Raw genomic sequence first — 51,757 nt, forward strand, 5'->3', positions numbered from 1 at the left:
CCCTGTGCCGAATTATGGGTTAGAAAAATACCAAAATTATCGGTACGGGTAACCTCGATATTGCTGTAAAACTCAGCGAGGGCACTGGTGTAAGTTCCAAAGCCAAGCGTGATGTAATTGTCAAACAACTTTGGCGGACGCTGACGTTCTACCGTCGTAGCCCTACCCTTTGCTGGCGTAAAAGTAGAAGCCACAGGTACCGAAAATATACTGTACTGAACAGGCCTCTTCTCCAGGTTCACAGAATCTGAGATCTTTGGAGTCTCTTTTATCTTAAAAGCATCACTTACTGTGGGGGTATAGGGTTTTACCACTTCTACCATCTCGCTCCCAAGATCCTGGGCATACGAGAAGCCGGTGAAAACCAGAAATATGATAAAAACACCTAACGATTTAATTTTCATGGGAAGGTTTTTATGTAATATTTAATTGTTGGTCTCTACAGAAGCATTTGTTTTAGCTTCCTCTGCTTTAATGCGGGCAAGTTCCTGCCTGGCCTCTTTTACAACTTCGGGGAACTGCGCGAAATTATTGATCACGTTATCCAGGATGTAAGTTGCCTGGTAAGCATCACCCAAAGCGTAGAAATTCTTAGCCATGAGCACCAGCCCCTTAGCACCATATAATTTATATTCGGAGTAATCACGCGCAAGTCGCTGTACCACGTCATTAGAAGCCTGATGGTTTCCTGCTTTATTTTTAAAATATGCATCATAGTATAAAGCTTCGGCAGCCAATTCTCCGGTGGCCGATTTCTGCACTTCGGCATAAGCGCGTTTTGCACGCTCTTCATTTCCTGTACGCAAGGCGGCACGGGCTATGATTACCTGCGCATCATTCTTTGCATCGGTCTCGGCATCAGGATTTGACAATACCTTTTCGGCATAGGCTACTGCTTCGTTGTAACTACCTTCTTCCAGGTAAGACTTCATCAGGTTAGACTGGGCAAAAATGGTATTTTGAGCAAACGATGCCTGGCTCTCCAACCGCTTTAACAGCGGTATAGCTTCGGAATAATTCCTGCTCTCCAAATAAATTTCAGAAAGCCTTGCCAAAGACTGCTCAAGATATTCTGAAGCCGATCTTTGGATCACATACTTGTAATACGGAATACTTTTCTGCTTATTTCCTTCACGGAAGTGTAACTGCCCCAGGTAGAAATTGGCCTGCACAGCATGAATTCCGTTAGGGAAAGAACTAAGATATTTTTCAAGTGCAGTAATTGCTGCTGAAGTATTGTTGTTTTGATATTGTTTCTCTGCCGATTCAAACGTCGTATTATCCAGGTCTACATCGGTCACCTCCACAAAATCCAGGTTTTTAACCCAGTTGGCGTACTCATCGGTCCTGCCCATGTCAACGTATATGAGGCGCGCAGTGCTTACTGCCTGAATTGCTTCAGCCGAATTCGGGTAATCGGCAACCACTTTTTTCATTTTCTCCAAAGCCTGAGAAGACTGATCGTTGTTGTAATAGATCAACCCCTGTTTCAGTAAAGCCTGCGGAACAAAAGTACTTCCGGGAACATCTCTAATAAGCCTGTCATAAGCCTGCATTCCCTGGCTTGTATTGTTCATGGCAACATACGTATTCCCCAGCTCGTAGGCCGCATCATCGCGATAGGACGAACGCGGATACTTCTGAAGAAATTCATTCAAAGATGCTATTTTAGTTTCGTTTCGCTGCACAAACCCGTAGCTGATGGCTTTTTGAAAAGCAGCATAGTCATTTTCATTTCCGTTTAAAGCAATAGCGGCATTATAAGCCTCCATTGCCGGCCAGTAACTACTGTTTACAAAGTAGCTGTCTCCCAATCTCACAAAAGCATCATTCCTTCTTGCCTTATCGTGGGAAGTATCATTGGAATAACGCTTAAAATATTCTACTGCACGATCGTAATCGCGCTGTTTGAAGTATGCATAACCAATATTATAGTCCAGGTTTTCTTTTTCTGAAACTCCCTGTGCGCCACTCATACCTGCAAATTCGCGGTAACCCACCAGTGCATCCTGGAAGTTGCGAAGGTTAAAATCGCTTTCGGCTTTCCAGAAAGTGGCCAAGGCAGTAAATCTTGGATCGCGTCTTTCACTTAAAGCCAGGTCAAAATATTCTTCGGCCTCTCTATAGTTTCCCTCTTTATAAAGTTCGAGTCCGCGGTAAAAAGCTACCTGCTGGTACACCACGTTATTCTGGAAATTACGATTTCCTTTAAGCAGGCGCATTGCTTCCTCATAATTTTTGGAAGTAATGAAAGAATTGATGAGCAATTCATTGATCTCTTCTTTAGCAGGCGAATTTGGGTATGTCTCCAGGTAATTCATCAAAACCTGTGGTGTGCTGGCATAGCTGTTTCCAATCTCGTAGCTTAACTTGGCATAATTAAGAGCAGCATCGGCCTTGATCTCCGGATTGAAATCCATCTCACTTGCATTTTTAAACGCATTGAGGGCCTGTTGCTTCTTATCGGTCTTTAGGTAAGATTGAGCTAAGTGGTAATATGCATTTTGGGCCACGGCATTTTTACCGTCAATGATCTTATTGAATTCTGAGATCGCGGCTTCATAATCTCCCTGCTGAAAATAAGCGTAACCCAACTGGTAGTAATCTGTATTATTCCACTTACCTCTTTCCCCCTGGTATTCCTTTAAATAAGGAATAGCTTTATCATACTGCCCAAGGTTGAAGTAACTTTCGCCTATGATCTTATTGAGTTCAGACCTGTCGCGGCGATCGGCACGGGGCAATTGCTCCAGCCCAAGTTCAATGGCCTTTTCAAAATTCCCCTGCTTAAAATTCATATCGGCCTGGAAGTAAGACAGGTCTTCTTCATAGCGTTCGGCATCTTCTACTTCTTCAAAAAGGGCATTTGCCTGCTCATAGTCATCGCCTTCATAAGCCATGAAACCGAGGTAGTATTTGGCCTGGCTGCCGTACTTTTTTGAATCTTTCACCTTGTTAAGGTATTCTTTGGCCTCATCATATTGTTTGGCCCTAAAATAAGCATACCCGTTATTGAAGCTAAATCGCTCTTTTTCGGCCTTGCTCAGGTTTCTTTGATCTACAGTATCGTACCATTTGCGGGCAAGAGAGTATTTTCCTGTTTCAAAATAATAGTCGGCAACATCGAGGTAAGCTGCATTTGTTTTAGTGCTGGTAGGATATCGCTGCACAAAATCTTCCATGAGCGCATCGGCCCCGGGTTGGTTCAGGCGAATCGCAGCATTGGCGATATAATAAGCGGCGTTGGCTTTAACCCTTTCATCGTCCACTTCATCCTGTACTTCATCAAAGAGGGTTTGCGCGGCAAGGTATTGCCCATTGTTGTATAATTCCAGGGCGCGGTTATAATCGGCCAGTGCATTTGTTTGAATGGCAGATTGTTGTGAAAAACCGGAAACTGAAAAGAAAACAAAAACAACAAAAAGGCAGATTTTGCAATGTTTCATTCGTAGATTTTATTTTGTTGATGATTCAAAGATATAAGAAACTCTAAGGTAATAACGCCTTTATTGTAAGATAAATTATGCATTCTAGTTAAATGAAACCTAAAATTTAGCTGAAAAAAATTCAGCAGAAGAAAAGCAACTCAAGCTCTCATATTTACGTTCTCTTTCTTACTTTTACCTCTCTAAAATGTCATTTTTCATGTCAAATACTGTTCTGTACCTAAAAGACGCTGCGATCTACCAACGGGAGACGCTTATTCTTTCTGAAGTAAATATCGAGATTGAAAAAGGGGAATTTGTTTACCTCATAGGAAAGACCGGGACAGGAAAAAGTAGCTTCATGAAAACCCTTTATGGCGACCTGCCCCTTACCGAAGGAGAAGGAAGTATTGTAGATTACGATCTGCGCACCCTGCGAGAAAAAGATATTCCCTTTCTACGCCGAAAGCTGGGAGTGGTGTTTCAGGATTTTAAACTACTGAATGATCGCAATGTAAATGACAACCTGTTGTTTGTACTTAAAGCTACCGGCTGGAAAGACAAAGCCGCTATGGATGCCAAGATCGAAGAGGTGCTAAAAAAGGTAGGGATGGGTACCAAAGGTTTTAAAAATCCGTACCAGTTATCTGGTGGGGAGCAGCAACGTATTGCCATTGCCCGTGCCCTGCTCAATGACCCCGAACTTATCCTGGCCGATGAGCCTACCGGAAACCTCGATCCGCAGACCTCTGTAGAAGTTATGGAAGTACTGCAGCAAATCTCCAAAAACGGAAAGACCATACTTATGGCCACTCACGATTATGCATTACTGCTTAAATACCCTTCAAAAACCCTGAAGTGCGACGGGCAAAAAGTATTTGAGGTGGTTCAGAAAACTGTATAATTTAAGGTTCATGGTTTAAGGTTTAAGGTTTAAGGTTTAAGGTTTAAGGTTTAAGGTTTAAGGTTTAAGGTTTAAGGTGCAAAATTCAAAGTTGTTTTATAGTACCAGATTCCAGTGACTGAATTTTAAATTTGAATAATACAACCCAACCTGTTCATAATTGTAGTGGGATTCGTAGAGCGACTGTAGTAATCCTTCTACTTTGAACCTTATGGTGCATTTTTAATTCACCTCGTTTTTATTTCCTCTTTTTACCTGGATCCTGCCAGGTATTAAAAACAGAATATACAATTATCCTGTCCTCAATAATTTCGTAAACAACCAGAAATGGAAATCGTTTCAGGAAAGCTTCTCTATACGGCTTTCTTTTCTGCGGAAAATGCTCAGGGTGAGAAGCAATTCTATTGAAATAAATATTTAAATGATCTAAAAATTCTTCCCCCAGACCCAATCGTTTATCCTGATGGTAGAGATAAGCTTTCGCTATTTCAAGTGCTGCTTCTTCTTTTATTTCTATATGAAATTCTATTTAGGAATTAGCAGACTTAATTTTTCGCTTTACTTCTTCCCAGGAAAGGGACTTACTTTCGCCTTTTAGATGCGCCTCTCTCCGTGAATCTAAAATTTGATATTGATCTTCATCAAGAATAGGCTCATTCACCTCATTTTCATATGTTTCCGCTATAGCTTCAAGCATTTTTAGAAGTCTTACATCTGCTGTGTCAACATATTCTCTTACCTTATTTCTCAAATCTCCTGAAGTCATCACTTATTATTTTATATTAAAGTTACCATTTTTGTTATTTACTATTATAAATGCTTCAGAGTAAATCAGTTAAACACCTTCCAAAAATGACATTTTTGAGAGGTCATATAAATTCATAATTCTAATCATATTTCGTAAGTCTAATTTCGTAAGTCTACCTTCGCACTTCTAAAATCGTACTTCGTAAGTCTACCTTCGTTCTTCTAACTTTCCTTCGGTTTAATAAAAAGATAATAGATATTGATTAGTACAATAGCACCATTAGTGATGATGAGCGGCCAGGAATCGAGTAAAATTCCGTAAGCAACGAAGAACAAACATCCAAGGCTGTTGATGTACCTAAGGGTGGTTATATTTCTCATTAGGAAGGACAGCAGCAGAAAAAAAGATGCCAGGTATCCAATCCATTCTATATACGATATTCCTAAAATTTCCATTCCTGAATGATGCTTAGATTGAGGAGTTCTATAAAAAAATAAGGCCTGTCAAAAATCGCGTTTTTGACAGGCCTTAAGATATAAAATTATTTAATCTTAAATAGTCTTATTTCTTTTACGATCATTCTCTGTAAGATAGATCTTTCTAAGGCGCAGGTGCTTTGGTGTTACTTCTACATATTCATCTTTCTGAATATATTCCAAAGCCTCTTCCAAAGAGAATTTTATTGCAGGAACGATCTTCGCTTTATCATCGGCTCCCGATGAACGTACGTTCGAAAGTTTTTTGGTTTTGGTGATGTTCACTACCATATCATCCTGGCGTGAGTTCTCTCCAATTACCTGCCCTTCATAAATATCCTCTCCCGGATCAACAAAGAATTTTCCACGATCCTGAAGTTTATCGATAGAGTAAGGAATTGCTTTACCTTTTTCCATAGAAACTAAAGAACCATTCTGGCGCTCAGGAATACCACCTTTAAGCGGCTGATATTCTTTGTAGCGGTGTGCCATAATAGCTTCTCCGGCAGTTGCAGTCAATAGCTGATTTCTAAGACCAATAATTCCGCGGGATGGGATCTGGAACTGGATAGTCATCCTATCTCCTTTTCCTTCCATACTCAACATCTCCCCTTTTCTCATGGTCACCATCTCTACTGCTTTTCCTGAAACATCTTCAGGAAGATCTATAGTCAACTCTTCAATGGGCTCACACTTCACACCATCAATTTCTTTGATGATTACCTGTGGCTGACCAATTTGAAGTTCGTAACCTTCACGACGCATGGTTTCAATAAGCACAGATAAGTGAAGAACTCCACGGCCAAAGACCATGAATTTATCGGCACTATCAGTCTCCTGCACCCTAAGGGCAAGGTTCTTTTCAAGCTCCTTCATCAGGCGCTCCTTTATGTGTCTTGAAGTAACAAACTTTCCGTCTTTTCCGAAGAAAGGAGAATCGTTGATGGTGAAGAGCATGCTCATTGTTGGCTCATCAATAGCAATGGTTTTAAGACCTTCAGGATTTTCAAAATCGGCTACAGTATCTCCAATCTCAAATCCTTCAAGCCCCACAATAGCACAAATATCCCCGGCGTGTACTTCTTCTATCTTTCTACGGCCAAGACCTTCAAAAGTGTGTAATTCTTTAATTCTTGTCTTTTTGATAGTGCCGTCCCTTTTCACAAGGGCAACAGGCATACCTTCTTTTAAAGTCCCACGTTGAAGGCGACCAATGGCGATCCTTCCGGTAAAGGAAGAAAAGTCAAGAGAAGTGATCAACATTTGTGGAGAACCTTCCTCAACTTTTGGAGAAGGAATATGTTCGATCACCATGTCAAGAAGCGGTTCAATATTTTGGGTTTGGTTTCTCCAGTCGTCGCTCATCCAGTTATTCTTGGCTGAACCATATACTGAAGGAAAATCAAGCTGCCATTCTTCGGCCCCAAGTTCAAACATAAGGTCAAAAACCTTTTCATGAACTTCTTCGGGTGTACAGTTTTCTTTATCAACTTTATTGATCACCACACATGGCTTCAATCCAAGGTCAATTGCTTTTTGAAGTACAAAACGGGTTTGCGGCATAGGCCCTTCAAAAGCATCTACTAAAAGTAGTACGCCATCTGCCATGTTCAACACCCTTTCTACCTCTCCTCCAAAGTCGGCGTGACCAGGAGTATCAATAATGTTGATCTTGGTATCCTTGTAAACTACAGATACGTTTTTGGAAGTAATAGTGATGCCCCGTTCCCTTTCAAGGTCATTGTTGTCCAGGATAAGGTCTCCGGTATTTTCGTTTTCCCTGAAAAGCCTGCAGTGGTACATTATTTTGTCCACCAGGGTGGTTTTTCCGTGGTCAACGTGTGCGATGATCGCGATATTCTTGATAGCTGTCATATAAACGCCTGATTTTTAAAGGCTGCAAAGGTACGTTTATTTTTTCCATTTAAAATAGCTGTGCTTTGAATTAAATTTTTATTTATAAAAACCATAAACAACTGTCTACTAAAAAGTTAGGCAACTTATTGTAGATTTTATACATCTTAAGCGTGTAGAAGAGGTTGAGGATTTGCCCCAGACATGCCCTAAAACTGAGCTTTCTCATATTTTAAGAATATGAAATTCCTTTTGAGCGTATAATTCAGTAAATTTAAGTGATTAGTATTCAGCATATTAATTAAAAGGTATAACCTAAAACAAAAGCTATGAGAACGAAAGGAAGAATGAAGAAGAGAATACTGCTGTTATGCCTTAGCCTGCTCTTAGCAGTTGCCAATGTGCAGCCCGGTATGGCGCAGGTAGATGGCCAGCCAAGTCTTGATTTTCCCATGCAGGACCAATTGGTGAAAACAGCGAAAGAAATAGTAAAAGCCTATGAAACCGGAAACTGGGAAACCCTTAGGCAAGACGCTACTGAAAATGCCATTTTTCACAACCTTGGCAGTTATGACAGCTTAACGATTGACCAGACCATAAAGTACTGGAAAAAAGGGCGGGAATCTGCCACTCCTGTATTATCCGAAGATGGTGTGTGGCTGGGAGTGTCTATAGCCGAAGGTGCCAGGAAGGGAAATTGGGTACTGCATTGGGGTACCAACACCCTTAGCTACCCCAATGGAGAAACTATAAGCTTTCCATACCATGTAGCTCTCAAATTTGAGGGAAACAAGGTAAGTGCAGCTCATTTTTATTATGACAACAATAAAATAATAAGAGCTTTGGGTTATGAAATTCAGCCGCCGTTCGAGGAAGAAGAGAGCGAAGATCCTTCCGCAGAAATAGACGGAAGTAAAAAAGGGTCTTAAAAAAGGCATTTCCACATAACGTTCTAAAAAAGGTATCTTTGCAGTAAAATTTTTTCTATGCAACTTGATAAGATACTTCAGATAAAACATACCGACTCCGGAAATTTTTTCCTGCTTGCCGGCCCTTGTGCCATTGAAGGTGAAGATATGGCTTTGCGCATAGCCGAAACCATTGTGGGCATTACCGACAAACTGCAAATTCCTTATATTTTTAAAGGTTCCTTCAAAAAGGCAAACCGCAGCCGCATTGACAGCTTTACCGGGATTGGGGATGAAAAAGCCCTGAAAATTCTTCGGAAAGTTTCTGAAACCTTTGGTGTTCCTACTGTTACAGATATTCATGAACGCGAAGATGCTACTTTAGCTGCAGAATATGTGGATGTACTGCAGATTCCTGCATTTTTGGTACGCCAAACGGATTTGGTAGTGGCGGCCGCCGAGACAGGAAAAGTAGTGAACCTGAAGAAAGGCCAGTTTATGAGTCCGGAGAGTATGAAACATGCAGTCACCAAAGTTCAGGAATGCAATAACGAGCAGGTGATGGTAACCGACAGAGGGACCATGTTTGGCTACCAGGACATGATCGTTGACTTCCGGGGAATACCTACCATGCGCCAGTTTGCGCCTACCGTTCTTGATGTAACGCATTCCCTGCAACAGCCCAACCAGAGCAGCGGCGTAACAGGCGGAAGGCCCGACATGATCGAAACTATTGCCCGTGCGGGAATTGCAACCGGAGCCGACGGAATTTTTATCGAAACTCATTTTGATCCTGCCAACGCAAAGAGTGACGGGGCCAATATGCTGGACATTCAGTATTTAGAGAGATTGTTAAGCAACCTGACAGCGATTAGAAAGACCATAAATTCTTTTTAAGATTAATCTCGTCGTGGATTACACATCGGCACGGATTGCAAATCCGCGCCATCTAAGAGATTCTTCAGACCTAACAGGTTTTTGAAAAACCTGTTAGGTCTTTTTGTTAAGAATACTCTTATTATTCTTTTTAAGTTCCCGGTTAGAATATTCACAATTTGAATTCATTAGTACAGGACATCGGCACGGATTGCTAATCCGTGCCATCTTGAGAAACTTTTTAAACCTCACAGGTTTCAAAAACCTGTGAGGTTTCTTACAATTTCATTTAGATCTATAAAATAAAACCCCGCTCCTATTCAGAAGCGGGGTTTTCCTATTTACCGGGGGACAAAATTAAATTCTTACCCGCATTTGGAGTAGCCACAGCTCTTGCAAACCAGGCAACCTTCAGAAAAAATGATTCCGTCAGGATCTCCACACTCGCCACATTCTTTGTCGGCGGCAGGTGTACCATCGGGGACAAATTGCTTAAGAGCACGTACAACTCCTGCTTTCCAGGTATTGATGCTTTCGTCAAGCAGGTTAAGGTTGTTAATAAGGTCAACTACGTATGGGATTGGCATTCCGTGACGAAGCACTCCGGAAATCAATTTTGCATAGTTCCAGTATTCTTCATTAAAAGATCTTGACAATCCTTCAATGGTCACTTTATAGCCGTGCTTATCACAGAACTGAAAATCGTACCTTGAGTTTCCATCTTCATCCCTGTTTTTGATCACATATCCTTTTTCTACCCAATTTGGCAGGTTGAAAACATCTTCCATTTTACCGGTAAAGATCTCGTAAGGACGATCATTCAGAATTCCGACAACGGCAAGCCATTTTTCACTTTCGTTATTGAAACGAATGATCCTTGATTCAAGTTTCTTAGGACGTTTTGGGGCATAAGTTTCAGCAAATACATTTTGAACTGCATCGGCTTTTTTATCCTTTTTATCATCTGAAGAAACAAGGATACCGCTTCGGGAACCATCGCGATAAACTGTAATTCCCTTTAGTCCCTGTCTCCAGGATTCAATATAGATATCACTTACCTTATCTGTAGTCACATCACTGGCAAGATTGATTGTAGAGCTTATAGAATGTGTGGTATATTTTTGAACCAAAGCCTGCATTTCTACACGTTTTTGCCAGTTAATTTCTGAAGCAGTGGCACCTGCATAAGGACTTTCTTCAATAGCTTCTTTGCCTGAAGCATCCATCCAGGTCTTTACTTTTGGGTGATATACGGTAAATTCTTCAAAAGCATCTCCGGTATCATCAACAAAGGCCACTTTCGCGTTCTTTTCTGAAGCATTGACTTTTCTTCTTCTCTTGTAAGACAACATGAAAACTGGCTCAATTCCTGAAGAAGTTTGAGCGAGCATACTAAGACTTCCTGTTGGAGCTACAGTACTAATAGAAATGTTTCTTCTACCGTGCTGCATCATGCGGTTATATTGCCCCGGGAATTCTCTCTTCATCATCTGCACGAAATCTGACTTCTCTTCGATAGCCGGATCAAAAACCTTGAATGGTTCTCTTGTGATCGCCATATCGATACTACTGTCAAATTCTCCTTTCAGTTTTGTCTGCATAATTTTGTCAACTACTTCAAGAGCTTCATCGGTATCAAATTTCACTCCAAGGGCAGCAACTGCATCGGCAAGGGCAGTGAATCCTAAACCGGTACGTCTTCCGTTTTTGCCATTTTCAGCAAGTAACTTCCAGGTATCTATTTCATTTTTCTTAATAAAATCTGGCTCTTCGTCCTTATCAATTTTAGCAAGAATCTTTTCTACCGCTTCCAATTCAAGATCTACAAGATCATCCATTAAACGCTGGGTTTCATAGATCACTTTATAGAACTTCTCATGGTTAAAAGAAGCATTTTCAGTAAAAGGATTATCTACAAAGTTATATAGGTTAACGGCGATCAATCTACAGGAATCCCCTCCCTGCATGGCAATTTCTGAACATGGATTTGTAGAACTGTTTTTAAACCCGGGATAGAAGGAAGAAGTTGAATAGGTATGCTGCTTATCCCAAAAGATCAATCCTGGTTCGGCAGTATTGTGCGCACATCTTATGATGGTATCCCAAAGCTCTTTAGCCCTAACCTTTTTAGTGTATTTAGGATTCGGGCTGTCAATTGGCCAGCGCAGGGTAAAATCGGCATCATCGGTTACCGCCTGCATAAATTCGTCTGAAAGCCTTAGAGAAATATTGGCTCCGGTTACTTTTTTAAGGTCCTGCTTTATAGTGATAAAGTCTTCTACATCTGGGTGCGCTACATCAATAGTCAGCATTAAAGCTCCGCGTCGGCCATTTTGAGCTACTTCCCTGGTGGTATTAGAGAAGCGCTCCATAAAAGAAACTGCTCCGGTAGTAGTTCCGGCTGCATTTGAAACCTGTGCATTATTGGGGCGCAGACCAGAAAGATCAACACCTACCCCGCAACGCCTTTTGAACAATTGTACCAACTGCTGGTCTGTATGTAAAATTCCGCCGTAAGAATCGTAAACAGGTGGTACCACCACACAATTAGACAAAGAAGCTATCATTTGATCATTCCCAAGGGCCGCCATGACACTACCCTGCGGAATGCTGTATTTAAAATCCTTGAAAAGCTGGAAAATACGTTCTTCACTTAAGAATTCTCTTGTCTTTCCGTATTCAGAAAGGTTCTCTTTTCCCGCTACACGATCGGCATATTTTGCCTCCATCCGGGCAAATTCCCTCGCCATACGTCTGTGCATATCATCGGGAGTCAACTCAAAAAATTTTCCTTTTTTGTCTTTTACTGCATACTTATTTATCCAGGTAGTGGCTGCAAGCTCATCATTTTTAAAATATTTTAAACATGCTTGCAGTACCTCATCATAGGTATAAGTCTGGGTACTAAATAATTCTTCAACCATGGCCGTTTGTTTTTGTTTTAACTTGAAAGAGGAGTAAAGTTATTTTAATTCAGCAGTTTTAAAAGAGGGCCTGCAGCTTTCTTATTAACTAAAGACTGTTGAAAAAAAATTTGAGATTTTTTCTGAAATCTGGCATTTCCTTTCAGCCCTTACCACTCCTAATTTCGTCTCTACTATCTCTTCATATTTTAGGTAAAAAAATATTAACAACAACCGTAAAATTTTTTTTAAACTCTTGTTAAGTAACTGTGGCATAAGCTCTTTTTAATCTACCTTCAAATACTAACTATCTTAAAAAAACAATAAATTATGGACACACAATTAGAAAACATAGGAGACCGCATTGCCTATTTCCTGCCCAACCTCCTGGGGGCGCTGCTGGTACTTCTCATTGGCTGGCTTATTGCTAAAGGCATTAAGGTTATGGTGGTGAAATTGCTTCGCAAAACCTCCTGGGATGACAAAATTTTTGGCGGGGATAATATAGATGACACCAATGTTTTTGTTGGGAATATCTTCTATTATTTAATCATGATCATTGTTCTCCTAATCGCTTTAGAGGTTTTAGGAATAAGTGAGGTGCTTGCACCCCTTGAAAATATGCTCAACGAGTTCCTGCTCTTTATTCCCAATTTAATTGGAGCTCTTTTAATTGGATTTATTGGTTATGTGCTCGCAAAATTTGTTGCCAATCTTGTTCACATTGGCGGCGGATTGCTAGACAGGATGATAGATAAAACCGGGTTTAAAGACACAGACCAACTTGTGAACATACTTCGGAAACTGGTATTTATAATCATCTTTATTCCATTTCTCATTCAGGCTTTCAACACGCTGCGCCTGGATGCCATTTCTGAACCCGCCAATGACATCCTCTATGGCTTTACAGAACTTATAGGAGAAATAGTGATCGCTGCCCTCATTCTACTGGTATTTGTTTGGGGTGGTAGATATCTCGCCAATTTCCTGGAAGATCTCTTCAGAAGCATGGGGCTGGACCGCACGGCTGAAAAGATCCAGATCCATAACATGATAGGAGAAGGACAATCGCTTTCAAAACTCGTGGCAAACCTCATTTATTTCTTCCTGGTATTCTTCGGAATTATTACCGCTGTAGAGATCTTAGGACTTTCGAGACTTACTGAAATACTTCATCAAATTTTGGAGATCACGGGTCAAATCCTCTTTGGTCTTGTCATTCTTGCTATAGGAAATTATATTTCTCTCCTTATATATAACACGATGACGCGCTCAAGCAAGAATCACTTTATTGCAGGCGTTATTCGCTGGGCATCACTCGCTCTTTTCATTGCCATCGCCTTACGAACCATGGGGATTGCCAATGAAATTGTAGAACTTGCCTTCGGATTGATACTTGGTGCCATAGCCGTTGCAGTAGCTTTAAGTTACGGTCTTGGTGGCCGGGAGGCAGCCGGGGAGCATTTTAGAGATATTATTCAGAAGTTTAGAAGCGAAGCAGCCGATGCCCGCGACCCAAACCGTGACAACCCTGATGTGCGAAACACCGAAAGGAAATTTCCGCCAGAAGGTACCGGCGCCGGAAATGCCAGCACCCCTAAAACTTCCAGGGATACTTCAGGTGACAAACCAGGTGACAATCCGGGATCTAATCCTTCAAAACCCAATCCTCCCCGAAATCCTGATAAAAACGGGCCGGCAGGTGCAGGACCAAACGATCCTATTAATCCGACTTAATAGGAAAACAGTTGTCAAAAATGTCATTTTTGAAGCTTCTTCTGAAGTTTCAGAAATGAAAATCAGACCAAACACAAAGAGGGCCCCGTCAAAGGCCCTCTTTATTATTTATACCGAATAATTTATTTTAATTTCAAATCTACCATTACCGGAAGGTGATCTGAAAAATAACGCAGATCCCGGGAATCACTCAGTACGGCATATTTTTTCACCTGCACATCGCCATCGGTAAAAATATAATCTATTCGCGTGGTGACGGGTTCATGGAATTTATACGCATTAAAAGTACCTTCGGGTCCAAAAGTGTGATCTGCGACTTTTTTAGAATCTTTATAATGAGAAGCCAGGCAATTTACTTCTTCTGTGTCAGGTTCCAAATTGAGATCTCCCATTAATACTACCGGCAATTTCTCTTTATTTAATTCTGAGATCTTGTTATGGATTAATCGAACGCTCTGCTGTCTTGCCTCTTTCCCTACGTGATCAAAATGTGTATTAAAAACCCAGAATTCTTTTCCTGAATCTTTCAATCTAAACTTCCCATAAGTACACACCCTTGGATATGCGGCATCCCAACCTTTTCCGGGAGTTTCGGGCGTTGAAGAAAGCCAGAAGGTTCCCTCCTTTAAAAGTTCAAGATCATCAGCCTTAAAAAATATGGCACTAAATTCCCCTTTTTGAGCCCCGTCGTCACGTCCCTTTCCGAAGAATTGGTATTGGTTATCGAGTTCATTTTCTAAAAATTCGAGCTGCCCCTGCAACGCCTCCTGGACTCCAAAGATATGCGGCTCATAAAACCTGAGTTGGGCCGCCAGATCATCTTTTCGGTTTGACCAGCTGTTCTCTCCATCATTCTCGTTGGCATACTTAATATTATAGCTCATCACCTGTAGCTGGGCTTTTACCGGGATTGATGCGAACAGCAGGATCATTAAGCTCATGGTGTATTTTTTCATATTTCTGATTCTTCTCTTTTTACGTAATCTTTGAGGTAACTAAACCGTGGGGTCAAACTGCCATTTTTGGTCATTTGCGCCCGTTGTAAAATTCCGTCTTTATCACCGTTAAAAAAAGCGGGGAGTACATTTTCCAGGAACATTTGCCCAAAACCTTCACTGGCATCCCGTGGCAATTCACACGGTAAATTATCTACAGCCATCACCAGGATCGCATCTTCATCCTTAAAATCAACCTCTTTTTCTTCCTGTTTATTATAACCGTAAAACGGTTCGACGATGGTAGAAGGACGAATGGTGCTGGGAATGGGTCCGTCAATATCGCAGGAGATGTCAGCAATATATTTGATTCTGAAATCTGGGGATTTTGCATCTTCAGCAGTAAAAAAGACCGGGGCGCCTTCCCCGTAGAAGTGCCCGGCTATTAGAAAATCTGCCGCATTAGCAAACTTTTTGAAATCACTTTCATAAAGTTCGGGGTGGTTGTAAAATTCCCTGTTACTGCCCTGGGCTCCATCTTTACGCCTATTATAGTCCAGCACGTCAACCTGGCAGTAAACGGGATGGGTATATTCGGAATTGAGGAATTCCTCTACCCTCACCTTTGGTATTTTTAAATGTTCGAGGATCTCCTTAGCTCCCTCCCCCACTTTCCCACTGCCTGTAAGCACAATTTTAAGGGGCGGGATAGAAATTTTGTCAAGTTCATCCTGAATAGTCTTGAGGTCGGGGAGACTTTCAGCTTTAGGGAGTTCAAAAATGCCATTTTTGAGACCTATGCCTCTAAATCCGTTGTAAGCTCCTACAATCCCAGCATATCTTCCGAAGCCAATGAGCCGGCCGCCAGTTTCATTAATAATAACTTCATGGTCATAAAGTTCAATATTCTTTTTAAGAATTTCCCGCAATAAATCCCGGTTATAGGGCTGTTTTTTAATGGTATGAGAGAAGAAAAAGTATTTTTTATCGGGAATTAAATAAGGTAGTGGCACCTCTTTAACCCCCAGCATGATATCACAGTCAGAAATATCTTCAGTTACTTCAAAACCTGCCTGCCTGTACTCCTCATCTCTAAAGATCCTGATGTCTGAACTTTCTATCTTGAACTGGATATCAGGGAATTGCTTCACAGCTTCCCTGAGTTCTTCAGGAGAAAATACCACACGACGATCTGGGGGAGTTTTTCGCTCTTTTATAAGGGCAAATTTTATCATACTGAAATAGCTTTTTAAAATGTTTGGATTTTCTCAAAGATAGGAATTATTAGGAGTGGGAAAAAGATAATAGAAAGCTGTGCTGCAAGAGGCAGGAATGAATCATTTAACAGGCAATAAGTGTAAAATACATATGAGCACAACTGGAATATCTAATCGGCAAAAAACAATAAATACTCTTGTATCTCCACATTCCTCTTCCACTTATTTTGCCAATAAACCTCCGAAAGATTTGAAAGGAACCAGAAACAACAGCGAATCCTGTTATTTGTAATCCAAAATGTCTATTTTTGTTACTCTTATACTCAACCTATGACTAATAGGTTTGGCATGAAATATGCATTATTATTGCAGAAGTTCTTTACATAATGGGGTCGACTTGGTTTTGACAGCGAGTCTAATTGAGTTGTAAGCACGTCGAGCGCTGGGAAATAGCTCGTAAATCTCATTTTTCACACTTTTTAAACGGCGAGAATAACTACGCCTTGGCAGCATAATCTGAATTATAGTAGGATTACTCTAGTCCCTACAAGGTAGGGAGCCAAGATGTCTCGTGAAGGCCTTGATTTACGGCACTCACACCAGAGGCACCGACAAAGTAAATATAGAGACTGCAGGACCTTGATGCAGTTTTGAAACTTAATTGAGGATAAGTGTGCAGTTGGTGGTTTTCGGCCGGCTGCACATCGAAAATTAAGCGAAAACTAAACGTGTAGAAAGCTTCTGAATTGCTTGTTTGGACGAGGGTTCGAACCCCTCCGACTCCACTATTAAACGCAGCTAAGCTGCGGATTAAAACAGGAAAAACTTGCCAGGCATTTTGCTTGAGCAGGTTTTTTTCGTTTAAAGACGCCTGTCCCGTCGGCACAGTATGGTTAGCTGCATTTGCAGGACTGGATTCATTAGGGGAAGGCGCTGGCCTTTTAAAACTTCCAACTATTCCTTCATCCTTGCAGCGAAGCCTCAGAAACCAATTCTCCATATACTTCAGCAAGTAATCTTACAGCTTCTCCCATTTCCTTTTTGCTGAGATGGCCAAATCCCAATCTTAAAGCAATAAGATTTTGATTTTGATAAAGACATATACCCGGAATCAAGAGTCCCTTTTTTCTTGCTCTCTTTTGAAAGTGACTTAATGAAAATGATTGATTAAACTGAACCCAGAAAGCCAGGCCTGATAAAGGTACACTAAATGTAATTTCGCTTTTAAAGTAGGTATGGAGTAATTGGGCAAACATTCTTTTTCTTTCACTAATTACGCTGTAAAATTTCCTTTGATACCGATGTACATCCCCTTGATGAATAATATCTCCCAGCGTCTTTTCCATTAAGAAATTGGGCCTGCCAAAAATATTTAGGTACTTTTTTCCTTCTTCCAAAAAGTCTTCTGGGGCGATTACTAAATGCATTGGAAATCCGGGGGTGAGGAACCTTCCAAATGCTCCAATATAGATAACCCGGTTTCCGCCGTCCTTTCTATAGAGTGATGCCGACCTGTCTTTTGGGAGGGAAAATTCAAAGTCGTCATCATCTTCAATCACAATAAAGTTGTATTGTTCCGCTAATTGGAGCAAAGCTGTCTTTCGCTCTTCAGAAAGAGGAACTGTAGTGGGGTATTGGCTACGAGGGTTGAGGTAAACGAACCTAATCTCACCGGCCTTAAAGTGCTCCCTGATAAAATCAACCCTCATCCCGTCCTCATCCACAGGAATCGTCCTTAGCTGTGCACCTGCCTGACCAAAAATCATATTTGGCAGAAAATAACTCAGGTTCTCCACCAAAATAATATCCCCCGTTTTTAAAAGTAACTGCGATAAGATGGAAAAAACCTGCTCCCTTCCCGAAATGGGCAACAAAAATTTTCTGGAAAGATGAAATCCCCTGGTGATATTCAGGTAATAACTGAGCTGGTCTCTAAAAAATAGATTACCTCCAGTTGCCTGCTGGAATTCATTGAACCAATTGGCCTTTCTAAGTACCGAGGCGAAAAAACGAGCTAATTCTTCCCCTTTGATGATCCCATAATCGGGTGTTCCATCTGTGAAATAAAGATCTTCACGATGCTCTAATAAAGGAGTATCCAGAATAAATTGTTTCCTGAAAGTAAAGGCAGCCTTTTCCGGAGGTGACCTAAAAGCTCTGGAACCGATGGCCGCCACCGAAGATAGCTCCGCATTTTTTACAAAAGTACCTATGTTGGGAATGCTATTTATCCATCCCTGCTCTTGCAGCTCCACCAGGGAGGCCATAATTGTTTTTCTGTGAACTTGCAGGTCTTCTGCGATTTTCCTGCTTCCGGGGAGTTGATCGCCATCTTCCAGAAGGTTTGTTTTAACCGCATTAATAAACTGATACACTATTTGCATATAGACCGGATCTTTTTTACTGCGATCTATTTTGACAAAGGAATGGAAAGCAATGTTAACCGGACTACTCATTATTTTTAAATCGGACTAGCAAAGTTACCCCTTAAACCTTAATCTTTGCACCCCAATTGAATATAATTAAATGAAAAAAATAATTTTTGCAGTGGGTGTCTTATGCAGCCTCCCTGTATTTGCACAACAACAGGAGACATCTCCTGAACACGAGAATCAGGAAAATCCAGAAAATGAGCTAAAGGAAGTAGTAATACACGGAAACAGGATCAGGATCCCTTTTAGCGAAGCAGCCCGGGATATACAGGTCATTACAAGAGGCCAGATTGAAATGCTCCCCGCAAGATCTATTAATGAAGTTTTATCATACATCAGCGGAGTTGATATTCGCCAGCACGGACCTTTTGGGACTCAAACCGATATTTCCATTGACGGCGGAACCTCTGAACAAACCATAATCCTGATCAATGGTGTGAAGATGATTGATTCACAGACTGCCCATAACATGATGAATATCCCCATTCCCCTGAGTGCCATAGACCATATTGAAGTGCTTAGAGGTGCCGCAGCCAGGATCTTCGGAATTAACGCTCTTACGGGTGCTATAAATATTGTGACCAGGAAAGAAAGCCACTCCTCTATCACTTCAATTGTACAGGCCGGAAGTTCTTTTGAGCAAAAGGAAGAGGGCGATGGCTCTGGAATCTACGCCGGAGGCCGGGCAGAAGTCACAGGTAACTTTGGAAGCGAAAACCAAAATCATCTCTTATCATTAGCTCAAAGTAATTACAATGGGCAGCGCTACAATTCTGCCTCCAAAAACACCCGACTTTTTTATAATGGGGAATACAACTTCGATAGTAATAACAATCTGCAAGCCATGGCGGGATATGCCGGAAGTAGGTTTGGAGCCAACGGCTTTTACGCAGCTCCCGGAGACCGTAATTCCGAAGAACTCGTTCAGTCATCTATATTCAGTCTTTCCTCAAAACACCAGTGGGGCGATCTCATGGTTTCTCCCAGGATCAGCAATCGCTATGGTGAAGACGACTACCGGTATTTTAAAAATGACCTGAGCAAAGGCCGCTCCATACACTACACCAACGCCCTCATGCTTGAACTTAACAGCAGTCTTGTAACCAACGTGGGCACCCTTGGCTTTGGCTGGGAATCCCGACTGGAAACAATCAACAGTTCAAACATTGGGGAACATAAGCGTGATAACCATGGTGCTTATGCCGAAATAAGAAGCCGCCTTGGAGAGAAGATTAGAGGAACGGCGGGAGTTTACGCCAATTACAACACCGATTTTGGCTGGCAACTGTATCCCGGATTAGACCTGGCCTATCTCATCAATAATCACTGGAAACTTTCTACCAGCATAGGGTCCGGCCAAAGAATCCCTTCCTTTACAGATCTCTACCTGGACCAGCGCCCCGGAAATATAGGAAATGCTTCGCTACAACCCGAAGACGCCTGGAATTACGAAGGTAACATTCATTACCAGAAAGAGAATTTAAACCTGCAGGTGGGATACTTCTACCGGGAGATTAACGATTTCATAGACTGGGTAAGAGAAGATACCTCACAGCCCTATTCCCCGGTAAACTTTGGTGAGAACAACACGCAGGGGGTTTATGCCAGGATACAACAGAATTTTTACCTGGAGGGCCGTCAATCCTTTGGCTATAGATTCAGTTATAATTATTTAGATCCCAAGATCAGGAGTTCAGCCGATGTTCAATCCAAATATGTACTTGAGTCCCTGAGGCATCAGTTTATTGCAGGAGCACATTACCGAATCAATGAGCTCTCTCTCCAAATTGAGAATCGCTGGCTGCAGCGCGAACTCTCCGATGCTTATAACGTTACAGATATTCGTATGAATTACAACTGGCAAAAGCTTCTCTTCTTTACAGAGGTAACTAATCTTTTTGATGCTGAATATACAGAAGCAGGCGCTGTACCTATGCCTACACGTTGGTTCAGTTTAGGATTAAGGTACGAGTTGAATAAATTTTAAGATTCAGGGGCAAAATTATATTGATTACATTCAGAGCATTGCACCTGACTCTTGAAAAATTAAAACGGAATCCGGAAAGTCACTGTTATGATTTTCCAGATTCCGTTTTTTGTTATTGCTGAATTTCTGCTTCCACATCCGGTATTACCCCAAGGCTGCGATATAGTTCAGCCCTGGTGGTTAGAAACTCTGTAAAGAGCTCTGTTTGTTTTAAACGGGCTTGTATTAGCTTTGTCTCCCTTGAATTGATCAGAAAAAGGGAACTTTCTCCAAAACTGAATTTTCGCTCTTCGGCATTTAACAGTCGCTCATAGTTTTCTACCATTTCTGAAGTTAACCTTATTTGCTCTACATAAGAATCCAGCTCCTGCATTAATCCGTCGACTTTATTTTCTATTTGCCGGCGGTTCAATTCCAGTTCAAGGGAAGCATCTTCAATTTTGTATTCGGCCAACTTCAGCTCGCCGCGCTCCTTCCGAAGAAAAAGTGGAAAACTTATATTTAAACCGGCTTTATAGTTTGAAGTATCAAAATTATCAATGAGTTCAGGATCCGGAGTAATGAAGTTATATTCCAAATCTATTTTTGGCAAAAGATTGTTAACCTTCAAACGTCGCTCTACTCTTAGTGCTTTCAGTTTTGCCTCCAGGGCCCTTAATTTTGGATGCCCTTCAAAAATGGCATTTTTCACACCTTTTTCCGTTTGCACTTCAAGAACTTGGTCATGTAAGAAGTCAACTTCAGGTACAGTTCCAGGCTGTAATTCTACCGGCACATTATTGTCGAGCCAAAGAAATGTGGAAACTTCAAGCTTTTGTTTTAGCAGTTTAACCTTTGTCTGCTCTAACTGAAGCAAACGTTCCTGAAGCGCAATACCTGCTTCAACAGTATCTATAGCTGCAATCTCTCCAAAGGTCGCACTTCTCTCAATACCATCTGATCTTTGCCGGGCGTTGGCCACAAATTCCTGGTACACTTCAAGTTCTTTTTGGAGCCTTGCCCAATTGAGATATGCCACGGAAGCTTCAAAAAGTACTTCGGCTATCATGAGGTTTTGTTCTGCTTCTGTTTGCTCCTTTAAGGCTCTGGCTGAACGAAGTGCCGCCCGTCTTTTGTCCATAATCAAGCCCTGGGCGATAGATAATGATACACCGGCAGCAAACAGGCCTTCGGGAGGAACTGTGCGTTGAGGATTTAGATATACACCTTCATTTTGCTCAAAGCCGGCCTTTAATTCTACGCCATACCAGGTGGGAATTTTAAAAGTGGAATTTAAGAGATCATAATATTCGGTGCCTTTAAATTCCTTGCGGCTGTAGTCTATTTCCAGCTTGGGATCAAAAGCCCCTCTTGCTTTTAAAAGTTCGGCTTCGCCCATTTCAAGCTGAAGGTTTGCCTGTCTCACCATAGGATGATACTGCTTCACATAAGCTAAAAATTCTGGATAGCTTAGAACCTGAGTTGTGGTTTCCTGTGCCTTTAAAACAAAAACCTGCAGGAATAATGCAATGGCCAAAATAAATCTCATCACTTCTGCTTTTCCTGGTTTTCAACAACTATTTCTGGCTGGTAATAATCTGGTGGAAAGCCGTTAAGGTTTCTCCATATTTCATACCAGATAGGCACCTCATCAAGCAGGGCCAGAGTTGTTGCCCCCGAACCAATTCTCACCCCTCTAGGCCAGGGCTCATCTTCGGGATCTGGCGCCAACAGAACACGGTACTTCCCATTCTGACTTATAAAATTATCTATGGCAACGATCTTTGCACCATAAGTCCCGTAGGAAAGATTTTCCCAACCGCTAAAGACTATGGAAGGCCAGCCTTCAAATTGCACCCTTACCTTCTCACCCTCGTGCATTAGAGGCACATCAAGCGGTTTCACATAAGTCTCTACTGCCAAATCAAAATCGGCCGGCATAATCTCCACCAACCTCTCTCCTTCTTTAAAAGTTTCACCCAAACCTGCTTTTAAGACCTTATTAATATTACCTTTTTGAGGGGCCAGCACATAGTACATCTGGTTGCGAATAGAGTAATTGCTATAATCACTTTGGAGCTTGCTCACCTGGGCCGCAGCATCATACTGGTTGGAACGCGCCGTATGCGAATCACTTTGCGCCTTTGAAACCTTATCACTGTATTCGGCGGCTATCCTGTTAATTTCAAGTTCGGCATTGATAACTTCATTCCTGCTCGCCAGCAATTTATTTTCCTGGGAAATTAGTTTCGCCCGGGAGTCCTGCAACTTTTGCCTTTTTTCCTCAACATCGGGCAGTGCTTTAAGCCCTTCCTGTTGCAGCTGTTGGGTTCGCTCAAACTGAGCCTGCGCAATATCTAGGTTAGCCCTTACAGCTTCAAGATCTATGCTGTCACTTTCCAGCTTTAGTTGAGCCTGTCGCAGCTTGTTTAAAGCCTGCTGCCTTTTTAATTCCCTTTCCTTTCCCAGTGCATTAATTTGAGAGGAAAGCGCCTTAATTTTTTCGGAATAGGACTCTACAGAACCCGATTTTGCATTTAGCTGCTCGGCGGTTCTTTCTACCAGTAAAGGATCAAAATACTCTCCTTTTACTTCGGAAATATGAAGAATCGTATCTCCTTTTTGCACGAACTCCCCCTCCTGCACATACCATTTTTCAATCTTCCCCGGAATTGGGGATTGAATGGTTTGAGGCCGATGTTCGGGCATAAGAGTGGTGACATAGCCCTTGCCACTTACATTTTGCGTCCAGGGTAGAAAGAGAATAAACAACAAGGCTATAAAAGCGGCTAACAAAAACCTATTGAAGTATTTATAGTGCCTTTTGTGAAGCGCCCTTTTTCCTGCTTCAAACTTCTCAAGGTCCACCTCATTGCCTACAGGATATTTTGATATATTAAGCATGTTCTAATTCTAAAGTTTCTTTGATCCTTCCGTTTTCCAGTACGATCTTTCTACTACATACATTTTCCCAAAGTTCATTTCTACTGGCCACTACTATAGACCATTTGTGTTTTTTATCGGCTAAAAACCCAATAAGCCTGGTAGCCTCTTCTTTATTGAAAAGCTCAAGAGGTTCTTTCAGAATAAGGAGTTCAGGTTTTTTAAGAATAGCCCGTGCCAGGATGATCTTTTTTCGCTCCAGGTTTGACATAAATTTTCCTTCAGGATAGATCACACTGTTGAGGCCGTTTGACTGCAGCTTTAGAAATTGTGAAAGCCCCACCACCTTTATCACCTCCATCACTTCCTTTTCGCTTACACCTGGGCTGCCAAAACTGAGGTTTTCAAGCAGGCTTGCCTCAAAGGGTACTTCTTCGGGAAAGTAAACTCCCACCCTGCTTCGGAAGCCATTGATATGAAGACTTTTAATAGAAATATCATTAACATAAATATGGCCTGAAGAGGCTTCGGTAACACCCGAAACCAGCTTTAAAAGACTGGTTTTTCCGCTTCCGTTACTACCAGACACAATAAGTTTTTCCCCCGGATGTATCTTCAGGTTGATATCCTTCAGAATAACCAGGTCTGAATCTTCAGCTCGATAATCAACATTGGAAAGTTCAATGCAAAGCGGTTCATCCTGAGAAAGGCTATTTTCTGCTGTTTGTTTCTCAATTTTCATATCCAACACCCCTCCAAGTTTTTCCAGAGAAGTGAGCACATCGTAAATAGATTCAAGTCCGCGGGTAAGCTTTTCAACTGAACTCATTATTAAAAGAATAATGATCTCGGCTGCCACAAACTGCCCAATATTCATTTCCTGATTAAGCACCAGGAGCCCTCCCACTGCAAGAAGACCACCGGTTACCAGCACTTTAAATACGATCATTTTAATATACTGAATGCGCAGCACCCCAAAATGGCCTTCGCGGGCCGCCAAATATTTCATGGTATATTTGTCATTTTTGACAAGTGAAAGACTGGTATTCCCCGCTAATTTAAAGCTGAGCAGAGAACGCGCGATTTCCTGAAGCCAGTGCGCCACCTTATACTTGCTCTTTGATTCCTCAAGACTGGTCTCCATGCCACGGCGAGCCGTAAACCTAAACACAAGGTAAATAAGACTTACCAGCAGAAGTCCAAAAATGATAAAAAGAGGATGGTACAGCGACAGCAGAATGAGCCCGAAAACGATTTGAACCAGTGCCGCAGGAAAGTCGAGTAATAACTTCGAAATTCCCTTTTGAACTGAAAGAATATCGAAAAAGCGATTGGCCTGCTCTGGCGGATATGAATTCTTGAACTCGTTCATTTTTATCTTCGGAAACCTGTAGGCAAATTCGAAAGAGCCACGGGTAAATATCTTTTGCTGAATGTTCTCAACAATCCGGAGCTGCATGAGTTCAAGAACCCCTACAAACCCCACTGCGACAGTTACGAGTACCACGAGAATTATCCAGGAAGTACTTATTCTTCCGCCCTGAATAAAATTAACGATAGCTTGGATCCCCAATGGAACTGAGAGATTGAGAAGCCCGGCGAAAATGGCATAATAGAAGGTTTGTAAAATATCCCTTCTGTCGAGTTTGAGTAATCCCTGTAGGCGCTTTAAAGGAGAGGCTGATTCTTTAGCCATTATTTTTCAGGTTTAAAACATTTAGAACCATGTGAGTAAAATAGTCTGAAGGCAGAATGGTTTCACTACACTCTGTCAATGAAGGAAAGTGTTCTTTCAGAAAAAACTGGTGGAGAGAACCCTCGAGAATTGTACTTGCAAGAGAAGAAGGATAAGGATAATCGCTTCTCACCTCCAGGATCATCTCCCTAAGCCTTAACACAAGCCGATGGTGAACTGCGAAAAAGCCTTCTTTATTCTCCCTGTCTACCTCTTTGGTAAGATAGGATTTGGAAAATTCGTTCACCACTACCCTACTGAGCACAACCTCATCTATATGAGAGATCACAGCATCTTTTTCTACCTGCCGGGTGAGCACCTGTACGGCCTTTTGGAGCTTTGCAGAGGCATCAGCAATATTGGCGGTGGAAAAGACCAGTTGATATTCTTTCCATGCCCAATACCAGGAAGTAAGGTACAAGAGTAGTTTATGTTTATTCTCAAAGTACCTGTAAACCGAACTTTCGTTAGAACTAATTTCTTTTCCTAATTTTTTAAAGGTGAATTGTTCAAAGCCCATGCGATCAATAAGCAGGATACTTTGTTGAATAATTCTCATGCCCAGGTCTGTAGATTCGGGATCTTTAAGGTAAAGCTTATCATTGACCTCAATTTTAATTTGAGATAGTAAGTGCTTCATATATAAATTTTTACTCTGCAAATTAATAGTAAAACTTTCATATATAAAAGCACTACTATTTTAAATAGAGGCTTTACAATTATCCTGCCATTATTTATCAGCAGTTAATCAAAAAATATTTATGAGCGAGATCTAAAAACCCGGAAGAAGGAAATAAACGCGATTAGTATAAAATTGTTTTGCCCGTAAAGCTAAAGGAGAAGAAGAATGGTTTATAGGAGGAGTTACCGATAAAAACCCCGGACTTCCACTATAAATTTTGATTTCCTTCTAAAAAGGGTACAAATTCATCGCATTATTTATGCCGATGGGAAGGATGCCAGCTATGACAAAAATCCGCCAAGCTACAGTATTAAAAAAGTAATAGTAGATTCCATATCCAGGCTCAAACAAAAAATTAGCCTTTGGCAGCGGAATCGCAATTTCAATAAGACCTGCTAAAAAAGCAGAAATTAAGTATTAATTTTTCGGGTTCATATATTCATATTTTTCCCAATTTTCAGGTAATTGATTCGTCACCTCCAGTTTATTGGAAGAAATTGTAGGTTTAACCCTTATCACCTTCAGCGAATCTGTAACCGTGACCACATGTTCACTGCGCATATTCACCAAATCAAGATGTCTCAGCTTAAAAAGGTGTTTTCCGTTTTCCAGGCGAATAATCACATAATCTTTGGCCCGCAATTGCCCTAAATTCTTATCATCAAGGACAATGTTCAACTGCGAAGTATTATCACTGGTGTGAAGAATATTGGCATCATTATAAATAAGAACAGTACCATTTCCAAGACTCTCCAAATTCACCATCTCTTTTTCCGTCTTAACCAGATTATATTCTGAAGGAATAGGCCTCAATGCACAGGAAGAAAAAAGTATGGTTATACAAATTGCAATGGTAGAAGTAAGATGTTTCATTTTTTATTATCTGATTTACTTATGGCTTTAGTTAATTCTCAAAAATGGCATTTTTGGGAGGTAATTTTAGGATAAACTTCCTTTCCCGCAGATTTCGCTGATTTTCGCAGACAAATCCCTCCATACTCAATACTCAATATTTAATTCTCACTACTACCTACTCCCACTGATCACTGAATACTAAATATGAACCTCGTCACGGATAGCAAACCCGCGCCATCGCGATATCAACACTTGTGTTTCCCGCAGATTTCGCTGATTTTCGCAGACAATTCCCTCCATACTCAATTCTCATTACTGAACACTGAACACTGATCACTAAAAATCCAGTATCTCGACAAAAATATCAGGTTTAGGTGCGGTACTTTCAAGGTCTTCTCTTTTGAAACCGGAAGAGATACTAATGATCTGCCCCAGGTGGTTCTCGAACATTAAATGTGGATATCCCTTGGTTTCTACAGTAGTCACTTTATTTGTAGTGAGGTTATAGATCCTGGCTTTCTTTTCGTGAATAGACTCGGTGGTTATATTCTCCTGCGGATCATTATTGGAGCCCAGGATCAGATTTCCGTCTCTGCTAATTCCTGACGGAAAGTAAGGGGTTTCAAAAGTTTCCTGCACATCAAAGCTCAGTGTAGAAAAAAGCTTGTTTTCCAGTAAGTTGATCACATAGTTCTGATTGGAACTGTATAATGTTGTCTTCTGTGAGCGTGATGTTATAGGAATATTCACAAGCTGCCCATCAGAAATTTTGCCCTGGGCATCGATAGAAAATTTATAACTTTTAGGCTCCTGATAATGCCCTACCAGAATTTCCCCATTTTTGAGAGGCAGCAGGTGGTAAGCAGTATTTCCGAAGTGCGTTGTAAAGTGAGACTTTTGTGAAATTAATTCCATGCTGCCATTTGTGCGTTTAAATGTGTAGATATCTGTGCTATTGGTAAAGCTGAAAATACCATTACCCAGGTATGCAAAATCAAAGAAGAAAGGTATGCCCTCAAGCTTCAGTTCATACTTGTAAGAAAGGTTACTGGCATCATATACAGCAAGTGCATTTCCCTGGGCAAAAAACAGCTCATTTCCGGTTTGAGTGTTATGTACCTGCATATGTATGCTGGTCATTGCTTCGGGTTGTTTATTGGCCGTGGCTGCTACCACATGATCCCGGTAGTTGTATTTGATTAGTTGACTCTGCCCGGCCTCCGATCTTCCGTAGAAAAATATTTCGGAAGCATTTGGAGCAGGGGTTGCAAACTTTATGTTATCGAAATCCATAACTTCAGGGTGCGACCAGCTTAGCTTCCATTTATTTTTATCGGAATATTGTTCTGAACTCACATTTCCGAAGATATCATAGGCATAAATGGCATATACAGGCTCCTTAAGATGAGGAGGGGTTTTGTCTATAAAGCTCGTCACTTCCCTGTCTTCAATTATTCCCACAGGATACTCCTGAAAAGCATAGCCTGAACCGCCGTCATAGTTACGAACGGCTATTTTGTAATGTGAAAAATAATTCCCTTCAAACGGCTCCCAATCAAGTTTCACCTCACCATTTTGCACTTCGCCATTCACGAAATTCATCTGAGAAGGTCGAAGGTTCTCGGTAAAAAATTCAACCAACCCACTCTCCCCCAGCAAACCTTTTTCATTAAAGATCTTGATGTAATAACATATCTCCTGAGATGCAGGCGGATCTACATCTATAAAAGAAGTTTGAGCCCTGTCTTTAATCGTCGCTACCAGTTGGGCATTGGCTTTGCTACAGCCCGCGGCACTTCTATAGATCTCATAACGGTCAAACTTATAGAAGCCGTCATAGGCCTGCCAGGTATATTTGACCTCGTTCCGGTTTTCGTCGGTAAGTTCATTTCCAAAAGTGTAGGAATACAGGTCGATGTCATTGGGCGGGGAATATTTACGCGCCATAAAACTGACTATCTCAAGTTCGGGATCATCATCTATCTCCACCTTCATCTTAAAAACTAGTTTATCGGCAGTAAGACGGGTAACGACCATCTCTTCGGAAGAGCCCCAGTCATTACGCAGCGTGATCACGCCCTTTTCCAGGTCATAGCTCAGGTTCTGCACCTCCTTTTCGCATTCATAGCTGGAGATATGAAAGAAATCGCGGTAGACATTATTGGTGGTAAACTGAAAAAAATCCCGGCCGCATTCCTCATAATTTGCAGGCACACCTGCAGTTTTGCCTTCAAATGCAACTTCGTAAATTGCCCATACCCCATTCAATTGCTGCATGCTGGCAGAAGTCAATGCATCTTTATAGAACAGATCTTCGGGGTCAGAAATTTCGTCTTCATCCTTAGAACAACCGGCAACTAAAATGAGCCCTACAAATAAGAAGATGCGCGAGAAGTTCCTCCTGTAACAGGAGGCAAACATTAGGTTATGCATGTGCGTAGTTATGAGAAGGATAGGTAGGGCCTATTCTGTTAATTCATATCAAATATATCAAAAAAGCTTTCTCGAAAGTTAATGGAATTAACAAATTTTAGAGGGATGGTAAAAAAATTCAGCAGAGGCCAAATAGCTCAATTTTCAGAAAATATTTTACTCACGACACTTTTTGTCGTCTTCTCTATGTTTCTTTACATTAGTAAACAAGCTAACACCTATGAACATTCTTTATCTACACGGATTGAACAGCAAATTAAGCGCGGCTAAAAATGCCATTTTAGAGAGGTATGGCAAGGTATACGCACCCGATATTAATTATTCCCGAAAACACCTTCAGCCAATCGAGATACTTCAGCCCTACCCTGAAACTGAATTCAATGTGATTATAGGGAGCAGTATGGGAGCTTTGAACGGATATATTATTTCCAACTGGATTGGCAGGCCGGCCCTCTTATTTAATCCGCCTTTGTCGAAATACCCGTGGAGCCTTATGCTTCCGGAAGCAAAATTCCGCAGAGGTAATGCTTCAAAGCAACTTCTGCTTGGGGGCAGGGATGAGATTGTGAATCCGCAGGAAACATTGGCTTTTTTGGGCAGGCACTTGCAGGATCATGAACTGGAGATCAAAATTGATCCGTTACTGGGACATCGCATTCCTGTAGATTTGTTTGAGGAACAGGTAGCCTCTTTCTTTTCAAAAATCTGTTCTTAAATTATGTCATTAGCCCAAACCATTAGACGGTACAACAGGATCATTTCTGTTTTGAGAATAAGGCCTATGAGTTATGAAGAGGTGCAAAGAGAGATAGGCAAGGCCCGTGATGCCTTAGAAGAAAATCTACTTACCTCTCACCGCACCTTTCAAAGGGATATTAAGAATATTGAGAGGGTTTATGATATTACGATAGCTTCAGATAAAAGCACCAACAAATATTCTATACAGGATGACATAGAGGGTATGCATTCCCGCCGACTCCGGGAGAATTTTGAGATCGTTAATGCCATTCGTCTGTCTAAAGGCTTTGCTGAAATCCTCCTTTTTGAGGAGCGGAAATCTTTGGGTACAGAACATATGGCAGGATTAATCCACGCCATCCAGAACAAGCTTGTTGTAAATTTTGATTACCACAAGTATTGGGATGAGTCGGTAAGCAGCCGGAGTGTGAAGCCCATTGCCCTAAAAGAAGCCAAAAACCGCTGGTATTTAATAGCTGAAGATGAAGAGCAGGTCAAGAATTTTGCTCTTGACCGTATGAAGAAGCTGGTCATTACCGAACATAGATTTTTGGCCATAGATTACAACGTACACGAAGAATTTCGCGATAGTTTTGGGATCATTAATGGCACCGATGAAGCTGCTGAAGAAGTGCTGCTATCTTTCACTCCCCGCGAAGGTCAATATGTGCAATCCCTCCCGTTGCATCATAGCCAGGAGTTGTTGTTAAAGAATGACAGGGAGATGAGGTTCAGGTATTATATCAGGCCCACTTACGATTTTAGGATGGAAATTCTTTCTTACGGTGACCAGGTTAAGGTGCTTAAACCCCAAAAATTAAAGGAAGAAATCAAAACTCAATTACAGCAGGCTCTAAAAAAATATTAATAAATGACATTTTTGAGCGTCATGTTTTGGCGTCGCTTCCCATCATCTTTGTATCAAAGAACAGCAGGTTCTTTTAAAATATAATCCGTCTCTGCCAAAATTCTGCGGGAATGTAGGGTGACTTCGGAAGGTTGTGGAGACGGAATTATCTTAAACACCAATAGCAATGAACTACGGAAATAATACCGAGCCTGAATTTTTACCCGATTTCAACCTGCAGCATGTGAATCATCTGATGAACTTCTATCATTTACCGAAGATGTACCTGGGTTACTTCGGAAAAGTTCCCAGCTATTACAGCTTTTCATCGCGCGATATGAAAAGATTTTATTCTGAATTCCAGGCAAAATTCAAAGAGGAAATTCTGGGAAAGCATTTTATGCGAAACTTTGAAAGAGAGGAGTATAAAGCTGATGTAATTATACTGAAGCAGCAGATCATGCTTGAGCAGGATGCAGACGAAGTCACCGTGTATTTCCACAATGAGAATGCTTCTCTCCTTCTTGAGTTAATAGATTTTATCAAAGCATTTAAAAAGGAAAAACCGCACAAAGCCGAAATCAACCTCATCATCATGCAACCCCATGGGCTGGACAATAAAAAGATAGATTTTGCCAAGCCAGATCTCAACCTAAACCTAAGCTACAACCATGATTTTCCCGGTTTTCATGAAAGGATGCTGAAGATCCTGCAGGAGGATAACAAAAGCGGACTTCACCTGCTGTACGGCAAACCCGGAACAGGTAAAAGCACCTACATCAGGTACCTGTGCGGACTCATTAAAAAAGAAATAGTTTTTCTGCCGGGGCAGATGGCGCAGAACCTCGATAATGTGGCCATGACCAAATACCTTATAGACAATCCCAACTCCATCCTCGTTATAGAAGATGCCGAAGAGTTAATTGTCTCCCGTGACCGGCAACGCAATTCAAACCTGGCCATGATCCTGAATATTACCGCCGGTATTTTAGGAGAATCTTTGGGAATACAAATAATTGCCACTTTTAATACCGATGTTCAAAATATAGATCCTGCCCTTAAAAGAAAAGGCCGCTTAAAATTGGCTTATGAATTCAAAGTCCTGGCTCCCGAAAAAGCGAATATGCTATTCAAAGAACAAAATTCAGAATACACGACCGACAAAGAAATGACTTTGGCAGAGATCTACAACATCAGCGAAGAGGAGCAGTATAATAGTCCGGTAAGGAAGGCGGTAGGGTTTCATTGAATATTTTATAATGAAAATTGATTATTAAATATTTATGACAAAGTTATTTCTCGATGACCTACGAACACATAATATGGTCTATGCTGAACCTGCAGCAGTTGCGTTTGTTGTGGTGAGGAGCTATGCTGAATTTGTAAAATATATTGAGGAGAATGGCCTCCCTTATTTTATCAGTTCCGACAATGACCTTGGGCTGGATGAAAATGGAGAAGTGGCACCCGATGGTTATGCCGCAGCTAAATGGCTGGTCTATGAATCGGGTTTAGATCTCCGAAACTTAAAATTCAAAGTACATTCTGCCAATCCGGCGGCGGCGGCGCAGATAAGAGGGGTATTAAACATTACCTCCGGTTCTTTAAGCAAAGAGATAGTTAAACTTTATCATTCCGATCCCCAGGCTTCGGGAGAGGACTTCCGGGACGAAAATTCTTACGGTAACTTCTGAATTCCCCACGTTTACTAAACCAATTTTCCTTGCTTTAACATAAAATTTAGATTTAGAAAAAATCTAACTAACCTCAGAAAATCCAGATCTATGGCAACTTACAAATGTAGAACTTGTGGTAAAACAAAAAATGATACCCTGGTATCTCAAATGGCGGTTCTTGGAAGATGCAGACCTGCAAATTCCTCGGCTTCACTTTCCAATCATTCTTGGACCAAAATATCTAATAATAACTAAAGAAGATTTTCTAATGAAACTTAACGAAATCGTCTTAGGAGAAAACCAGGGTTTAATTCCTGAGGTAGTGGGTGGAATACAAAAAATTGCTATCGGTTTAAATCAGAATAAACAAGCTCTTCTTAGGAGAGAACTGGTGATGCAATTAAATCATGAAATTCCAGCTTTGGATTTAGTAGATGGTAAAATTGTAAACGCCTTAGTTAAAGAAGCTTATTCTCAAACACATTCCCCCGTTGTTCAAAAAGCTCTTTCAGAATGTTTTTTTGAAAATACCGGAGATAAATTGGTTTATGATCCATATAGAATTTCCAATGCCAGTTTAAGTTTAAACTTGACCGGTGAAGATGTTTTAGATCTAAATAAATTTGACCAACAAACAGAAGTTGTAAAGGGAGCTTTAGATAACTTAGGAAAGACAGATGCTATTACTGAGATAAATGAGGCTAAAATGGACATTGAACTTCTCGTTGCTGAAGATAATTTTTCTCTTACCGGCCGAACCAAGGTTAATGACACTTTTAATTATGCAGTGAAAATTCATGAGGGTTACAGCAACCTTATAAATCATTACAGGTTTGCACAACAAGCAAATATGAATCTTATTGAAGATTTTGAGTTTCTGCGAACTGAGCTTTTAAACTTTAGAAAAGAAGTAGCCCATTTGTTTTCAGAAATATTAGGTGAGGATGTTAAGGTTTCGCACCCGGATTTATTTGATTTTTCCATGATTGAATATTTCAATATCGAAAAATTCCGGAAAGATCTGGACTTCGCATTTAATGACTTAGGAAAAAAGTTGCAAGTTTTTAACTCAGATTATAACCAAAAAATGTCCCAATTAAAGGAGGACGGCGTTGGTCATGCAGATAGAGCTCTGGATAGGTTGTCCAAAACTAAAAGGAGAAGAGGTCATTTAACCGGGGGACAAATTAAAGGACAGGTTGCTGCTGCTGCGTTGGGATTTGCTTTTGATGCCTTCCTAAGTATTTCCGAAACAAGAAAAAACGCGGAAGAAACCGTAGCACAGCTTAAACATGATATTGAACTCATGAAGCTGGGGCTTAAAGGAGATGCTCAACTTATCGCTGAAGATCTCCTGAGGTTAACAAAAATCCACTCCAGAATAAAGGGGGTGCTAATTCCTGCGGTAAAAAAGTTCATAAATGAAGCAAAGATCATTTATAACCTAAGAATAAAAGATGCCTATTCCGGGATGGTTAAAGGGGGCACTATTGCCGAATTAAGTAGCGAAAACAGAAGACTGGCTGCAGAAAAAAAGCAAACTATTTTAGAAATAGATGATAAACTCCAGGGAGTGACTATCTGCCAAAATGAGATATCGAGGTATAAAAAATTAGTTTCAGATATTCAATGGGAGTATGATTTTGTAAATGATAATAAACCCGATATCCCTATCTCTTTTCACAACATAATTTCGTTTGGAAAAGCAAAAAAAAATTATGAAAAACATTTGTCTGACTGGGAAAGAATAACCGAACCCGTAAGAACAGAATACAGTTCCTATGTGGATGCAATAAACATGGAGGAGGCAACCCTGCTAAGGTTTAAAGATATACTAGGAAAGCTGGAGAACAGGCTTGAAGAAATTGAAGAGCAACTGGGGAAAAATAAATTAAAGATTGAAGAACAAAAAGTAAGTATTGAAGATTTTGAACCGCAGTTTGAAATTTTCAGTAAGGGTATAAAACAATTATCAGCAGCTTCAAAGAATTTTCTGGAATTAGGAATTGCTCAAGATCTTACAAAAACTTTGGTTCAATTTCAAAGTAATTTTGTAAGCATTGCTGGTTCAGAACCTTTTGCAATTCCTGCTGTATCAAATAATAACATAGATTATTTGAATGACCAGTACTACCAGATGGAGCTAAAGCTAGAACTTTTGAGCTATGCAGAATCTTTGGTTAATGGAGAGTTGCTTCAAAAAATGGGTGAATTGGGAGGTGAAAAAATGGAGCTATTTATCTCTGAAAAAATGCAAAAGCTGAGATTTCAATTGACATCCAAAATTCAACAAAAAACCAAATTGGATGCTGAACAGACAGAGAGATTAGTGAATCTGGGGACAGATATATTTTTCAGCATTTTAAAAACTCAAAAGATTAAAGCTAAAACAACCTTTCTGCAAGAGTTAAATGAAAAACTGGACCATGAATTCTTAGCTCGATTTGAAACCTCAGTTGCGTCTTTAAAGCAAAGTATGGAAAAGGATATACAAGAGGCAGAAACTATGGAATCGGCACTCAATGAAGCATTGTCAACAGAAGATCTATTAAAAGCCTCTGAAATTATAAAAAACAAGTAGCCTAATTTTAATTTTACAACCATATGAATACAAATCTTCTCAAAGCCAACTCCCTGTCAACAGAAACAGCATATGTTTTGTTCTTTATTTTCCAGGCCCCTTACGCATATGTGGGTAGGTGGAAAATGCAATTACTATATTGGTTCGTTTGTCTATATGTTATTAGTAGCATCTATATGATTTCGACTGGTGAATTTGCCGGTATTCTACTATTATGTTTGCTCCTTATTTGGCCGGTAAATCAGTTTTGTGCTATTCCTAATATGATCAAAAAACACAACTTGAAAATCTATGAAGAACAAATAAAAAGCAAGTAAAATGACAGCATTAGTAATTATAGGAATAGTACTGGGTATCCTGGCTTTTTTATGGTCGGGATACTATTTGTGGTCCATCGCTCGCGAGAAATATGATCATAATATATTTGGACCGGGTGTTATCATAAGAGGTGTAGCATCTTTGTTCTGTTTAACTTTTGCAGTCATGCTTAATACCGGGGACGGTTCCCTGATAGTTTGGATAATCGCAGCATGCATACTCTGGATTTGGACATTTTTTGTCACCTGGACCAGGAGCAGTTTTTTCATTGCACTATTTTCCCTGATCTATCAATTATTCGCTGTCCTTTTCGTGCTAAAAGCTGTTGACAGTGTTAAGAGGAGATTGAGCTAATAGGAATCACAACTCTCGGAACTTCTAAATTACTCATGAATTATGAGAATAGCCAGAGTATCCACAAAATTTAAAGAGCGACTGCTTATATTGCAGTCAATTGTAAAAAAGGGCCAGGTTTTTTCAAAGTCTGGCCCTTTTCACAATTATTTTGAGTTCTAATTTTTCTGTTTAGCCTTACCTGCCTTATTCCATTTTAGATCTCCAGAATTTTTTTCAATCAACCAGTCTTCAAGAGCTTTTCTCATGTAATGTGGTTCTGTCACTACATAAGAAATTCCAACCACATGCTTTTCTTTTAAAGCAAGAATTGTGTTTTTCAACTGCGCTCCTGTTTTTTTATGTTTCTTGGTAAGGTGGTTGCGAAGTCGTTGCCTGGAATATTGTTTTCCCACATGGCCTATATATTTATATTCCAGACTCTCTTCGGTCTCTCCTGTCCAAATACAGTAAACTATAGGTTTTTGTGCAATTGCTCCCAAGAAATCCTGATTGTGTACATCAAATGTTTCATGGTTAAAACCTTCATAATGAATAACTGAAACATTGTGAATATCGAGAAGGATGTCTTCAGCTTTCTGGAATTTATCTTCTAAAATTTTTCGATCAAATTCAACTGTCATATTTCTCCTATTATTATTAAAAACTTCACTTCTAAGCCCCAACCCCTCTCACAAACACCTCCACAAACTCTTTCATCTTATTAATGATCCTGTCCCCGATTTCCCTTGCTTTTAAAATACTGGGTCTATTGTCGAAGCATTTAAAGACTTCATCCCGAAGGGGTTCATGTTCGTTATAGACATAGGCATCAATCAATGACTTGAACTGTTCCTTATCCAGGTGTTCTTCTTCACAGAGATTGCCTAAGGCTAATACTCGCTGATCACTCCAGTACTGGTCATAAATTCATCGGGAATGGAGTCTATGTCTTTTATTTTGGGGAGGTTTTCTTCGATGAACTTCTCGATCAGTTCTCGCTTGCTACGGAGCTCCACGTCTCCGGCTAGCAGATCCAGAATTTGCTTTTTCTGTTGGACCGCAGATTGACCTTTCGCTAGTTTTAGGTCGGCGAGTAATTTCAGGATATAAGCTACATTGACTTCATCCCGGTGAATTAGCTCCAATTCAAAGTCCACATCATCCAGAATGGAGGCTTTTTGTTTTTGATGATCGCCTTTTGCTTTTTCGTACAGGTCGAGGTATTTGCTCTTGTAATCTTCAAAAGTCTGCTCGTCCATAGGCACATCTTCCCAGCTGAAATCTGTATAGGAGGTCAATACATTCTTTGCTCTTATCAGCGCCCGGAAAGCCTGCACAAACTCCAGCTCTTCCTCTTCCGAAGGTAAATTGTCTACACTCTTAACGGTAGGTGCTATTTTCAGCAGCTCAATAAAGGCTTCAGAAAATTTCTCGGTGATCTGCTCGTAATCGGGGAGGAGGATCTCTTCTTTTGCATCTTTATTAGAGAAAAGGGCAATGGCTTCGTCTGTAGATTTCTTCAGGTTTCGGAATGACAGGATCTCCCCGTGGGATTTCTTCTCGTCCAGGATCCTGTTTGTTCTGGAAAATGCCTGGATGAGTCCGTGGTGCCGCAGGTTCTTATCTACATACAGCGTGTTCAATTTTTTGGCGTCAAAGCCGGTAAGGAACATGTTTACAACGAGAATGATGTCCAGCCGGTCTTCCTCTTTAAATCCGACTTTTTCCCGGTTTTTATACCTCTTGCTGAGATCCTTAAAGTAGTTCTCAAAGTCTTTACTATCCCGGGTAGAAAATGCGGTGTTGTACATCGCGTTGTAATCTTCTATAAATTCGTCCAGCTTTTCCCGGGTATGACTGGTTTTATAGACCACCATTGGTTCTGCCGCCATTGAAGCAGTATCAGGCAATAATCCCTGTGCTTCTTCATCCTCTTCATTGGCTCCGTAGGTGAAAATTGTAGCGATACGAAGATCGTGTTCCCCAGCTTCTTTTTTCTTCTTGAAGAGTTCGTAATACCTGATCAGGTTTGGAATACTGCTTACGGCAAAAATGGAGGAGTAGTCGCGGTTCTTAGTTTTGGTGTCGTGGTACTTTATAATGTAACCCACAATTTTCTCCATGCGCTGCTCGCTCTCCAGCACTTCTTTGGTGTCAATATCTTCAACTTCTATATCTACAAAGGTGTTGCTCTTGCGCTTGTACCTGCCAATATATTCAATGCTGAACCTCAAGACATTTTGATCTCGAATGGCATCTGTAATAACATACTTGTGAAGACAGGTGCCAAAAAGGTCTTTTGTGGTTCTCTTTCCCAGATCATTCTTTGCTGCATTATCCGCAAAAATAGGAGTACCGGTAAAGCCGAATAACTGTAGGTTATTGAAGAAGCTAGTGATCTTTTTATGCGTATCCCCAAACTGGCTGCGGTGACATTCGTCAAAGATGAACACCATTCGCTTGTCCTGCAGGTGTTCCATGCGGGATTGATAACGACCCGGGGAAATTGCGTTGTTCAGTTTCTGAATGGTAGTGAGGATGAGTTTTGTATTGTCGGCAAACTGTGTGACCAATGAATTTGTATTATCGGTGACATCAACAGAGTCTTTTTTGAAACTGTTAAATTCCTTCATGGTCTGGTAATCCAGATCCTTTTTGTCCACGACAAAAACCACTTTTTGCACCTGTGGGAGGTCCATAAGGATCTGGCTTGCTTTAAATGAAGTCAAAGTTTTTCCCGAACCTGTGGTATGCCAGATGTATCCGTTCTCTTTAGAAGTTTTAACCTGCTCAATAATGGCTTCGGAAGCATAGAATTGGTATGGACGAAGCACCATCAGGATTTTGTGCGTTTCATTATGCACAATATATCTCGATAGCATTTTTCCCAAATGTGCGGTGTCAAAAAAGGCTTTTGAAAAAGCTAATAATTCTTTAATGTTCCTGTTCTGTTTATCTGCCCAGAAAAAAGTTTGTTTAAAAGTGAGCGTTTGCAGCGGATTGTTGGAAAAATATTTTGTGTCAACTCCGTTGCTTATCACAAATAGCTGAACAAAATTGAAAAGCCCGTAATTGTTCCAGTAGGAATGTCTCTTGTACCTGTTAATTTGTTTAAAAGCTTCTTTGAGTTCGAGTCCGCGGCGCTTGAGTTCTACCTGCACCAGCGGCAAACCATTGACCAGAATGGTTACATCATAACGGTTCTTATAGGTTCCCTCCTGCGTGATCTGGTTGGTGACCTGGAAGAGGTTTCTTGTCCAGTCTTCCGAATTAAAAAAGAGCACCCAAAATGATTCTTCGTTGTCCCGGGTGAGCTGGTATCTCCCGCGCAGGATCTTCGCTTTTTCAAAGACATTCCCTTTTGCCAGGTGGTTAAGAATGCTGCCAAATTCTTTTTCTGAAAAAGTAGTATCATTAAAAACCTCCAGCCGACTTTTAAGATTCGCCAATACAGAAGCCTCAGAGTTTACAGTAACTCTGTCATACCCCTTGCTTTGCAGTTGCTTTACAAGCTTGTTTTCTAATTCGGCTTCAGATTGGTAGCTCATATTATTCGGCCATTTGAAGTTTTTTATTTTTGTCTTTCAATACAGAAACAGATACTTGTTCATCATAAATTTCAATGAAATCCCTGCTTTTTTTAGCCACCAAGTTCACTAATTCTTTATATTCACTGCTTTCCGGTTTGGAAAGTTTTTGAAGAGAAAAAACATCTTGTAATTTGATTCTATTTTCATCATTTGTTAGTAACGGTTGGGTTTGTTTCCACCACCTACTCAGCCTTTCATTATCCGGAATGTGATCTATGATTTTAGAATCCTGTTTATTGTATAACCCTACAAAAAGATATCCATTCCCGTGTCCTTTTCCACTGAAGGGTTCTATTCCAAATTTTAATCCTGAATCCTTCCATTCCTTTCTAAATATCCAGAGCTTAGAATATTTATTCCCTATTGCTTGTTTTCCAAACTCAATTTCAAACCCTGGTAATTCCTGCCTCAGGCGTTCTTCTACATCTTTCCTGAATTTGGCCTGAAAATCTTCAATCATTGTCTCATATTTCCTGGCAATATATCGGGATTCCTCTAAGTAAGTAGCCATTAAATTCTGTAATTCCTTTTCCTGTTCCATATGCAGTGTGTTGGTCAATTTTTTTATTAGTAGGATATATTGATTAATAGCTTCCCTTACGCTGGTAAGATTTGGAACCTCTCTAAGACACAACTCCAGCCACTCTACTATATGTTTCCGGTAGCTGATATTGTAAAAATCTTCTCCGGATTCTAACTCCCCTTTACTGTCCTGGTGAGGATCTCCACCTTTTAAGGTCAAGTAGAAAACTTTGTTGCTTTCAGAATTGAAATTGCTGTAGCGCTCAATCTGCGCTTTTTGATCGAGTGCATATATTTTATTCTCAATACATATGCAGTCATTACCATTTCTAATCAGAATGTCCAGTCTGCCACCCTCTTTGTTTTTGTCATTCCGTTTGCCGATGCTGTATTCTGTAATGACACTGGTATTTGTGGTATTGATGAAATTCGAGGTTAAGTCTTCAACGGCATTTTCTCCCGGCAACTCTTTTCCCGCCACCTGAAGAAATAAATTTAAGAATTTGTTTTCCTGTTTATGGCTGCCTTTCGGATCTAATAATTCCGCTAAAAAAGCAGAATGGGTTTTATTTTCTCTTGATTCAATTCCCAATACCGAAAACAGGTTGAAATGCTCCCCCTTCGCAACTGTAAGTTTCTCGTGGTGATCCACAATCCTTTTCGTATTCTGAAGTAGGTGCTCCAACTTCTGTTTTTTAATCGTGGGCTGGCTCATTACCTCCTTTTTAAATTAATTTTATTATCACCAGATTTGGACCATAGAGGTTCTTCCTGCCAATTTGGTTTCATCCCCAAAGCGTTTGGATCAACATTTGGATATTTCACGAACAACTCTTCCAATTTTTCGGAAAAGTGATTTACAGGCTGCACAATATTTAGCATATATTTCATTAGACATAGATGGATATACAGGAATTGAAACTGACCCTGAGACGGAACATTAACAATCCAACTATTAGGTGGATTAGGCAACAATTTTGGTTTTCCTGGTAGGTTTCTGTTCCACAATCTGGAATGATGGGCACAAAAATTTCTTATCTGTGAAATACTTTGGAGCCAACTTGGAAGGTAAGTATGGTTTACGGCTCCATATTCTTTTGCAATTATATCTTTGGATTTTGCTGTATTCTTGAGGTTTCCGTACAATTTGGATAAGGCTCCAAAACTGGTCTGCTCCAGGGATTTCCATGCAGGTGGAAATCGCAGGTCATCCTTGTGCTTTTTAAAATGGGATTTTATAGTAACATCTTTAGTACGACCTATTTCTTCTTCCAGATTTGCCAGGGTCTTCACCAACGCCCTGCTGTCCTGGAACAACTCGAAGTTCTGAAACCACCATGCATCATATTCGTGTGAAAGATGATAGATCATCTTGGTGCGGAGGCTGATCTCTATTTTTTCTATTACATCAAATAATAAGATCCTAAGTTCCCGGTCAAAATTATAGAGAGCTATTACATCTGCAAATTTGCTGTTAGGCTTAAAAACATGTTTCTCTTTATCCTCCTGCATCACATACCAGTATTCCCCCAGCCTGTAATAACTAATGTGGGAAAGATAGTGCTCGGCCTCATCTTCAGGATTAATAATTAGTCCTCTTGATTTAAGCTGCGCTATTTGCTCCTGTATAGTAAATGCCTTTTTGTTGAACATAAATTTTATCAACTAAAAAACCCCACGTGGTAGCACCATGTGGGGTTTATATATAATTCTTTAAAAGCAAAAGACACACCCTGGGACGCTGTTCTAATGGGTAGCGTGGTGTGTACTGTTGATGCAAATATACAACACTTGTTGTTAATATAGTTGTCAATATTTACTTTTTTACTCATCATTCTTCTTTATTTACACAAACATCTGCTGCAAAAGCCCTTTTTTAAAGGTTTGTGTTTTTTCTATTTGCTGCGAAACAGTTTCTATTTTTTTATCAATGGCAGATAAAAAATCTGCTATCTTTTGTTGTTCTTTTTTTACAGGTAATAAGATTTTAAACATCTTGTATTCCTCTGCATTAATTCCGGGTTGTCCTGATCTCATAGACATAACTGTCACCCATTTGCGGTAACGCTCTGTTAATGTCTGGCTGTAAACGAAATAAGGCACTGCATCCTTTATAGAAAATCTTATAAGGAATCCTGCAAAATAAACATTGGGCTCGTGAATCTGCTGTAGGTAACTTTTACCAACACTTGCGCCAGTTCTAGCGAAAAGAACATCCCCCTGTTGCACTAAATATTTTTCGCTAAGATCCCCATCAGGGGAGGTGAGAGAGCTCGGACTAAGTTGTCGTGAATTATCATCAATATCAGTTATTCTGATGTATTTATGAGTGCCATCAAAATCTTTCGATGCGCTATTCATTCCATAGGATATTCTGGAAGAAATATTTCCAAGCGGCTTCACTTCCCACTCCGGAAAATTTTTCCTGATTTTGCCATTTTTGGATACCGTGAAATCTTTAAACCTAATCTCCTGCGAAAACAGCTTTTGCATCACCCCATTTTTATAAGTGTCTAAAAGGGCTTTTTTGCGGGTGAGCTGTTGGATCTTTTTATCTAGTGAAGAGAGAAAAGAGGCGATTTTTTGTTGTTCGGGGAGGGAGGGAATAAAAAATTCGAAATTACCAACTTGTTGCAGGTTCAAGTTTGGTTGAGCACCAATACTTACACTTTTGTAGATGTACCTTTTCATTACTGAGGACTGTAAGATCTGAAGAATAAAATGTAGATATTCTTCCTTTAATAATCTTACTATAGCCAAAGCTTGATTAGTATTGGCTGGTAATATTTCTTCTGTAACTATCCCTACTTTCCCTACAGTTGCACCCGCAATGGCAAAAAGAAGATCTCCTTTCTTTAGGATTGATCTTCTTAAAAGAGTTAAATGTGTTTTTTCATCAACAAAGAGACACTTTGATTCATCAATATTAATTCCATCTAAACATTCTAATTTTACATACTTTATGCCTGTGGATACAAATCTATTTGGTGTGGTACCTTTTGTAATTACTTCGGATAGATTTTCTAAATATTCTTTTCGCCAATCTAGACTAAATTCTTTAAACCTCAATTTCGGCCAAGGCTCAGTTTTCTTTTGTACCGCCGTTTCCGTCTCCATCCTAAAAAGGTTGTTCAATTCCTAATTGGTTACAGAAATCGGCTATTTCAGCATCTGTAGCCGCCATATCCTGCTCCAAAGCTTTTAAGTCGGCAGCAACCGCATTGATATCAACCGGCTCTTCCTCTTCAAAAGTATCTACATAGCGGGGAATGTTGAGGTTGTAATCATTTTCCTTTACCTCAGAAAGTGGGGCGACGTAACTGTATTTGTGAATGGTCGTCCGCTCCCTGTAGGTGTCGATAATCTTCTCTACGTCCTCTTCCCGCAGGTAGTTCTGGGTTTTTATCTTTTCATAATACTCGCTGCTGTCAATGAAAAGGATGTCATTGCTATGCTTCCGGTTTTTCTTCAGCACAAGGATACAAGTGGGGATTCCTGTTCCGTAGAAAATATTGGCAGGCAAACCTATCACCGCATCCAGGTAATTTTTGTCTTTGATTAGGTATTTTCGAATGTGACCTTCCGCAGCGCCCCGAAAAAGCACTCCGTGCGGCAAGACACAAGCCATGGTCCCGGTGTCTGAAAGCTGGTGTACCATGTGCTGCACAAAGGCAAAGTCGGCTTTTGTTTTTGGCGCCAGTTTTCCGTATGCGGCAAAACGGTCGTCACTCATAAACAGCGGACTCGCACTCCATTTCGCCGAGAAAGGCGGATTGGCCACAATAGCTTCAAAACGCTCCTCAAAATGATCGGGTGAAGGATTCTCCAGCGTGTCTTCATTGTAAATATCAAAGCGCTTGTAATGCACATCGTGCATGATCATATTCATTCTGCACAGGTTGTAGGTGGTAGGATTACTTTCCTGCCCGAAAAAAGCACCAACTTCGGCTTCCTTGGAAACACGAAGCAGCAAAGAACCCGAGCCACAGGTAGGATCATAAACATTCTTCACATGATCTTTCCCCAATGTCACCAGTTTTGCCAGTACTTTACTCACCTGTTGCGGCGTATAGAATTCTCCGGCTTTTTTCCCGGCACCCGAGGCGAATTTTCCTATCAGGTATTCGTAGGCATCACCTAAAACATCATTTTCGGTATTCTCCAGGTCAAAATCTACCTGGTCGAGATGGGTGAGCACCTTTATAATTAGTTCATTTTTGGCTTCCTCGGTTTTACCAAGTTTACTGCTGGTAAGATCGAGGTCTTCAAAAAGATTTCCAAAATCTTCCTCACTTTCACTTCCCATAGTGCTCTGCTCGATATTCCGCAGCACCTTATCCAGGTCGGCCAGTATAAATTTGCTCTTTCCGTTTCCGTTACCACGACGGGCGAGTTCGCTAAAAAGTTCAGAAGGTTTTAAAAAGTAACCAAGGTGCATTAAAGCGTCTTCTTTTACAGCTTCAAGATATAGATCCTTCTGAGGATGACCTTCCAGTTGCCTGAAGCTAAGATTATCTGGTTTTAGGATCTTGTCGGCATGCAGCTCCATCTTACGGCTCAGGTACTTATAAAAAATAAAGCCTAATATATAATCCCGGAATTCATCGGCTCCCATTTTTCCCCGCAGGGTGTTGGCAATGTTCCAGAGCTGATTTTCCAGTTGTTGTTTAGATTGGGTCATTAATTTAATGATGTGTTTACATAGCTCAACTGCCGTAGAGGATTTTCTGCAGCTGTGAACCAATTTGTGTAGGGGTAGTAAATCTAAATATTTTCTTAAAGAAAAGGAAGGGGATTGAAGTAAAAGATCTCTATACGGATATTAGCCTTTATTGAAAAACTCATGGATATCAATTATACTTCCTCTACTGATCTGGACTAAATCCCGACTTTCTTTAAGGAAAATCCCGAGAGATCTTTCATTATAGATTATTTTCATTTCCGGAGAATAATCTATAACCAGATACATGTCTCCTTCTAACTTATAAAACGGTATATCTTCACCATTTCTGGTCTTCACTCCTTTGTTGACAATTTTCCCATCCCTAAGAGTCTCTCGAATTAGATTTTCGTTTGATTTTTCGGAAGCTACTTTGGAATAAGCTATCATCATATTCATCCACTCATCAGCATCTATAAGATGCCATTTGACTTTATTGAAATCAATTCCATATTCGCTTATCCAGCCCCGACTGGTAAAAGCAAAAAGAATTTGTTTTTTTCCATCAAGTTCGGGTTTGTCTGCAGGTTCAAATTCCTGTATTTTGAACGTCATTACGGAGGCTGAAGAAATGTCTTTAAGTTTCTTCCCGTCAAAGTCCAGAGTTTTTAAAGAGAAACTCTCCAGTTCAGGTTGGTTGGAGAGCACCCATTCTGTAGCAGTTAATTCAGCCTGTTCTTTCATTTGTTCTACCGCTGCTACCCCGGCACCAATGGCTATTAATCCACCGGCAATTGCTGCGATTGCCTCACCTTCATTCTGGGAATTCATTTTTTTTGGTATAATCAAGAATACCATTAAAACTACAAGTGTAATTTTTTTCATTTTTAAGTTGTAATTAGTTAATATGAAAATTAAGGTGCTTATAGGGATAGCTGTGAAAGAATTATCTTTCGTAGTAAATCTAAATATTTTCTTAAAGCTTTGAAAGCGGATTCCCGTAAAAGCGAGCTTCTCCTAATGTTTCTTCAGCTGCAAATCATAAATAAACTAACATACAGTCGATTATCAAAAACTTCAGAAATAATAGTTCATAAAAATGTCATTTTTGGCACCCCAGTCTCTCAACTGTCGCAACCTAATTACCACAACAGCGTTATATGATTCTGTTTCGTGCGGAACCATGATATTTTTTCTATGCTGAATAAATTTCAGGTATTCTATAGCTTCAGAATAATCTTTTAGATCTAGACACACGAGAATCCACCAGAGGCTTCAGTTATGCTGACTATTAAAAAAATGTAGTTGGTAATATTGTAGACAGGAAGTTTTAAAAATTAGGAAAAAAACAGTTCGCATGCTCCAAAAAAATTACAACCCCTACGTATAATAATCCCGGGAACAGCAACTGTATCTTTCCTTAATTTGCCACAAAAATAGGAGATTTTACAGGAGAAAATTAAAGCGTTTAGTAAACGTATGGAATTTGAAAGTAAGCGTTAAACTACTAATTTAAGGAGTACCAAAGTGCCTTCATTTTTTACTGAAGTTACCTGTAAAGTCTCTTCCACCTCGTAACCCAGTAGTGCCACCCGCTCCTTGACCAAATTGACCCCTTTAGATTCATGCAACCTGTTGCCTGCCCCGCTTGAAAAACCAACCCCGTTATCTTCAATTTTACACTGCAGCAAACCATCTGAAAGCAATTCAAAGGAAACTTTTAAAAGCGGATTTTTAATACTTTGTGGGAAAGCATGAACAAAGACATTTTCTACAAAAGTCTGCAGCAACATGGTAGGAATTTCCAGCTCATAAGGATCAATCGAAGGATCTACCTCAAAGATTACCTGAATAGCATTATTAAACCTCGTATTTTCAACCCTGATGTAGGCCTGCAGGTATTCAATTTCTTCGATTAATAGGATTTTGGGCCTGGTACAATGGTCGAGGTTTAACCTGATCAATTTCGAAAAATCCCCCAAAAATTCGGTGGCTTTTTCTATATCATTGTCCATGATGTAGTACTGAATGGAATTCATGGCATTAAAGATAAAATGCGGATTCATCTGTGCGAGCAGGGCCTCCATTTTCGTCTCTTCCAAACGCTTCTGAATAAGGCCTTTTTGCGCTTCAAACTTCCTGTTCTGCCTTATCTGAAAATTATAGATTCCCAGAATTCCGGTTCCGGCAATTAGCACCAGCAGGCCGCCAAACCACCAGGTCTTCCAAAAAGGGGGAAATATTGCCATGTTCAGTAAGGGGCGGGTAAAACTGAGCCCGGTACTTTCATCTGAAACCTTTACTTCAATACTGTAATTTTCGGGAGGCAGGGAAGGCAGAAATATTTCGGGTTTTGAAGACGCCAGGCTCCAGGTGGCATCCTTATTCAATCGGTACTGGTATTGCAATTTGTGGGGATAAGGATGGGCTTTTGTACTAAACTTCAGCAGCAGCGTATTCTCATTATGGGCCAGTTCTACCCTGTCTTCACGGGCAACCGGCACCCAGGAAAGTTTGTGGTTATTGACAAAGATCTCCTTCAGCTCAATATCATCTACCAGCATCTTCGGCTCAATAAGCGCATCCAGATCTAGGTTATAAACCCCGTTATTGCTGCCAATTGTCAACACATTCTGGTGTACTTCGGCACTCAGCAAAGGCTGCTCCAGCCCCTGCTCTTTATCCATAAATATAAAGCGGCGGTCTTTATAGAGCGTGAGTCCTTTTTCGGTACCAATAATCAAAGTGCCGCGGTAATTCTTCATGAAAGAAATGGTGTTCCCCCTGATCTTAGCCCGCGGAATCTTCTCAAGAACTTCAAATGAACCTTCATCATTGATGATAAAAACATCTCCAAATTCGGTTGATATCGCCAGGTTTTCTCCTATTTCTGTGATGTGTTTTAATTTTTTCTCATTCCAGATTCCGCCTTTTAAAAAGGAGGTAAACCTGCCGTTTTTCCACACATAAAGCCCTGAAAAAATAGATAAGAAGTACGTTTTTTGCCCTTTTTGAAGACTATTTACCACCATAGTGGGTGTTTGCCCATCTTCAGCATTAAAAAGCGTATAATCAAAAGCATCCAGATCGCTGTAAACCCTAACCCCGCCATAGGGATTGGTTTCTATGAGTTTACCTTCAGGAGTAAAATTGATCTCTTCGGAATGCAGGGGTAAATAGCGTTCCGGTTCTCCTGAAGTTTTGATCGCAAACAACCCGATATTGGTATTCACCCAAAACATATCCTGGTGAACTTTTATGTCATAGAACTTAATATCTTCAGCTACTGTAGAATAATCAAGTTCGTAAAAATGATCTTCATGCCTGGGCAAAGGTAGGCTGGTGGTGTGCACATAATCCTCCTGCCATTTTTTAAGCTGCTGCAAACTAATACTATGCTCATTTATGCCATTTTTGACAAGAATAGCATCATCCCGCAGTACTGCGGAAGCATTTTTTGTCCTGGCAAACCCCAAAGTTCTTTTCCCGGCAGATTCTTGAAAAGTGATTGGCGGATTTAGCGCGATCTCGAAGAGTCCGTCGTTCCTGGTGCCCACGTACAGCTTCTCAAAATCGGGATCATAGGCCAGGGAAATAACTTCCTTGCTGGAAATATTGAATTCGGATGCTCTTGAGACCAGCCGCTCCCCTACTACTTCATAGATTCCGCCGTTGGTATCATATATTCCCCAGGCCGCCGCAAAGATCCTGTCCTGCCCGGTTTTTACGTAATCCCAGATGATGGAAGCGCCCAATTTTTCGGCAGTAAGATCCTTTTCCTGTACATAGTTTGCCAGCTTCTGCTTTGTAAAGAACTCTTTGTTGCTGCTGTAAATACTGTCATTATCTACCAGAACAGAGTAAATGAATTTATGATCACTGACTTTCACAAGAGCCGCCTCATCCTTCGGCTGATTAATTCTGAAGATGCCTAAATCGTACGTGGCTACGTAGATCTCATTGTTGTAGCTGAAAAAATCCTGTACCCGAAAAAGCTTTTTCTCCGGCGGATTTTTCAGGGAAACTACTTCAAAAGTGTTGATATCAATGATAGAAACCCCATCACTGGTTCCCACAAAAACCTGGTCCTGGTAAGAAAAGAGTTTGGTGATCTCATTATGAATCAATCCGTCTTCTTCAGAAATAACCGTGAAATCAAACCCATCATAGATGCTGATCCCTTCGCCATAACTTCCAAACCACAAATTACCTTTCTTATCTTCAGCAATAGCCCAACAGCTGTTGAGAGCTAAGCCATCCTCTTCAAAATAGTATTTTAAGACACCATTTTCTTTTTTTACCACGCCATTTTCAGTGCCAATCCACAGCGCCTTATCACTGTCAACCAGTAGCGACCGCACGGCATTATTGGGCAGTTCATTAGCCGAGTTGTAATGTTTTACGGGATAATTTTGAGAGAGCGCTAAATTACACCACAAGAATAGTAAGAGAAAAGATCTAGTGGTTCTGTAAAATGGCATTTATAAACTCTTCTTCTTTTCGAAAGGAAACTGGAAGTTTCTCTCCGTTTGTTAATTCAATCTCCTTATTCGATTTGTGATACCTCACCACATAATTGAGGTTGATCACATAGCTTTTATGGATTCTCTTAAAAGCGTGCTGCGGAAGTATTCCTTCTACGTATTTTAAAGTCTTTGCAGCCATTTTTGTGCTGCCGTCAATCTTCTTTATGTTGCAGTAATTGCTCTCGGCCCTGCAATAGAGAATTTGATTGGTATGCATAAGTTCAAAACCTTCAAGTGTAGGAAATGCAATTTTACTCACATTCTGGTCATTGACATTGAGGTTCTCCAGCAGTAAAGACAATTTTTTCTGTGCAGAGTTACCTTCGTTCTTCCTTTCAAACTTTTTTAAAGCTTCAGCCAGGTCGAGATGATTTATGGGCTTCAGCAAATAATCCAGTGCACTGCGTTTTATTGCTTTAATAGCAAACCTATCGAAAGCCGTAGTGAAAATGACTTCAAAATTGATCTTATCGAAATAGTTGAAGAGCTCCAAGCCATTCTTTTCGGGCATTTGAATATCCAGAAAAACCAGCTCGGGCTCATGATTTCTAATAGCAACCACCCCGGCATCTACCGAGCTGCACTTCTCCACAACATTGATCTTGTTGGGAAAATACTTGTCGAGGGTTTTCTCCAGCAAATTGCGGGCATTCACCTCGTCATCGATGATCACTGCTTTTATCATATAACAATATTATAATTTAATTGTGATTTTATTAAGGTACCAAAAATGTCTAAATCCGATGTCTTTTATTTTCTTCGGAAGCTTTCTGCTTCAACCTTAAAGAACAAAAATCTGCCGGGTATTTCTACCACAGCAGATTCTTGTTTTATTATTTCTGAAATAAATCCTGAAGCTTAATCAAGATCAGAAACTTTCTACTAATCCTTCAGTGTAAACCTCACAAATAACTCATGGGTGCCATTGCTGGCATTTTGTAATTCCGAACGCAGGGAAGATTCATAAGCGTAACCAAAGTCAAACCAGTCTATCACCTTGATCAAAGCAAGGCCGCTAATGGCTTCATCGGTCCTGTAAGCTGCTCCCACTTCAAAGTTGTTATGAATGTTCATAAGCGCTGTAAAATCTACCGAAACCGGGGCGCCATGCACATATCGAAGCATAACAGAAGGTTTTAACTCCAACGTGCTGTTCAGCCTGAAGTCATATCCTCCACTTAAATACATATGTACCCTGTCTGCCGCCGTAGTTACTATACCTTCCTCTTCTCGTGCCCGCTTGGTCTCGAGGATCTTTGGGGCCGACAGAGAAATATAGTATTTCTCATGCTTTAAATAAGCGCCCACCCCCACGTTAGGGTTGAACCGGCTAAGGCCCACCAGCGACGGATCTACCTCGTAATTCCAGGTCTCAAGCTCAGAGGTATTTACGTTGTAAAAGTTTCCACCCGCTTTCAACCCCAGGAAAAGATCGAGTTGCTCGTTCATGGGAAGCCTATAGGAAAAATCGGCAGTCACAAAGGTTTGCTGCTCCACAAAGGTGCGGTCGTTTTCTACCGAAAGTCCCACTCCAACTCTTTTCCCGGCATAGGTACCGAAGGAAAAAGCCTGGGCCTCGGGGGCATTTTTCACACCACTCCACTGACTCCTGAAAATACCTGCAAAAGTAGTATGCCCATCGGCCCCGGCATAAGCCGGGTTCACGATGTTCATATTTTGGCGGTAAAAAGTGTACGAATTCTGTTGTTGCGCGTATAAAGTCGTTCCGGTGAATATCAGGAACAGTACGATAAATTTATTGATATATCTTTTCATTGTGAGCTTCATTATTTTGTTATGTACAACCATCCGTCTTTATCCAGGTTCTTTCCGTCAAGGTAAATCTGGAAGTAGTATGAGCCTTCGGGCAGTGCATCGCCGTTGTACGTACCGTCCCAATCGTTCTGGTAAGACGACTGTCTAAAGATCTCTTTCCCCCAGCGGTTGTAAATAATGACAAGGGAATTTGGATGATTCTCAATGTTCACAACCCTCCAGGTGTCGTTAATACCGTCACCGTTTGGCGTCATGGCTTCAGAAGCAAGTAGCTCAACCGTATCACAGGCATCACCTTTTCCGTCTTTATCGATGTCTTCCTGACCAGGGTTGTAGGCCAGCGGACAGTTATCATCTTCATCAAGAATTCCGTCACCGTCATCATCTGCGTCAACAATATCTCCCAGGCCATCGCCATCGGTATCTGTTTGATCGGGGTTTGGAACTAACGGTGCATTGTCAACATCATCAGGAATACCATCATTATCGTCATCATCGTCACAGTTGTCTTTCATGCCGTCGGAATCATTGTCTCCAAAGCTGTTTCTCACGTCCACAACAGCTTCAGCCGTTCCTACGTTTCCGCTATGGTCGGTAACACTTAGCAGGACGAAGTTCATCCCCTCATTGTCACATCCAAAGCTGGTAATATCCAGGCTCATGGAAGCAATTCCGCAGTTGTCAAAAACCTCATCGTAGACATCTTCGGCAACGATACTGGCCACGCCATTTTCGTCAAGCTCTACCACGATGTCTTTCGCGATCACTACGGGAGCGGTTTCATCAAGGATGGTCACCGTTGCAACTTTGGTCGTAATATTGCCGTTCACATCAGTAACAGTCACCGTCACATCTTTTGTGGCACCGGTTGCACAGTCAAAGCGGGTTTCACTTAGCGTAATACTACCAACTGCGCAGTTATCGGTTGCACTTTCCACCATATCTGCAGTGGCGATAGTAACCTTACCGTCATCATCAAGCTGCACGCTGATGTTTTTCACCACAACTACAGGAGTTACGTTATCTTCTACAGTAACAATTGCTTCGGAAGAAGTAGTATTCCCGTTGTTGTCTTCAACAGTAAGAACAACCGTGTTCTCTCCAACATTTGAGCAGTCAAAAGTGTCATTATCAAGCGACATTTCTGAAATCCCGCAGGCATCTGAAGAGCCGTTGTCGATCATCGCCGGAGTGATGGTCGCGTTTCCTTCAGCATCC

Annotated in this window: 38 protein-coding genes, 1 other RNA gene and 1 pseudogene (1 of these 40 running past the window's edge); 12 read left to right on the top strand and 28 right to left on the bottom strand. The window is 40.8% G+C overall.

What is annotated here, in order from left to right:
* Together ACQ93I_RS12635 and ACQ93I_RS12640 are read right to left on the bottom strand one after the other, a co-directional pair.
* On the bottom strand, window positions 1–404 hold the 5' portion of the coding sequence (locus tag ACQ93I_RS12635) for a TonB-dependent receptor (RefSeq protein ID WP_431698811.1). The gene continues 1,330 nt to the left of window position 1, outside the view; 404 of the gene's 1,734 nt are visible here — the first part of the coding sequence; the start codon lies at window positions 402–404; the stop codon falls past the left edge of the window.
* A 21-nt stretch (window positions 405–425) separates the two neighbouring features.
* Window positions 426–3,446, bottom strand: coding sequence for a tetratricopeptide repeat protein (locus tag ACQ93I_RS12640; protein WP_431698812.1), 3,021 nt, complete (start codon window positions 3,444–3,446; stop codon window positions 426–428).
* A gap of 199 nt (window positions 3,447–3,645) precedes the next feature.
* Here ACQ93I_RS12640 and ACQ93I_RS12645 point away from each other — a divergent pair, with 199 nt between their 5' ends.
* Entirely contained in the window at window positions 3,646–4,329 is a 684-nt protein-coding gene (locus ACQ93I_RS12645; protein WP_345599154.1) for a cell division ATP-binding protein FtsE, read from the top strand.
* Between the two features lie 238 nt (window positions 4,330–4,567).
* On the opposite strand, the gene ACQ93I_RS12650 is transcribed toward ACQ93I_RS12645, so the two are convergent.
* The 4 genes from ACQ93I_RS12650 to typA form a co-directional block, all read right to left on the bottom strand.
* A complete protein-coding gene (locus ACQ93I_RS12650; protein ID WP_431698842.1) occupies window positions 4,568–4,858 on the bottom strand; it encodes a type II toxin-antitoxin system RelE/ParE family toxin in 291 nt (96 codons plus the stop codon).
* Window positions 4,859–5,095, bottom strand: a complete 237-nt coding sequence (locus ACQ93I_RS12655) for an addiction module protein (protein ID WP_266069887.1) — start codon at window positions 5,093–5,095, stop codon at window positions 4,859–4,861.
* Between the two features lie 203 nt (window positions 5,096–5,298).
* On the bottom strand, window positions 5,299–5,532 hold the full coding sequence (locus ACQ93I_RS12660) for a uroporphyrinogen decarboxylase (RefSeq protein ID WP_266069886.1): 234 nt from the start codon (window positions 5,530–5,532) through the stop codon (window positions 5,299–5,301).
* A 96-nt stretch (window positions 5,533–5,628) separates the two neighbouring features.
* The gene (gene typA, locus ACQ93I_RS12665; RefSeq protein ID WP_266069885.1) at window positions 5,629–7,428 is read right to left on the bottom strand and encodes a translational GTPase TypA; all 1,800 of its coding nucleotides are present in this window, start codon (window positions 7,426–7,428) and stop codon (window positions 5,629–5,631) included.
* A gap of 308 nt (window positions 7,429–7,736) precedes the next feature.
* Between typA and ACQ93I_RS12670 the strand changes: the two genes are divergently transcribed.
* Together ACQ93I_RS12670 and kdsA are read left to right on the top strand one after the other, a co-directional pair.
* Entirely contained in the window at window positions 7,737–8,336 is a 600-nt protein-coding gene (locus ACQ93I_RS12670) for a nuclear transport factor 2 family protein (protein WP_266069884.1), read from the top strand.
* A gap of 57 nt (window positions 8,337–8,393) precedes the next feature.
* Window positions 8,394–9,212, top strand: a complete 819-nt coding sequence (kdsA, locus tag ACQ93I_RS12675; RefSeq protein ID WP_431698813.1) for a 3-deoxy-8-phosphooctulonate synthase — start codon at window positions 8,394–8,396, stop codon at window positions 9,210–9,212.
* A 344-nt stretch (window positions 9,213–9,556) separates the two neighbouring features.
* Here the strand turns inward: kdsA and ACQ93I_RS12680 are convergent, their stop codons facing one another.
* Window positions 9,557–12,115, bottom strand: coding sequence for an adenosylcobalamin-dependent ribonucleoside-diphosphate reductase (locus tag ACQ93I_RS12680; protein WP_266069881.1), 2,559 nt, complete (start codon window positions 12,113–12,115; stop codon window positions 9,557–9,559).
* A gap of 309 nt (window positions 12,116–12,424) precedes the next feature.
* Between ACQ93I_RS12680 and ACQ93I_RS12685 the strand changes: the two genes are divergently transcribed.
* Window positions 12,425–13,831 (top strand): mechanosensitive ion channel, encoded by a 1,407-nt coding sequence (locus ACQ93I_RS12685; protein ID WP_431698814.1) that lies wholly within the window; start codon window positions 12,425–12,427, stop codon window positions 13,829–13,831.
* A 122-nt stretch (window positions 13,832–13,953) separates the two neighbouring features.
* Here ACQ93I_RS12685 and ACQ93I_RS12690 read toward each other — a convergent pair whose 3' ends face one another.
* Together ACQ93I_RS12690 and ACQ93I_RS12695 are read right to left on the bottom strand one after the other, a co-directional pair.
* Complete coding sequence (locus tag ACQ93I_RS12690) at window positions 13,954–14,787, bottom strand: endonuclease/exonuclease/phosphatase family protein (RefSeq protein WP_431698815.1); 834 nt, start codon at window positions 14,785–14,787, stop codon at window positions 13,954–13,956.
* Window positions 14,784–16,001 carry an NAD(P)-dependent oxidoreductase gene (locus ACQ93I_RS12695; protein WP_431698816.1) on the bottom strand — a complete coding sequence of 406 codons (1,218 nt, stop codon included), beginning with the start codon at window positions 15,999–16,001 and terminating at the stop codon, window positions 14,784–14,786. The genes ACQ93I_RS12690 and ACQ93I_RS12695 overlap by 4 nt, the downstream gene beginning before the upstream one ends.
* A 370-nt stretch (window positions 16,002–16,371) precedes the next feature.
* On the opposite strand from ACQ93I_RS12695, the gene ssrA reads away from it, so the two are divergent.
* Window positions 16,372–16,771: a transfer-messenger RNA gene (ssrA, locus tag ACQ93I_RS12700) on the top strand.
* 174 nt (window positions 16,772–16,945) lie between these two features.
* Here the strand turns inward: ssrA and ACQ93I_RS12705 are convergent.
* The gene (locus tag ACQ93I_RS12705; protein ID WP_431698817.1) at window positions 16,946–18,439 is read right to left on the bottom strand and encodes a PLP-dependent aminotransferase family protein; all 1,494 of its coding nucleotides are present in this window, start codon (window positions 18,437–18,439) and stop codon (window positions 16,946–16,948) included.
* Between the two features lie 70 nt (window positions 18,440–18,509).
* On the opposite strand from ACQ93I_RS12705, the gene ACQ93I_RS12710 reads away from it, so the two are divergent.
* Window positions 18,510–20,402, top strand: a complete 1,893-nt coding sequence (locus ACQ93I_RS12710; protein ID WP_431698818.1) for a TonB-dependent receptor plug domain-containing protein — start codon at window positions 18,510–18,512, stop codon at window positions 20,400–20,402.
* 112 nt (window positions 20,403–20,514) lie between these two features.
* On the opposite strand, the gene ACQ93I_RS12715 is transcribed toward ACQ93I_RS12710, so the two are convergent.
* The 4 genes from ACQ93I_RS12715 to ACQ93I_RS12730 are packed head-to-tail and all read right to left on the bottom strand — an operon-like array spanning window position 20,515 to window position 25,639.
* Complete coding sequence (locus ACQ93I_RS12715) at window positions 20,515–21,930, bottom strand: TolC family protein (protein ID WP_431698819.1); 1,416 nt, start codon at window positions 21,928–21,930, stop codon at window positions 20,515–20,517.
* Window positions 21,930–23,285 carry an HlyD family secretion protein gene (locus ACQ93I_RS12720; RefSeq protein WP_431698820.1) on the bottom strand — a complete coding sequence of 452 codons (1,356 nt, stop codon included), beginning with the start codon at window positions 23,283–23,285 and terminating at the stop codon, window positions 21,930–21,932. Before ACQ93I_RS12720 ends, ACQ93I_RS12715 begins: the two co-directional genes overlap by 1 nt.
* Entirely contained in the window at window positions 23,278–24,960 is a 1,683-nt protein-coding gene (locus tag ACQ93I_RS12725) for a peptidase domain-containing ABC transporter (RefSeq protein WP_431698821.1), read from the bottom strand. Before ACQ93I_RS12725 ends, ACQ93I_RS12720 begins: the two co-directional genes overlap by 8 nt.
* Window positions 24,953–25,639 carry a TetR/AcrR family transcriptional regulator gene (locus ACQ93I_RS12730; RefSeq protein ID WP_431698822.1) on the bottom strand — a complete coding sequence of 229 codons (687 nt, stop codon included), beginning with the start codon at window positions 25,637–25,639 and terminating at the stop codon, window positions 24,953–24,955. The genes ACQ93I_RS12725 and ACQ93I_RS12730 overlap by 8 nt, the downstream gene beginning before the upstream one ends.
* Window positions 25,640–25,888: 249 nt before the next feature.
* Here ACQ93I_RS12730 and ACQ93I_RS12735 point away from each other — a divergent pair.
* A pseudogene (locus ACQ93I_RS12735) lies at window positions 25,889–26,080 on the top strand (hypothetical protein); the annotation flags it as partial.
* An 18-nt stretch (window positions 26,081–26,098) separates the two neighbouring features.
* On the opposite strand, the gene ACQ93I_RS12740 reads toward ACQ93I_RS12735, so the two are convergent.
* Together ACQ93I_RS12740 and ACQ93I_RS12745 are read right to left on the bottom strand one after the other, a co-directional pair.
* Complete coding sequence (locus ACQ93I_RS12740) at window positions 26,099–26,554, bottom strand: hypothetical protein (RefSeq protein ID WP_431698823.1); 456 nt, start codon at window positions 26,552–26,554, stop codon at window positions 26,099–26,101.
* 318 nt (window positions 26,555–26,872) lie between these two features.
* Window positions 26,873–28,969 carry a lipocalin family protein gene (locus ACQ93I_RS12745; protein ID WP_431698824.1) on the bottom strand — a complete coding sequence of 699 codons (2,097 nt, stop codon included), beginning with the start codon at window positions 28,967–28,969 and terminating at the stop codon, window positions 26,873–26,875.
* A 220-nt stretch (window positions 28,970–29,189) separates the two neighbouring features.
* Between ACQ93I_RS12745 and ACQ93I_RS12750 the strand changes: the two genes are divergently transcribed.
* The 5 genes from ACQ93I_RS12750 to ACQ93I_RS12770 all read left to right on the top strand — a co-directional run bounded on the left by ACQ93I_RS12750 (window position 29,190) and on the right by ACQ93I_RS12770 (window position 34,811).
* Complete coding sequence (locus ACQ93I_RS12750; RefSeq protein WP_431698825.1) at window positions 29,190–29,684, top strand: YqiA/YcfP family alpha/beta fold hydrolase; 495 nt, start codon at window positions 29,190–29,192, stop codon at window positions 29,682–29,684.
* A gap of 3 nt (window positions 29,685–29,687) precedes the next feature.
* Window positions 29,688–30,575: a helix-turn-helix transcriptional regulator gene (locus ACQ93I_RS12755; protein WP_431698826.1), complete on the top strand. Its 888-nt coding sequence runs from the start codon at window positions 29,688–29,690 to the stop codon at window positions 30,573–30,575.
* A gap of 166 nt (window positions 30,576–30,741) precedes the next feature.
* Window positions 30,742–31,803 (top strand): AAA family ATPase, encoded by a 1,062-nt coding sequence (locus ACQ93I_RS12760; RefSeq protein WP_431698827.1) that lies wholly within the window; start codon window positions 30,742–30,744, stop codon window positions 31,801–31,803.
* A gap of 34 nt (window positions 31,804–31,837) precedes the next feature.
* On the top strand, window positions 31,838–32,248 hold the full coding sequence (locus tag ACQ93I_RS12765) for a cyclic-phosphate processing receiver domain-containing protein (protein WP_431698828.1): 411 nt from the start codon (window positions 31,838–31,840) through the stop codon (window positions 32,246–32,248).
* A 160-nt stretch (window positions 32,249–32,408) separates the two neighbouring features.
* On the top strand, window positions 32,409–34,811 hold the full coding sequence (locus ACQ93I_RS12770; protein WP_431698829.1) for a hypothetical protein: 2,403 nt from the start codon (window positions 32,409–32,411) through the stop codon (window positions 34,809–34,811).
* 830 nt (window positions 34,812–35,641) lie between these two features.
* Here ACQ93I_RS12770 and ACQ93I_RS12775 read toward each other — a convergent pair.
* From ACQ93I_RS12775 to ACQ93I_RS12830, 12 genes are all read right to left on the bottom strand, one after another.
* Window positions 35,642–36,106 carry a hypothetical protein gene (locus ACQ93I_RS12775; protein ID WP_431698830.1) on the bottom strand — a complete coding sequence of 155 codons (465 nt, stop codon included), beginning with the start codon at window positions 36,104–36,106 and terminating at the stop codon, window positions 35,642–35,644.
* Between the two features lie 31 nt (window positions 36,107–36,137).
* Window positions 36,138–36,392 carry a type I restriction endonuclease subunit R, EcoR124 family gene (locus ACQ93I_RS12780; RefSeq protein WP_431698843.1) on the bottom strand — a complete coding sequence of 85 codons (255 nt, stop codon included), beginning with the start codon at window positions 36,390–36,392 and terminating at the stop codon, window positions 36,138–36,140.
* A complete protein-coding gene (locus tag ACQ93I_RS12785; RefSeq protein ID WP_431698831.1) occupies window positions 36,356–39,013 on the bottom strand; it encodes a type I restriction endonuclease subunit R in 2,658 nt (885 codons plus the stop codon). Before ACQ93I_RS12785 ends, ACQ93I_RS12780 begins: the two co-directional genes overlap by 37 nt.
* Window position 39,014: 1 nt before the next feature.
* Window positions 39,015–40,292 (bottom strand): PD-(D/E)XK nuclease family protein, encoded by a 1,278-nt coding sequence (locus ACQ93I_RS12790; protein ID WP_431698832.1) that lies wholly within the window; start codon window positions 40,290–40,292, stop codon window positions 39,015–39,017.
* On the bottom strand, window positions 40,292–41,230 hold the full coding sequence (locus tag ACQ93I_RS12795) for an Abi family protein (protein ID WP_431698833.1): 939 nt from the start codon (window positions 41,228–41,230) through the stop codon (window positions 40,292–40,294). The genes ACQ93I_RS12790 and ACQ93I_RS12795 overlap by 1 nt, the downstream gene beginning before the upstream one ends.
* 192 nt (window positions 41,231–41,422) lie before the next feature.
* Window positions 41,423–42,694, bottom strand: coding sequence for a restriction endonuclease subunit S (locus ACQ93I_RS12800; RefSeq protein WP_431698834.1), 1,272 nt, complete (start codon window positions 42,692–42,694; stop codon window positions 41,423–41,425).
* A 1-nt stretch (window position 42,695) separates the two neighbouring features.
* Complete coding sequence (locus tag ACQ93I_RS12805; RefSeq protein ID WP_431698835.1) at window positions 42,696–44,258, bottom strand: type I restriction-modification system subunit M; 1,563 nt, start codon at window positions 44,256–44,258, stop codon at window positions 42,696–42,698.
* 141 nt (window positions 44,259–44,399) lie between these two features.
* On the bottom strand, window positions 44,400–45,068 hold the full coding sequence (locus tag ACQ93I_RS12810; RefSeq protein WP_431698836.1) for a hypothetical protein: 669 nt from the start codon (window positions 45,066–45,068) through the stop codon (window positions 44,400–44,402).
* A 668-nt stretch (window positions 45,069–45,736) separates the two neighbouring features.
* Window positions 45,737–48,718 carry a sensor histidine kinase gene (locus tag ACQ93I_RS12815; protein ID WP_431698837.1) on the bottom strand — a complete coding sequence of 994 codons (2,982 nt, stop codon included), beginning with the start codon at window positions 48,716–48,718 and terminating at the stop codon, window positions 45,737–45,739.
* Window positions 48,696–49,448 (bottom strand): LytR/AlgR family response regulator transcription factor, encoded by a 753-nt coding sequence (locus ACQ93I_RS12820; protein ID WP_431698838.1) that lies wholly within the window; start codon window positions 49,446–49,448, stop codon window positions 48,696–48,698. Before ACQ93I_RS12820 ends, ACQ93I_RS12815 begins: the two co-directional genes overlap by 23 nt.
* A gap of 197 nt (window positions 49,449–49,645) precedes the next feature.
* Window positions 49,646–50,539 carry a PorP/SprF family type IX secretion system membrane protein gene (locus tag ACQ93I_RS12825; protein WP_431698839.1) on the bottom strand — a complete coding sequence of 298 codons (894 nt, stop codon included), beginning with the start codon at window positions 50,537–50,539 and terminating at the stop codon, window positions 49,646–49,648.
* 11 nt (window positions 50,540–50,550) lie between these two features.
* A partial coding sequence (locus ACQ93I_RS12830) for a gliding motility-associated C-terminal domain-containing protein (protein ID WP_431698840.1) occupies window positions 50,551–51,757 on the bottom strand: 1,207 nt, incomplete at its 5' end.

Source organism: Salinimicrobium sp. WS361 (genome assembly GCF_050750585.1).
In the GTDB taxonomy this organism is placed as follows: domain Bacteria; phylum Bacteroidota; class Bacteroidia; order Flavobacteriales; family Flavobacteriaceae; genus Salinimicrobium.

Bases quoted from the DNA above. Each gene is read 5' to 3' on its own strand.
- ACQ93I_RS12820 (WP_431698838.1), bottom strand. From the start codon at position 49,448: ATGATAAAAGCAGTGATCATCGATGACGAGGTGAATGCCCGCAATTTG.
- ACQ93I_RS12740 (WP_431698823.1), bottom strand. From the start codon at position 26,554: ATGAAACATCTTACTTCTACCATTGCAATTTGTATAACCATACTTTTT.
- kdsA (WP_431698813.1), top strand. From the start codon at position 8,394: ATGCAACTTGATAAGATACTTCAGATAAAACATACCGACTCCGGAAAT.
- ACQ93I_RS12705 (WP_431698817.1), bottom strand. From the start codon at position 18,439: ATGAGTAGTCCGGTTAACATTGCTTTCCATTCCTTTGTCAAAATAGAT.
- ACQ93I_RS12670 (WP_266069884.1), top strand. From the start codon at position 7,737: ATGAGAACGAAAGGAAGAATGAAGAAGAGAATACTGCTGTTATGCCTT.
- ACQ93I_RS12810 (WP_431698836.1), bottom strand. From the start codon at position 45,068: ATGAATTCCCAGAATGAAGGTGAGGCAATCGCAGCAATTGCCGGTGGA.
- ACQ93I_RS12640 (WP_431698812.1), bottom strand. From the start codon at position 3,446: ATGAAACATTGCAAAATCTGCCTTTTTGTTGTTTTTGTTTTCTTTTCA.
- ACQ93I_RS12805 (WP_431698835.1), bottom strand. From the start codon at position 44,258: ATGACCCAATCTAAACAACAACTGGAAAATCAGCTCTGGAACATTGCC.
- ACQ93I_RS12825 (WP_431698839.1), bottom strand. From the start codon at position 50,539: ATGAAAAGATATATCAATAAATTTATCGTACTGTTCCTGATATTCACC.
- ACQ93I_RS12695 (WP_431698816.1), bottom strand. From the start codon at position 16,001: ATGATAAAATTTGCCCTTATAAAAGAGCGAAAAACTCCCCCAGATCGT.
- ACQ93I_RS12760 (WP_431698827.1), top strand. From the start codon at position 30,742: ATGAACTACGGAAATAATACCGAGCCTGAATTTTTACCCGATTTCAAC.
- ACQ93I_RS12720 (WP_431698820.1), bottom strand. From the start codon at position 23,285: ATGCTTAATATATCAAAATATCCTGTAGGCAATGAGGTGGACCTTGAG.
- ACQ93I_RS12795 (WP_431698833.1), bottom strand. From the start codon at position 41,230: ATGTTCAACAAAAAGGCATTTACTATACAGGAGCAAATAGCGCAGCTT.
- typA (WP_266069885.1), bottom strand. From the start codon at position 7,428: ATGACAGCTATCAAGAATATCGCGATCATCGCACACGTTGACCACGGA.
- ACQ93I_RS12785 (WP_431698831.1), bottom strand. From the start codon at position 39,013: ATGAGCTACCAATCTGAAGCCGAATTAGAAAACAAGCTTGTAAAGCAA.
- ACQ93I_RS12660 (WP_266069886.1), bottom strand. From the start codon at position 5,532: ATGGAAATTTTAGGAATATCGTATATAGAATGGATTGGATACCTGGCA.
- ACQ93I_RS12655 (WP_266069887.1), bottom strand. From the start codon at position 5,095: ATGACTTCAGGAGATTTGAGAAATAAGGTAAGAGAATATGTTGACACA.
- ACQ93I_RS12815 (WP_431698837.1), bottom strand. From the start codon at position 48,718: ATGCCATTTTACAGAACCACTAGATCTTTTCTCTTACTATTCTTGTGG.
- ACQ93I_RS12725 (WP_431698821.1), bottom strand. From the start codon at position 24,960: ATGGCTAAAGAATCAGCCTCTCCTTTAAAGCGCCTACAGGGATTACTC.
- ACQ93I_RS12765 (WP_431698828.1), top strand. From the start codon at position 31,838: ATGACAAAGTTATTTCTCGATGACCTACGAACACATAATATGGTCTAT.
- ACQ93I_RS12790 (WP_431698832.1), bottom strand. From the start codon at position 40,292: ATGAGCCAGCCCACGATTAAAAAACAGAAGTTGGAGCACCTACTTCAG.
- ACQ93I_RS12730 (WP_431698822.1), bottom strand. From the start codon at position 25,639: ATGAAGCACTTACTATCTCAAATTAAAATTGAGGTCAATGATAAGCTT.
- ACQ93I_RS12715 (WP_431698819.1), bottom strand. From the start codon at position 21,930: ATGAGATTTATTTTGGCCATTGCATTATTCCTGCAGGTTTTTGTTTTA.
- ACQ93I_RS12755 (WP_431698826.1), top strand. From the start codon at position 29,688: ATGTCATTAGCCCAAACCATTAGACGGTACAACAGGATCATTTCTGTT.
- ACQ93I_RS12745 (WP_431698824.1), bottom strand. From the start codon at position 28,969: ATGCATAACCTAATGTTTGCCTCCTGTTACAGGAGGAACTTCTCGCGC.
- ACQ93I_RS12750 (WP_431698825.1), top strand. From the start codon at position 29,190: ATGAACATTCTTTATCTACACGGATTGAACAGCAAATTAAGCGCGGCT.
- ACQ93I_RS12690 (WP_431698815.1), bottom strand. From the start codon at position 14,787: ATGAAAAAATACACCATGAGCTTAATGATCCTGCTGTTCGCATCAATC.
- ACQ93I_RS12800 (WP_431698834.1), bottom strand. From the start codon at position 42,694: ATGGAGACGGAAACGGCGGTACAAAAGAAAACTGAGCCTTGGCCGAAA.
- ACQ93I_RS12775 (WP_431698830.1), bottom strand. From the start codon at position 36,106: ATGACAGTTGAATTTGATCGAAAAATTTTAGAAGATAAATTCCAGAAA.
- ACQ93I_RS12710 (WP_431698818.1), top strand. From the start codon at position 18,510: ATGAAAAAAATAATTTTTGCAGTGGGTGTCTTATGCAGCCTCCCTGTA.
- ACQ93I_RS12680 (WP_266069881.1), bottom strand. From the start codon at position 12,115: ATGGTTGAAGAATTATTTAGTACCCAGACTTATACCTATGATGAGGTA.
- ACQ93I_RS12645 (WP_345599154.1), top strand. From the start codon at position 3,646: ATGTCAAATACTGTTCTGTACCTAAAAGACGCTGCGATCTACCAACGG.
- ACQ93I_RS12685 (WP_431698814.1), top strand. From the start codon at position 12,425: ATGGACACACAATTAGAAAACATAGGAGACCGCATTGCCTATTTCCTG.